The following is a 56573-nucleotide window of genomic DNA, read 5'->3' on the forward strand; positions in this document are numbered from 1 at the left end:
GCCGGAATTTGGTGCCGCCACGAATACCAAAACTCAGGAAAGCCGTGTAAGAGCACGACCAATGGCCCGCTGCCAGCTCGCACATAATGCAAATTGAGGCCATTAATCAGGGCTGTTGCATGTTCAATCTGCATGCTTAATCCTCTTTTTGCAGCAACGCTTCACGGGCGTTCGCCGCTTTGGCGGCCAGCACCCGAAAAGCATATTCGGTTTCTTGATCGTTATGCAAATGCGCAGGTTTCATCAACAGGCCAGCCATCTGTTGCAAATGAGCCAACTCGGCAGGGTTTTTGGCTTCAATCGCTTGGGCAATTGCCTCGCGTACATGTTGTTGAATCAATTCAATTGTTAACATTTTATGCTCCTTAGGCTTGACTAGATTGAGCTAAGTGCGTAAAGCGTTGGGCATTGGTCGAATCGCCAGCTTGTTGGGCCAGCTCGGCCAAAAATTCACACAAACGCTGCATCTGCCGCAGCTCAATTTGGCCGCCATCAAGCGTTTTGCGGGCAATCAGGGCTTCTGCATAATCGTAAATTTGATCAATTGATAGAGCCATCATCCACCTCCATAACCAATCAACTGTTAATCGGGCAACGCTGCCATCGTTGGAACTTCTGTGTTAGACTTGCAACAGTTGCCCACAGCATAGCGTAGCATACAACAGGGAAGGGTGCTGAGCCTAAGGAACCATCGATATGAGTATAGAAAACGAGCGAACGTTGTGTCCAATCTGTGGCACCGATAATCGCAATGATGCCAAATTCTGCCAACAATGTGGCAATAATATAGTTCTCAACAATCGCTACCGCATCACCCGTGCCATCAAAGAAGGCGGGATGGGAGCGGTGTATGCAGCAACCGATCAGAGTGGCAAACGCTATGCGCTCAAATCGTTGATCGATCGTTTCAACGATAAAGCCGAACGCGATGAGGCGATTGAACGCTTTAAAGAAGAAGCCTCGATTCTGCGCGAATTAAAGCACCCCCAAATTCCCCATGTTTATGGCGATTTTTTGCATGGCGGGCGCTATTACCTCGCGATGGATTTTGTCGAAGGCGACGATTTAGAAGATTTGCAGCGCCAACAGCCCAACGAGCAATTCGATGAGCCAACTGTTTTGCGCTGGGCCGAGCAAATTGCCAATGTGCTTGATTATTTGCACGAACGACGCTTGATTTACCGCGATGTGAAGCCCTCGAATATTATGATCGAGCGTAAAACTGGCAATGTGAAAGTTGTCGATTTTGGCATCGCCAAATTGTTTCAACCCAATGAACGCGGCACGCTAATTGGCACGCCTGGCTATTCGCCACCTGAGCAATATCAAGGCCAAGCCACGCCCCAATCGGATATTTACGCCTTGGGCGCAACCTTACATCATCTTTTAACTGGCCGCGACCCGCGTGATGAAGCACCATTTTCCTTTCCATCAGTGCGCGATTTAGCACCCAAAGTTTCGGTTGCCACTGCCCAAGCGATTAGCGTGGCCTTGGAGATGGAAATTAGCAAGCGTTGGAAAAGTGCGGCGGCTTTTCGCGCAGCCTTGCCCTTGGAATCGTTGCATAAACCCAAGCCCAAGCCCAAACCACAGCCAACCGTTATTCTGGAGCAAAAACCACAAAAACCAGCCATGGCCGCCAGCGTTGGCGCAATTCCGCAGCCGCAAAAAGCTGCCCCAACCAGCAGCACCAAGCCCAAACCAAAGCCCAAAAGCCAACCTTTGCCCAGCAAGCCAAATCCCAAGCCAAATCCCAAACCGCAAAAGCGCTTCCGCCCATGGATTCCGCTGTTGACCTTGCTAGTTGTCGGAGCTTTGTTGGCGCTCGGTATTCCAGGCATGGATCAAAAGATCCTCAATTTGTTCAATTCAAGCCCAACCGCCAGCGTCACGCCAATTCCACAAGCAGCTAGCAATCGCTGGATTGAGAAAAATATCGTGGTCAGTGTGGCCGAAGGCACACCTGATGCAGAGATCGCCAACCAACTCAAGCAGCAATATCGCCAAGCGATAGTTGCCGAATTTAGCAATACTGCTAAAATCAACGAGGCATCGCTGACCTTTGTGGGCGGAAATCCACGCAATATCGGCACCGATGCTAGTGGCATCCGCTATGAAGTGACGATTCGAGCCTCGGTTGCCATTCCTAGGCCCTAAGCCGCGATAGGAATTACAAACATTATGCTAAAGCCACTGTACATCTCGCCGCTCGGCAAGGGCGGCGTTGATATTGGCATTCAAAATATCACCCGTGCCATGCAACGGGCTGGCCATCAACCAAGCTTACGCCGTTTATCACACCTATTTAATTTCGCTCCCATGGCGGCAAAATTAGCCTTAGGCCGCAATTGGTGGCAAGGCCATGATTTGGTTCAGGGGCGTTCGCGTTGCGCTTGGGCCTTGCGCGCACCAGGTTTGCCGCTCGTTACCACTGTGCATCACATTGTGACTGACCCTTTGCTGCAACCTTACAGCTCGCCGCAACAACGCTTGTTCTATCGCTTGGTCGAAAAAACCTACGATGGTTTGTCGGTACGTTTGGCCGATGAGGTGATTTGCGTCAGCCGCTACACCCAAGAGCAAACCCGCCGCACCTACGGCGATCGCCCAACAACCGTGATTTACGATGGAATTGACACCGAAGCCTTTACCCCAGCGCCCGATTTTGAGCGAACCAACGATTTGCCCGAGCATCCAGCGCCAATTCGTTTGTTGTTTGTGGGCAATCGCACGCGGCGCAAAGGCTTTGATCTGTTGCCAAAAATTATGGATCAACTTGGGCCGCAATATGTGTTGTATTACACCGAATCGTTTCAAGGCGTGCAAGCAGCGCCGCCACATCCGCAGATGGTGCGCATTGGCACGCCCGACCGCGATGGCTTAATTGCTGCCTATCGTTCGTGTGATATGTTGCTGTTTCCAGCGCGGGTTGAAGGCTTTGGCATCGTTGCAGCAGAGGCAGGAGCTTGCGGCAGACCTGTCGTCACCACCAACGCCTCGGCCTTGCCCGAAGTCGTCAACCACGGCGAAACTGGCTTGCTCTGCGAATTGGATAATGTCCAAGCGTTTGTCCAAGCAATTCAGGAGCTAGGCGAAGATCCAGCCCGCCGCTTGAAGATGGGCCAAGCAGCACGCGAACGTGTAGCCAGCAATTTTGGCTATGCTGTGCTAGCCCGTGAGCTAGAGGCCGTCTATCGCCGCGCCTTATTTGGCGCAAATTAACTACTTGATCAGCGATAAACTAATAGTGGGCAACAAAAAAGCAGTAGTTTTGCGCTACTGCTTTCAATTTAATCTTGCTCAGCTTATTTGCTTGGTGCAAACCAAGCCCGCGTTTTATCGCGTGATAAATACCAAATAATTAACATTGTGAGCAAAGCCGCAATAATATCCCATAGGGTTATTTGCTCAGCAAAAAACCGCAAATACATGCCATAGCAAACTAAAATAATAGTTTCAACAATGACTGCCAACTTGCGTGCTTTCTCGCGCAAATTGAACAAACCTTGTGCAATTTTGAAATGGAAAACCGTAGCAACCCCAAAAAACGGTAGCATAACCACTATTGGGCCTAAATATTGATACTCCATATCTAAAAGTCGCAACCCATAAATAAACATCATTATTCCTGCCAAAGCGCCGCGAGCCGCAAACATAAAGCCAATCAATACTAATCCTAGCGGCTTTTTTCCATAGCGTATTTGTTGAATCTGTTGCATAACTATCATTCCTTAGTGAGGTAACGTTTTAATCTCAGTGCGATAAACACGATTAAGCTTCGTAGAAATAATCTAAGGTTTCGGCGCGACGTAAATACCAAATAACCGCAACGCTGATGCCAACCGAAATTAAATCCCCTGCTTCAAAATTTCCAGTCAACAGGTCGAATGCTGAAATTGCCAAAGCCAGAAATTCAAGGAACACGCCATATTTGCGCGCTTGCTCTTGTTGCTTAAAAATGCCCCAGGTAACCCGCGCATACAACGCAGTAATGCCGGCACACGCCAACAACAACAGCAATGGAATAAAGAAGGTATCACTGCGCCACGCCTGTAGCTCCAAGCCCATGACGACAGTGACTGCTGCTATCATTAGCATGCCTAAACCGTAGCGAATACCAACTATTTTCAGGCCAAGTGGGGCGGGCAATTTGGTTTGGTTTGCGGGAACGTTATACATACTCTCTCCAATGGTTCAAAATCTTCGTCGCTAGATACGTGGAATCTGGTTAATGGTTGCAAAGTGCTATAATCTCATGGCAGGTCAGATACCAAAGGCTGATAATCGCCAACCCAAAATCCACAAGGCCTAAAATTGTCCAGCCTACGAAAAAGCTCAGCCCATAGGCAACACTCCGCAGCGATTCAAACAACACTGCCGTGCGCCGCGCTTCGGCTTTTAGCAAGATTAAGTGCTTGCCAACCCACCCAAAGAGCCATGCTATCGCCCCAAACACCAGCCAAATAAATAATCGGGTGCCGAAATCAGCACTGGAAAACTCAGTAATTGTTGTATAAACAAGCATCGCAGCGGTCAGATAATAGCGCCAGCCAATTAATTTAAGCCCCAAAGGCACTGAATTTGATGTTAAATGGTCGATTTGCATCAGATCCTCATTCTCTGTTAATCCCAAGAGTATACGCTGCCGATCAGGATTGGTTACCAGATCGCTCTCCATGAAACCGTTGCGACAACGAGTGCATTGACCATTAAGTAGAAGTTTTGGCCGTACCATTAAACGACGTGTGGGCAATAATGAGGTGTACTATGTGGCACGTACTATAATTTAAACAGCCATTTCGGAGATAGAGCTGATTATGGTAATTGTAACAATATACCATGACAAGTGAATAAAGCCAGTGTAGCATAGCCTACGCTGCTTGAATATAGTACTATTCGCAAGTTTGTTCAAGTACTGACGAAGGAGCCATTGTATGCACTATGAAATTGTCGTTCGGGCCGAAGCTGGCCAATTTCGCGCAATCTGCCCGCAAATTGCGGGAGTTGTTGGCTATGGTACAAGCGCTGGTGCGGCACTTGATGCAGCAATAGCCGCATTGCAAAGCTATTGCCTCCAACACAACTTGCCCACGCCACAGCTGGAGGTGACGCGGGCAAATCTCAAAACCTTGGTTGGGCGCGCTTAGCCTAAGGTTGTAATTGCAGGCACGCGATTGAACATCCAAAAGGCAATAGGCAAGCCCAAGCCAAACGTAAACCCTGCAATCGCCCATGCAGCACCCAGCCAAAGGCCGCTCAGCCACCAACCAACCAACACAAAGTAAATGGCGCGCACAATAAACGCTTGTTGTGGGCGACCATTTGCAATCACAACCTGACCATTTGCAACCACAATCAGCGGCATATTGGCAGGGTTTGGGCGCAAGGTCATCATTTGGGGTAGTCGATTGAGCAACATCAAGCCCAACGGCAAGCCAATCACGCTGACGATGAGAAACCAAGCCAGCCCTGTAACCAATGCACCCAACCACAAACCCACACAAATAAACCAGAGACCGCGAATCAGACAGCCCGGCCCAGTATTACCATTGTGGATAATGACGGTTGGTGGTTGATAGTTCATTGCGATTCCCTTTCTAACTCAAAATGCTTGGGCGTAGCATAGCGCATGGGTAGCAGCACAAATGTGAATGTGCAAAGTTTAATTCAAGCAATTTTTGCCAATTTTGCAAAATTGCTCAAATTTTGACATCTTCGATACATCCATTCAAAACCAAGTCGCGTAGAACAACACAATAGCGCTATAACGAGTTGAGATGGGCCAAGGCAAAAACAGTTTCCTTGAAGATTGTTGTTTTTGGAGGATTCTCGAATGTTACGACGATGTATGGTTATCGCGTTGGCACTGTTGGCAATTCTCGGCGTAAGCACCCCGCAAGCAACCAAAGCTGCGACGATGAACTATGTTCGGGTTATGCACGCCTCACCAGATGCACCAGCGGTCGATATTTTTGTCGATGGCAAAGCAGTGTTAACCAGCGTACCATTCTTTGCACTCAGCGGCCAATTGGCCTTACCAGATGGAACCTATACAATTGATATTGCTCCAGCTGGCGCAGGTTTGGCAGCTTCAGTATTCGAAACCAAATTAACAGTTGAAGGCGGCTATACTGGTACGGTTGCCGCAGTTGGTAGCTTGGGTTTGGGTAATTTTGATGTCAACGTCTATGATGATGATTTCTCGATGACAAAACCAGGCATGAGCCGCGTGCGGGTTATTCACGGCTCACCAGATGCACCAGCTGTCGATATTAAAATTGCAGGCACGCAAAATATCGTTGTCAAAGGCGCTAAATTCGGCGATGCAGCAACCTTAGAAGTGCCAGCAGGCAGCTATAGCTTTGATATTAGCCCAGCAGGCAGCTCAACTGTCTTGTTTACCACGCCAGCCTTGCGCTTTGAATCAGGTTGGGGCTACAGCTTGGTCGCAAGCGGCTTTGCTAGCAAAAACTTCTGGGTTCAATCACGTGTTGATATGGTGAAATAAGCCTTCGCAGGGATTCTTACCAACACACAAGAGGCCAGCCCGTGATCAAGAGAATCACGGGCTGGTTTATTTTTTATTGTTCGAGGGTGCTTAAATCGCCTTCGGGCAAGCCCAAGGCTCGGGCTTTGAGCACGCGGCGCATAATCTTGCCTGAGCGGGTTTTCGGCAAGCTGGCCACAAATTGCACATTTTCGGGCCGCGCAATTGGCCCCATCATCTTGCCAACGTGGGCAATCAAGGTATCTTCAAGATCTTGATTGGCTTCATAGCCATTTTTGAGTATCACGTAGGTGTGGATGGCGTTGCCCTTAACTTCGTGCGGCAGGCCAATCGCAGCAGCTTCGGCAACTGAAGGATGCGAAACCAAAGCCGATTCGACTTCAGCAGTACCAAGCCGATAGCCCGAAACCTTGATCACATCGTCGATCCGACCAATGACCCAGAAATAGCCATCTTCGTCTTTGCGCGCAGAATCGCCAGCGGTGTATACGCCTGGAATGCGGCTCCAATATTGTTCGATATAGCGATCAGGATTGTTGTAGATCGTGCGCAACATCGAAGGCCATGGATTGCGAATAATCAACAAGCCATCTTCATCGTCGCTGGCATGCTCGCCTTGCTCGTTAACTACATCAGCATCGATGCCAAACGATGAACGCGTGCCGGAGCCTGGCTTGAGTGGCGTGGTTGGATTGGGCGTAATCATCATACTGCCGGTTTCTGTTTGCCACCATGTATCCATAATTGGGCAATTGTTGCGGCCAATTACCCGATGATACCAGCGCCATGCTTCGGGATTAATTGGCTCGCCAACTGAGCCAAGCAAGCGCAACGAACTCAGATCATGACGATTGGGCCAAGCCTCGCCAAAGCGCATCAAGCCGCGAATTGCAGTTGGCGCGGTGTAGAGCACGGTCACGCCATAGCGCTCGACGATATTCCACCAGCGATTGGGGAAGGGGAAGGTTGGCGCGCCTTCGTACATCACTTGGGTTGCGCCAAGCATCAACGGGCCATAAACAATGTAGGAGTGGCCAGTTACCCAGCCGGGATCAGCGGCACACCAATAGACATCATCTTCTTTTATGTCAAGATTAAAGTGGAGCGTGGTTGCAACCCCAACTTGATAGCCACCATGGGTATGCACCAAGCCCTTGGGCGTGCCGGTCGTGCCCGAGGTATAGAGCATATACAAAGGATGTTCTGCATCAAGTTGCTCGGTTTCGCACTTGGGCGAGGCGATTGGCAGCGCCATCAATTCCTCGTACCACAAATCGCGGCCTTGCTGCATTTCGACCTCGTGGCCAGTGCGTTTGACCACAATCACAATTTCGACAACTGGCGAGTGCTTAATCGCATCGTCGGTAATCTTCTTCAGCTCAATAACTTTGCCGTTCATATAGCCGCCGTCGGCAGTAATCACCACCCGCGATTGCGCATCTTGGATGCGGGTTTGCAGCGCTTCGACGCTAAAACCACCATAGACGACACTGTGCATCGCACCAATTTTGGCACATGCCAGCATTGCAATCACAATTTCGGGAATCCGTGGCAGATAAATTGTGACCGTATCGCCTTTTTTAACACCCATTGATTTGAGCACATTGGCAAATTTGTTAACGCGCTTGAACAATTGCCAATAGCTATAGGTTTTGTTATCGCCCTTTTCGCTTTCCCAAATCAAGGCCAACTTGTTTTTGCGCCAGGTTTTAACGTGGCGATCAAGCGCATTGTGAACGATATTGATTTTGCCATCGTTGAACCATTGATAGAAGGGCGCTTTGCTATCGTCGAGCACCTTGCTAAACGGCACATACCAATCGACAAGGCGGGTTGCCATGTCGGCCCAGAATTCCTGATAGTTATCAATCGACCATTGACGCATAGCTTCGGCATCGGCGAAGCCCTTTTCGCGGGCGTAGGCCATCACGTTCGAGTTTTCAACTAAGGCAGCAGGTGGGTAGTAGAGTGCTGATTCAGCGGCGTTGCTTGCCGAAAATTGCCCAACAGTTGTTGGCGCAGCATTCTCAGTCATTGAGATGCCTCCTAATTATTACTCACAAGCGGCGGGACAAGTGCGAGGTCTGGTTCAATTGTAGCCTTGATGATCGGTTCGTGTCAAAACTGACGAGGGGTCAGGGCTATTGGCTTTTGGCTTTTGGCTATATGTAATGGTACATGCGGTTAACTACCGCCTGATCCCCTCACCCCCTAGCCCCCTCTCCCGCCCGCGAGGCGAGGGGGAACCGCTGAATCAGTGCTCCCCTCGCCCGCGTTCAGTGGGAGAGGGGCTGGGGGGTGAGGGCATGTCCTTGGTTGCCAAGCCAATGAACCATTACAGCTATGTTCTATGCTCTTTGTTCTCTGTTCTTCTGCCTTTAATCTAGCTTTTCTTGGAAAGCCATGTTTAATCGGTTATACTTTGGTTGGTCTTTTGCTGAGCATTTCTTTGATCGAGTGAATTGTTATGTTTCGTCATCTTTTTCGTGGGGCAGTGGCAATCGGGATTTTGGTTTGGATCGTCTTTCTCTGGCAGTTTATTGATTTACGAATCAAACATAGCCGCGCCGCCGATGCCGCCGCCCAAGCCCTGCTACCCCGCCCAACATCAACCGCCCTGCCGATGCCGACCTTCGTTGCGCCAACCTTGCAGCCGTTACCAAACACGGTTGCCGATGGCCAAGGTGGCTCTGAGCTGCCTGCGAGCGCCAACGATGTGCGCGGCGTGCACCCCAAAACTGGCCGCTATGTCGCTGCTTGGCTGCCAACCTCGTTTGATGCAGAAGCTGCTCGCGCTACCTTCGAGGCCAATAAAGATATTCTCGATGAGGTCAGCCCATTTTGGTATGGCGTGCGACCCGATGGCACACTGATCGCCGATATTGGCTCGCGCGATGCAGAATTGGTGCAAATTGCCAAAGAAAATAATGTGCTGATCATTCCAACCATTCATAATATTGAAGATTTGGAAGCTGCTTCAGTGGCCTTGGCTACACCAGAAAGCCGCACCAACCACATCAAAATTATTATGGAAGAAGTGCGCGCCTATGGCTACGATGGCATCGACATTGATTATGAATCGCTTTCGCTTGATTATGAAGATGAATTTACCGCCTTTATGACTGAATTGGGCGCTGCGCTGCATGCAGAAAATAAACTGCTGACTGTAGCGGTGCATGCCCACACAGGCCGCCCCGATTACCAAAACTATGCCGATTTGGGCAAAGTGGTCGATCGCTTGCGGATTATGACCTACGATTATAGCTGGCGTGGCTCAGAACCAGGCCCAATTGCGCCGATGTTCTGGGTTAAAGCAGTTGCCGAATATGCCAAAACCCAAGTCGACCCCAGCAAAATTCAAATTGGCATTTCGTTTTATGCCTACGATTGGCCAAATAATGGCGGCTTTGGCATTGCCCGCACCTATACCGAGGTCGAAGAAATTAAGGCAGCCTACCAGCCTCAAATTCGCTTGGTCGAAGAAGATGGCGGCCAGCAAGTGCAAGAATCAACATTTAGCTACGCTGGACGAACGGTCTGGTTTTCGAATTATCGTTCGCTGACCGCCAAAATGGAGATGATTCGCGAAAATGATTTAGCTGGGATTGCAATTTGGCGCTTGGGCAGCGAAGATCCCCAAAACTGGACTTACATTCGCGAATCGTTAAAGCAAGATCCGTTGATCGTACAACGCTCAATCAATCGCTATATTCCAGGCCATTAAGCGAAGGATGAAGGATGAGCTATGAAGGATGAAAACTTCGGTTAAGCTTATTCCTTCTCCATTATTTCTCAATCTATTAATCTTGAAGGATAAAGTTCATCCCTCATACTTCATCCTTCATCCCTACAGAGGATTATGGAACAAGGCATTACAACCTACAGTGTTGAGGCGCAGCGCTTGTATGAGCGTGGTTTGGCGGCGGCGCGCGGCGGTCAACGCCGGATTGCTGCTGGTTTGTTGACCAAGGCAGTTCAGCTTGATCCACGCCATGAGCAGGCTTGGCTTTGGCTTAGCGGGGTGCTCGACGAGCAGCGTGACGTAGAATTTTGTTTGCAATCGGCGCTCAAAATCAACCCCGACAATCAACAAGCTCGCAAAGGCTTAGCCTGGATTCAGCAGCAACAGCAAACCAAAGCTGCCAGCATTACCACGCCTAAGCCACCAAGCGCCTTGCAGCAAATTAGCATTCCCACCGTCGAGGAGCGAGCGGCAGAAGCGGCTCCAGCGGTTGAAAAAGCGTGGTGGCAAGAATGGCGCGATTCTGAACGCAGCGGCAAAGTGGTGCGTGTAGCGTCCTTGGTTGCCTTAATTTTGGCAATTAGCTTTACTGGGGTGATGCTGGCAGTGGCCAAAGCTCAACCCTTGCCAGAAGTCACGCCAATTCTCGAGCTAGCCAACCCCAATCAACCTGATGCACAGGCAGTGGTTGCGGCCTCGGAAATTAATCAAGCAGAGCTATTGCGGTATTTGAGCCAAGTTGGCGAAATTCGCCAGCGCCTCGATCAAGCAGCGACCAGCTATCGCGAAACCAGCGATCGATCGACTGTGGCAACCGAGCAAATTGAAGCCGCCAAACGCTATCGCGATGTTGTGCGCCAAGCCTACACCGATTTGGAGCGCATCAAAGCGCCCGATATTTTGGCCGAAATTCACGACGAATACAAACAAGGCCTGCAATTAGAACAAGCTGCGTTTGATGATATTTTGGAATACTATACCAACTATAACGTAGCAATTGCGAACCGCGCTGCTTTGCGCTTGCAAGAGGCCGATGGCCATTTGCAACGGGCGATTGGCGGGCTTGATGCCTACAATCAAGAGCTGAGCAACCCGCAGCGTGGCGATAGTTTTGGAGAACGCTAATGAGTTTACTCGCGGTTGATTTAGGCATTCGCACCGGATTTGCATGCTACAACCGCGAAGGCAAACTGGTGTGGTATCGTTCGCATAACTATGGCTCGTTGGCACGTTTGCGCAAAGGCAGCAGTGGCCAATTGGCCGAAATGAGCGATTTAAGCGTGTTGGTGCTTGAAGGCGGCGGCCAAATTGCTGATGTTTGGGAGCGCGAAGCTACCCGCCGCGACCTAGAGTTGATCCGTACAAGTGCTGAGGTCTGGCGTGCAACCTTGTTATATGCTCGTGAGCAACGCACTGGAGAGCAAGCCAAAGCCGTTGCCGATGAACTAGCCCGCCGCGTTATCGAATGGTCGGATGCACCACGCCCCACCTCATTGCGCCACGATGCAGCCGAAGCAATTCTATTGGGCTTATGGGCAGTGGTTCAGATTGGTTGGCTTGCGGCAATTCCGCCCGAAGTGCGCCGACGCTAATTTTTTTGCGAAGGAGTCGCCAACCTTGAGCGAACCAACCGAGCCAGAAGCATTTGATCTAGAAGCGAACGCAGAACCAGCCCCACGCAAACTCAACGCCGTCGAAGCCGAAGCCTTCGATTATTCCGTCAACAAAGCTGGTAAAGTTTTTATTAGCTGGTATGGCAAACAAGTGATGATTTTGAGCGGCCCCAAAGCCCAGCGTTTTCTCGCCAACATCGCCGACCTTGAAGGCGAGGCCGCCCAGCTGGTGATGGCCAAAATCACTGGCAACTTCAAACGTGGCAACGAACGCCTCGCCAAACAACAATCGCGCTAAGTTTGTTAGTCAATTGCAATCATCCCTGCTTGGAAAAATCAGCCCAAGCAGGGATACTTGAATCAATCGAATCTTTCCCCAAAATGGGTTGTGATGAGGTGAATTATGCTACTTGGAACAATTGCTGATTATTTGGTGGCGTTGGGCATGCCTAGCTCGGCCCGCACCTATTTGATCATCACAACCATCTTAGTACTTAGTTTAATTTGGATCGAAACCTCACACTGGGCGCATCGCAGAATTATGATGATGGAGCTTGCTGGCGCGGCGTTGTTGCTGATTAAAGTCTTTGCGGTCAGCACAACCATGCTTACTTTGGCCTTGCTGCCCTTTCCGCAACTACGCACAGTGATTGCTAGCTCCTTGGCCATTATGGGCTTGCTAACGCTCTATCGCGAGCTACGTCGCCGCTTGCGGGCTGGCGATCGCTCACCATCAAGCTATATCGGCGGGGTGTTGCTGGTGGTGCAATTTTTATGTATGGTGCTGCTCACGGTCAGCGGGATTGCCATTATTTTAGAGCTGTTGTTGGTGCCAGCCCGCATCTTGGATAGCGAAACGCGCTTTATTGATGCGATAAAAAATTGGGTTGAATTGCTGGCAACCTTATCTGTTTTGCTGACAATTTATTATTTGGGCTTCTACCTAGTGCGGCGCTTGCTCAAAAGTGGCAGCTTCTCGTGGATTGACCCACCGAATTGGCGCACTTTGTTGCCGCATTTGAAATATACGTTAATGCCGCGTTGGGGTGTGCCACCATGGGCCGAGAGCGATTTGGCTGATACTGTGCGCATGGCCTATATCGAGCATATTGTGGGTAGCAAAGCTGCGCGCGATGTAGCCAAAGCTGCGCGAATCAAACCTGTGCAAAACCCGCAACGCGGCTTTACCTTTGCCGTAATTGGCGACCCGGGCGAGGGCGACGAATCGCAGATTGCCCCACCAATTGTCAGTGAAGATAGCCGCCTCGCCCAACAAGGCCCGGCCAATCCTGCCTACCCAACCTTTACCATTCTTAGCTCGGATATTGTGTACCCAGCTGGCGAGTTGATGGATTATGAGCGCACGCTCTATCGACCTTATGCCAGCCAAAGCGAAACGCCACCCTTGATCTACGGCTTGGCGGGGAATCACGATTGGTACAACGATTTAAAAGGCTTGATGCTGAATTTTGGTTATGCTGCCGCCCACGTCGATAGCCGCGACCCACAGCTTCAACAATGGGCCAAAGCGCTCAAAACGGGGCCTTGGGCGCGCTATGGCTATCCATGGGGCCAATTGCGCTGGAACGAAGTGCGCAGTTTGCGCGAGCGCTACGGGCTAACCAAGCTTGGTGGCGACCTCAACGAACCCCAAACCCAGCAACGCTTGCCATTTTTTGAATTAAGCTTCGATCCTGTACCATTTGTCTTGCTGGCGGTCGATACAGGCTGCATTGGCAATGTCGATGCGATTCAATTGGAATGGTTAGAAAGTTGCTTGCTAGCGGCCTTCAATCAGCAAAAAATCATCGCGGTTGTGCTCAGCGAGCCATTGTATGTCAATGGAGCCTTTGCCGATCACCCTGGAATGCGCCAGTTGTACGAGCTTTTGCGGCGCTATGAAACCCACGTGGTTATTGGCGGCGATACCCACGCCTACCAACACTACGAATCACGCTATATCACCTTGCGCGGAACCCAACACATCGCTCACCACTTTGTCAATGGCGGTGGTGGCGCGTACCTCAGCAAGCCAGTTGATTTACATTGGCACACGCCCAGCGGCATGACCCCCTTGGAATCGCGCTTTGTCTATCGCGACGATGATCAAGAAATTGTTGATCAGGTGATGTTGCGCGAAGTTTTCCCCACCGCCCAACAATTGCGAGCCAAATTCAACGGCAAAATCGAGGTCGAAAATCAAGTTTGGGGCTTGCGGCGCTGGCTGGTTGGCCAAGAGCCAAACATCCTCAATCTTGGCTACACCAATGCGCTGAACCACGATCGTGCGCCACTTTTGCAAAGCTTGCTGACCTTTAATGTCGATGAAACCCTGAATGGCTGGCGCTTGCGGATCACACCGTGGTTTACGACTGGGCCTGAAAATAAGCTCGAACCTCAAGAACCGATCGATATTCTAGCCCCCGATCGCGCTAACGAGCGCGTGGTTAGCCGCGATTTGGTGCCTAGCCCAGCTAGCATTTTAGCGATTTAGCTTGGGAAAAAACTGGGAAAAAGTTTAACCCAATTCAACCAAACGTGAGTAAACTAGGGTTGAGTAAAGCGCTGAGGAGCTAGTCGAGGAGTGAATGGTGTTGAAGTTTGATCCTGAGGCTAAACGGCTTTTTTGGCCCATGATCATCATTGGCTTAGGTTGCGGGCTAGGGCTATTTAGCTGTTTGGTGCTGCAATTAATGATCGAACGTTGGTAAGCCAATGCTGAGTCATCAATGGCTAATTCATGCTGTGGTTGCGCTATTAACTGCGTGGATCTTGATGTATAATTTTTGCCCACAAGGATTGTTCAAGCTGCTCGTATTTGGGCTAATTGGGCTATTAATCGTAGGTTGCATTGATTTTTTGCATAGGATTATGGCCTATTTGCTGCCATTTGAGCTAGCAGCATTAATCGTAAGTAGCTTGCTCAATAGCTTTATGCTGTTTTGCTGTTTTGGTTGGCTGTTTGATTACGATTATCATGCAATGGTAACCTTGCTTAAATCGCGACTTGGTTATGATTCAGCCAAGCCTTGACGAGCCACAAATTCAGCAGCACTATCAGCAATTGCTTGTGCATCATAAGCGGCGGCTGATTAAGCTCATTACGCTGCTAGCGTGTGTGCTGGCGTTGCCATTTACCCTTGTGCTTGGCTTGGATGTGATCAATCAACAGCAATCGTTGGGAGTTTTTGGCTTACACCTCGCTCGCAGTCTGCTCAATCCGTTGCTGGTTTGGTGGTTGCTGCGGCGTAAACAGATTAATTGGGCTTGGCATGCAAGCATGCTGATTGCAATTATCCATAATTCAGCGTTGGCCTACGCCATGCGTTCGCCGAATGTGCTTATTTTTGAATTATTTGCAGTCTGTGGTTTTGCAGTCGTCATGCCATTTTGGCAGGTTTTGGGCTATAGCAGTGGCTTGATCGGCCTGAATTATCTAGCAGCAGGCCACTTAATTATCTTCAACGAATGGGTATTAGTAATTATTGTTGTGCTGAGCATTGTATTGATGTGCAGCGCAATTGGCCTCGTTTCGCGCCAAACCTTGCGCTATGCCAGCCAGCAACATTTCCAAACGGCCCAGTTGGTAGAGCAACGAACCAGCATGCAGCAACAACTTCACGATTTGCAGCAGCATGTCCAACAGCTTAGTTTGCTCAAACACGATTTGCGCCAGCCCCTCAAAAGCGTCCAAGGCTTGCTACAACATCTAGCCTTCGAGCAACCAGCAACCAGCCCCACAATCCAGCCAGCCTTGGCAGCAACCCAACGGGTCGAACGCCAACTCAACAATTTGCTCGATCAAGCACGCCATCAATTAGCAACCCAACGCGCCAACCTGACCAGCATCGACCTTCAGCAATGTTTGAATCAACTCCAACCAGCAATCAACGGCTTGGTGGCCTACTATACCGAACCTCTTGCCAATGTAAGCCTCGAAATCGCTGCTGGCAGCCAGATTATGGCCGATCGTGAGCAATTTGAGCGGGCGCTGTTTAATCTGCTTGATAATAGTTTGAGCCGTTGCCAACAGCAGGTTATTATTCGCAGTTTTCAGCACAACGGCTCTTTGGTGCTTGAAATCAGCGATGATGGTGCTGGAATGCATCCAGATTTACGCGCAGCGCTTAATCGTGGCGATTTCAGCCCGATTAGCCAAGGCTTGGGCTTGAAGCAAGTGCAACAAATGCTCACGCAAGCAGCAGCAACCTTGCACGTGCTCGATTCAGCAATTGGCTGCACGCTGCACATGCGGTTTCCACAGGGTGTTGAATGAGCAAGTATTGCATTATTGTTGATGATCTCGCGGTCGATCGCCAACTGGCAGCGCGCTATCTCCAAGCAGCTGGCTATCAAACCAGTTTGGCACGTTCGAGCAAACAAGCGACCGAGCAATTGCAGCAAGCCTTGACGAGCTATCAGCCAAGCCAAATTCTGTTGCTGCTCGACCTCAATTTGCCCAACGATCCAGCGATTCAGCAGGTGGTTGCATCGTCGTTGGCTGGGGCAAATCTGGCTTTGCAATTGCAAATTCAAATCGCCAATGGCAGTTTGCCCAAGGTAGCAATCGTAGCCTTGACCGCGTTGAGTGCTAGCGAAGTTCATCAAACGGCAATTGCCTTTGGTTGCGATGCGGTGCTTGAAAAACCAGCCACGCCAGATTTGGCCCAACGAATCGAGCAAGCGCTGGCAGCAAGCAGCCAACAAGCGCCAATTGGCAGCCAAGCCTTGCTGAATATTTTGCGGCTGCGGCTGCTTGCACCAACGCCAAGCCCAGCCTTGAACGAAGAAGACCTGACTAAAGCGCTGCTTCAGCTGCATCGGCAAGGCTTGGTCGGGCTTGGAGCAAGCCATTTGGCTAAATATTTATTTCCGCATAGCGCTAGTGATTATCAACGTGGGCTGCAAACCCAAGCCAAAATTGCTACGGTTATTCGGGAGGCGATGCAATTGAATGTGTTGGAAACCTTGGCGATTTTAGAGGGCGAATTTGTGCATTTACAGGCTCCGCAAGCCCAAGCAGAGCACTTACACCTCTCGAAAAGCGAATATTATCGCCGCCGCAAAGAAGCGATTAGCCAGCTCTACCATATTTTGGCTGAAGCTAGAACAGAGAGCAGAGAGCATAGAACATAGGAAGTTTGGAAACCGCGAAGCGCACGAAGGGCACGAAGCACGTTTTTTAGCCACAGATTGCACAGATTATTGTGATGATGTTCCAATAGCCCAAAGCCCAAAGCCATAAATGCTCTGCGCTTCTGCGTTAAAAGCCCATCCATCAAAGAACCGCAACACCCCGATAGCCATCAGCCAAGGGCCTTTCCTCCATCATCCTTCATCCTTATATGTTCGCCACAGATTCCACAGATTATGTTAACTTAAAACCAATAGCCTATAGCCTTATTTTTTGCCTTCTGACTTTTGACTTTTGACTTTTAGCCCTCATAATTCCTCCCTCATCCTTCATCCTTCGCTCTGTGCTTCTGCGTTAAATCCCGATTCTCTATCCCTGCCCCTTATGTTCTATGTTCTTTGCTCTATGTTCTTTCCTCCCGCCTTTTGTGATATGATAGGAACACGACGGTTGGAAACGCTTCACCTCTGGTTTTGGAACATCCCCCACCCATGTTGGCCCAAGCTTGAAACATGCTATTGGAGGACACTGTGGTCTACACCAATCCCAATCAGCCGGGCAGTAAGGTCAGTTTTAAGTCGCGTTATGGCAACTACATCAATGGCGAGTTTGTCGAGCCAGTCAAGGGCATGTATTTCGAAAACATCAGCCCCGTCAATGGCAAGCCGTTCTGTGAAGTTCCACGTTCTACCGCCGAAGACATCGAAAAAGCGCTCGATGCGGCTCACGCTGCCAAAGCTGCTTGGGGGAAAACCTCACCAGCAGAACGAGCCAACATTCTGAATAAGATTGCCGACCGCATGGAAGCCAATCTTGAAATGTTGGCAGTCGCCGAAACGTGGGAAAATGGCAAGCCAGTGCGCGAAACGCTCGCCGCCGACATGCCACTGGCAATCGATCACTTCCGCTACTTCGCTGGGGCAATTCGCGCGCAAGAAGGCACCGCCGCCACCGTCGATGAAAATACGATTGCCTACCATTTTTACGAGCCATTGGGCGTGGTCGGCCAAATTATCCCTTGGAATTTCCCTATTTTGATGGCAACCTGGAAATTGGCCCCAGCGCTGGCTGCTGGCAATTGCGTTGTGCTCAAGCCCGCCGAGCAAACGCCCACGACAATTCTCGTCTTGATGGAATTAATCGGCGATTTACTGCCACCAGGTGTGGTGAATGTGGTTAATGGCTTTGGTATCGAAGCTGGCAAGCCCTTGGCAAGCAGCAATCGGATTGCCAAAATTGCTTTTACCGGCGAAACCACCACAGGCCGCTTGATTATGCAATATGCCTCAGAAAATATTATTCCTGTCACGTTGGAGCTTGGCGGCAAATCGCCCAATATCTTCTTTGAGGATGTATTGAGCAAACAAGATGCCTTTGTTGATAAAGCACTCGAAGGCTTTACGATGTTTGCGCTCAATCAAGGCGAAGTTTGTACCTGTCCATCACGGGCATTAATTCAAAAATCAATTTATGGTGAGTTTTTAGAACGCGCCGTCGAGCGCACCAAACGCTGCGTTCAGGGCAACCCGCTTGATCCAGCCACAATGGTTGGCGCACAAGCCTCAAACGATCAATACGAAAAAATCTTATCCTACTTGGCGATTGGCCGCGACGAAGGTGCTAAGGCCTTGGTTGGCGGTGCCAAAGCTGAAATGAGCGGCGACCTCGCCGAAGGCTATTACATTCAGCCAACGATCTTTGCTGGCAACAACCGCATGCGCATCTTCCAAGAAGAAATTTTCGGGCCGGTAGTTTCCGTAACCTCGTTCGATGATTTTGACGATGCCTTGAGCATTGCCAACGACACGTTGTATGGCTTGGGCGCTGGATTGTGGACGCGCGATATGAATACCGCCTATCGCATGGGTCGGGCAATTCAAGCTGGTCGCGTCTGGACTAACTGCTACCACTTGTACCCTGCCCATGCTGCCTTTGGTGGTTACAAACAATCGGGGATTGGCCGCGAAAACCATAAGATGATGCTCAATCACTATCAACAAGTCAAAAACTTGTTGGTCAGCTACGATCCCAATCCAATGGGCTTCTTCTAAATTCCAAACGGCGCACTACCGCAGGTTTTGGGCTTGCGGTAGTGCTGCCAGCGCAACAAGGAGCTAGATCATGTCAGTTGAACGAGTGCTTGCTACCGAACAAACTACAGCTTTAATTGACAAACTCAGCCAATTGCATGGGCCACTCATGTTTCATCAATCTGGTGGTTGTTGCGATGGCAGCGCGCCCATGTGTTATCCGCGCAAAGAATTTCGGGTTGGCCAGCACGATGTGTATCTTGGCGAGATTGCTGGTTGCCCGTTTTATATCAGCGGGCCGCAATTTGAATATTGGCAACACACCCAATTAACAATCGATGTGGTTAAAGGTCGCGGCAGTGGCTTTTCGGTCGAAGCTCCCGAAGGCGTGCGTTTTTTAACTCGTTCACGGGTGTTTAGCGATGCAGAACATGCAGAATTGCAAGCAGCAGGCCTTCCCCTACGCGGCCCGCAGCACGAGTAAAGAGCAAAGAACATAGAGCATAGAACATAGAACATAGGATTTTGAGCCACGAAGGGTCAGAAACCGCGAAGATCGCGAAGGTTAATTTTTTGATCCACGAAGGACACAAAGAACACGAAGATGAGGTTATGGGCTATGTGCTTTTGACGTTACCAACAAATGCCTGATAGCCTAGAGCCTTCAGCCCATCGCCATAATTCCTCTGCGTCTCTGCGTTAAATGCCGATCCCTGACCCCCGATCCCTGACCCCTTGTTCTTTTTGACTTCTGAATTTTGATTTTTATTTCATCCCTCATAATTCATCCTTCATCCTTCATGTTCGCCACAAATTGCCCAAAGCCCATAGCCCCGAGCCAATAGCCCTATTCTCTTTTTGACTTCTGACTTCTGACTTTTATTTCATCCCTCATAATTCATCCTTCATCCTTCTTACTACCTTCCATCGTTGAGCAGGACGAATGGTTCTGGCATAGCTCTTGCACACCATGATAGGATACAAACTACAACGGCATTCTTCAATTCATATCTACATATTCAAATAACCAAGGAGTTCTTGAGATGAACGTGAAGCGTGAAATCTTGATGCAAGGCGTAGAGCTTGCACCAATCGTCGAGCGACTTAAAGAGGAAGGCTCCAAACGTGGCTTGAGTCAATCGGCCAATAACGAATATGGCCCAGTCTATATCAACCATCATTACGATTTGCGCATCGAGCGCGATCCCGGCGATTGGGGCCAATATCGGCTGATGCTGATGCACAAGCTCCAACCAAAAAGCAGCTTTTTCGGCATGTTCCGCCGTTAAATGCCAAACCGGCTGAAGTAGATTCAGCCGGTTTGTTGTTTAATTGCCGAAACTTAGCGTTCGTTATGCCCGAATAAGGCCCAAGCCCCAGGCAAAACCAAGGCGGCAACCACAATCTTCAGCGCATCGCCCAGCAAGAAGGGATAAACCCCAGCCCACATGACGCTAATTTGGCCAAAGGTATCTTTATAAATATTCAGCCACGATGCCCCGATTGCATAAATGATTAGGTTGCCAAACCCAAACATTGCTAAAGCCGTTGGAACTCGGCGATCCCAGCCGCGTTGGGCTAGCCAGCCAACCAAGGTAGCAGCAAATGGCAAGGCCATCAGATAGCCGCCCGTTGGGCCAAGCAACTTCACCATGCCACTGGTCATGCCAGCAAACACAGGCATGCCCGCCAAGCCTTCGACCAGATAGAGTAAAATTGCCAAAGCGCCACGCCGTGGCCCCAAAATCGCTCCCGTCAACAGCACGCCCAAGGTCTGGCCCGTAATTGGCACGGGGGTCCAAGGCAACGGAATAGCAATTTGAGCGGTGAGGGCAACAAACAAACTAAACCCGACAATCAGCGCAAGATCACGCCCAAGCGATTTGCTTCGCCCAAGATCGGCCAAGGTTTGTCGTTCCGCTACCGATTCCACACGATACATGTGCAGCTTCCTCCTAGATAGATTGTCTACGATCCTCGTTGCTCTTCTAGCGTTACTTTATTGTAGGCAAGCCCAAAGCCGGCTCGCGTTACAATCCGTTGCGAATCGCTGCTGCTGATGGTCAATACCGTCGCCCAACGACAACCCTGCGCCTGGGCATAAGCCAAACGCGCGGCAATCAGGCTGGTTTGAGCACCACGTCGCCGCCAAGCTGGACTAACAAAGGTTGAAAACAGCGTCGCAACCTCGCCATTGATGCTGAGCGCACCACAGCCAATCAGCTCATCGTCAAGCCAAGCCCCAAAAAGCTGGCTATCGCTGCGCGCAGCAGCTGCATTGGCCATCGTAATGCCCATTGGGCTACTCTGGCCACGCTCAGTCATTGCCTCAACCCAGAGTTGGCGTTGTTCAGCTGCGATTATGCGCGATTGTACACTACTTGGGCTAAAAGGGGTATAACGCAGCATGTCAAAAGCCAGCACACTCCACCAACGAATAATTCGATAGTTGCCCAAGGCCAACAGAGCTTGCAGGCTAGGGTCGCAAAATGGCGTTAGTTCAAGGCTCACTGGTAGCTGCCGTTGATGATAAAACGCTGCTAATTCGCCAAAAAGCGCAGCATCCCATTGTTGTTGGCTGCCAGCCCCAACCGCCCGATTAATCGGCAAGTCGGGGCCAGTGTAGCAGGCAGTCGCATCGCCAATTAAGGCCCAAGTCGCTTGGCTAGCGGGCACAATCTGGCCAACTGCGGTTGTGTAGTGGCGCAAATTATGCGCATCGGCAGCCTCAAGCTGAGCCGCCAATTGACGATCAATCAACATTATTGGCCTCGAATGGTCATTGGCAACCAAACCCGCCATTGACTCACCACTGGCGTGTTGGTAATCGTTGGGGTGTTACTTGGGGTTGGCGTGTTACTTGGCGTACTGGTATTGGTTGGGGTTAATGTATTCGTCGGGGTATTGGTTGGAAGATTCGTCGCCATCACGCTGGCGGTAATACTCGCCACATTGCCTTGTGCATTGGAAACCCGCACCCAAACTTGACGATTGGTTTGCACATTGTTCAAGGTCAGGGTTGGCGATGTTGCGCCAGCAATTGGGTTGCTGGTATCGCCAGTTGCGCCGCTATACCATTGATAGCTCAGGTTGGCAGCTCCAGTTGCGGTCACGTTCACGCTGGCATTTTGGCCAAACGAAACGGTCGTATCAACTGGTTCGCGCACAATTCGCGGAGCCAAATGGCCATACACCACCAATTTATCGGTGTTGGTAATGCTATCAACCGAGAAGGTGCCAACAATAACTTTGCCATCAGCAACCAACGGCGTGTTAAATTTAGCCAAATTGCCCATCGCATCGCGGCTCGCAATTTGGTTGCTATTCCAGGTTTCTTGCAAGGTCAAGGCATTATACGCCCGCAGCACACCAGGCTGGGTTGTCGTATTGGCGCTGCCGCCAGTCGAATGGGTTGCCCAAACAATGCCCGTATTGGCATTCGTGCCATTCCACGACAACGACATCACCCCACCAGGCATCTGAACCGTTTGTAAGGTGCTGGTTGCCACAGGCGTAGTAATGAAGCTTGGGGTCAAGGGTTGAGTGGTGCTGAATTGAAAAGCCTTCAATGGCGAATTGACTGGCCACACAAACATACGTGTGCCTGTTGAGCCACCAGCAGCCCAAACCACTGGCGAGCCAAAGATCCCACGAAAGCCAGAGCCACCGTGGGGCTTGAAGCTTTGATAAAACTTGCCTGAAACAGGCTTATCAAAGCCTGTTGTGCCTTGTTGAACGCCTAAACCGCCCATATCATTGCGATTGAAGACATAGATTTTGCCGCCCTTGCTGCCTGCAATCATCACATTCGTGTTCGGAATGAGGATTGCGCCAGTTGTGCCAAGGTCGGTATCGTTGGTGTTGAGCGTTTTGTAATCATAGGGCGTAAACCAGGTTTGGACGGTTGGCGTAAGCGGGTTGCTAATGTTCAATTTGCTGACCGACGAGCCATAATCGCGGCCATTGGGCAAATTGGCGTTCCAACTACCATTGCCAATCGAAAGATACAAATTGCCTTGACCGTCGCTGGTTAGGCCTTGGCCGCTCATCCAAATGCCGCCTTCGCCGTCGTTGGCAGCGTTTGGCTGCGAAGTAACTTCTTTTTGTGGGGTTGTGTTGTAGATTAATTCGCGTTGGAGCGTGGTTTTGTTGTAGCCAAAAACCCAGCCATGGTAGGGATCGGTATCTGCATAGCCTGCAAACGCCACATACACCCGATTGCCATCAAGCAATAACGACGATCGTTGCAAATGCTGGCGGCTATCGAACACCACCAAACCATCGTTAGGGTTCGCATCGTTGCCATCGCCTGGCACTGAGCCTTGAATATTCGTCGATTGAATAATTGCGCCAGTTAAAATATTAATCGCGACCATGCGATGCTGATATTGATAGGCTCCCAAACGAATAAATGGCACAACGTAGAGGGTATTCGTCGCAGGGTCAATTACTGGCGAGCCGGTAATCCCAACGTAGGGTTTAATATCTTGATACACGCCACCATTGTAGCGCGTGCCAAATTCGCGCAGGCTGCTGGTGGCAAATTGGCCAAGGTTGACCGACCATAACGGCTGGCTCATGGCTGGATCATCAGCATCAAACGCATAAACATTGTTCTTCTGAGTTGCCACCAACACCACATTGCGCACCCCAACCCCAGGTATTGTGAGATCTGGTACATACAAGGGTTGGGCATAAATCTGGCCATCAACCGTGCGGCTAAACAATTTACCAAACGTATTTGAGACAACATTGGTTGGCGCAAGCAATTGCTCGGCGGCGGTCGTTCCAGTGCGGGCATTATCAAAACTACGGGTCGTCACCGCAACTCTGGCTGGTGGCGGCTGAAGCTGGCTGGTTGCGCTTGGTACAGCATGAACTGCCGGTCGGCTCAGCCCTAATCCGCCACTTAAACCGGCTATCAGCCCAACAAGCAATAGAATGCGTAATTGAACATTTCGCATCGTTGCGCTCCTTCTGCAAAAAGAACGGGGAATTGCTGCAACTATACTTGATTCAGGCCGTGGCTGCAATCGTTACCGGAACCGTATCCAGCAGGCTCAAAAATTTTTTGCTGGCTCGCAAAGCCAACAACATTGGTAGCTGTCAAGCACGATTTCTGCCCTTTGGACATCAATATTTAATTGGGTTGGCTCCAACAAATTGTGCAAGTTACCAGCCAAACCAGCCTCGCGAACAACGCTTAACGCCACCCGTTGCGGCTCAGCGGAAAGGTTTCCAAGAATTAAAATTCGCCCCAACGGGTGAACCCGAATCACCCCTAAAACATGGCGTTGTTGGGTCCAAATCGGGATAGTTTGGCCAGCGCTATGCAAGGCGGGCGTTTGTTGGCGAATGGTAATTAAGTTGCGGATTAAATGCCATAAACGCCCAGCAAGCGTGGTTGGGTCGTGGCGTTGTGCTGCTAAGGCCCAATTCATGGCCGGACGATGCAACCAGCGGTTATCGTTGGCTTTGCAGGGGTCGTTTAAATAGCTGTGATCATTAAGCATGCCCAATTCATCGCCCATATAGATTAATGGAATGCCGCCAAAGCCGAAAATCACTGCATACAACAAGGCGATTCGGCGAATTGCCAACTCAATCGCCGTCGGATCGGCGTTTGCTAAGGCTTGTTCTAGCCCAGCCAACGAAGCAGTCATGCCACTAATGCGACGATCATTGGTAATCGGGTTGTATTGAAAAACCTCACCACGGGCGAAGCTACCAGCAAACTCGCCACGATACCAAGCGCTCAAAAATTGGCGATGCAACGGCCCATCTTCGCCAACCAAGGCCGCGTTTTGGTCAGTAATCGCCCAGCCAATATCATCGTGACAGCGCACATAGGTAATCCACGTGGCGTTGCCAGCAGTCGCAGGCATATTCAGCAACGATTGAGTCAGCAGATCGGCACGCTGCGAGGCTAAGCCACTCCACAACAGCACCATCAATGAATTATGATAGGCAATTTCGCAAAGTTTGCCCGTGCGTTGGCCCAAGCCCAAATATTGAACCAAATCATCAGGTGCAACAATCGCCTCAGCCTTAAAAATCGTCGCCGGACAGACGATCCGCATTGCTGCGCGCCACGCCTGCAACAAATCAAGCACTTCTGGCTGATTTTGGCAATTCGTGCCCAAACGCTTCCACATAAATGGCACTGCATCCAAGCGCAACACATCAACGCCCAAATTAGCCAAATACAACAAAATATCGAGCATCTCCAACCAAACCATGGGATTAGCATAGTTCAAATCCCATTGAAATTCGTTGAAGGTGGTCCAAATCCAACGCCCATGCGCGCCAAGTTCTGGATACCAAGTGAAATTGCCAGGAGCAAAATCGGGAAATACTTCGGGCAAATGCTGCTCATAGGCATCAGGCAAGCTGCGATCAGCAAAGCTCAGGTAATAATCCAAATAGGTTGGATCGCCAGCTCGCGCTTTGAGCGCCCATTCATGTTCTTTGGCGGTGTGATTAACGACCACATCGATGCAGACGCTCATGCCGTTGGCTCGCAGCAAATCGCTTAATTCGACAAAATCGGCAATTGAGCCAAGCTCACGATTAATCGCCCGATAATCTTGCACTGCATAGCCACCATCGTTGGGGCCATAACGCGGCTGCAACAGCGGCATCAGATGCACATAGGTCAAGCCCAAATCTTGCAAATAATCGAGATGCTCAATCACGCCGCGCAACGTACCAGCCAAGCGATCGACGTAGTAGATGCCGCCAACCATCCGCGCTTGAGCAAACCAATCAGGCTCGATTTCACGAGCTAAATCGTGAATTTTCAGCGCATCACGGCGTTGGGCATAGGCCGCAACCAAACGCTCAGCTAGTTGTTCAAGCAGCGCTGGCCATGCAGAATGCTGGGCATACAAGGCCGCTAAACCTGCAAAACAATCATTAAAATGGCGTTGTACGCGCAGCCGAAAAATATCGCGATCGCGAGGATTGGCAATCTGTTGGGCCAACAAAGTATCGAATAGCTCGCCAATGCGAGACATTGGGCTTGATTGAACAGTAGCTTTTTGCATAACAAAGCTCCTCCTGCGCGTTATGCCGATTAACCCTTGACCCCTGATGAAGCCACCGATTGCACAAACCATTTTTGAAAGAGCAGAAAAATAATCAGCACTGGCAACGTTACCATCGTGGCAAACGCCATAATATCGCCCCATTGGCGCGGCATTTGGCCAAAAAATGCTTGCATGCCAACGGTCAACGGGCGCACCGCTGGATTGCGCACGACCATCAATGGCCAGAGAAAATCGCCCCAGTGCGTCAGAAATTGCAGAATTGCGACGGTAGCAAACACAGGTCGGGAAAGTGGCACAATAATTTGGGCATACATACGGAAACGACTAGCTCCATCGACCAGCGCCGCTTCCTCAATATCCTTGGGAATATTCAAGAAAAACTGATAGAACAGGAAAATCGAAAAAGCATCGGCAATAAATGGAATAATTTGGACGTGATAGCTGTCGAGCCAGGTCATCCGACCATCAAACCACGGCAATTGGTTGACGATCAACAATAATGGCACGGCTACGGCCTGAAATGGAATGATAATCAAAGCTATGATGATTGCCAATAGCAATTTTTGACCCCGAAATTGCATTCGCGCCAATGCATAGGCAATTAAGCTATTAACCACCAGGCCAAAGAGCACAATTGTGAAAGCTATCAAAACTGAATTGATTAAATATCGCGCAAATGGCACACGGGCAAACACATCGCGAAAATTTTGCAATGAAAGCTCGCCAGTTGGCAAAAATGCTGCAAATGTGCTCATTTCACGCAAAATTTGGCCTTCATCGGCTTTAAGCGCTGTAACCAGCATAAATACAATTGGGAATAGACTGAATAGCGCAATGACGGTCATTAACAGATACGAGCCAAAACGACGAGGGCGTTTTTGCCAGCGCTTGGTTGGTTCAATTGCAGGACGTTGCATCAACAAGCTACCTTTCTGGCCGAGTAACTATCCGTTGGCCAAGCGAAATCAGCAACACAATCACAAAAAACACCACCGAAAGCGCCGAAGCATAGCCAACTTTTTGGCTGCGAAAGCCACTATTCACAATATGCAGCATTGCGGTAACCGTCGCATCGTTGGGGCCGCCTTTGGTCATAATCTCAACTTGATCGAACAATTTGAAGGCCATAATCGTGGTTGAAATCACCACAAACACTGAAGTGTTGCGCAATTGGGGCAGGGTTACAAAGCGAAACTGTTGCCAAGCATCAGCGCCATCCAATTCAGCTGCTTCGTACAATTCGCCAGGAATTTCCTGCAAACCAGCCAGATAAATCACCATCTGAAAGCCCACACCCTGCCAAATCGACATCAGCATAATCGCGGGAAAAGCCAATTTTGGGTCTTCCAGCCAGCGATACGGCCCAAGCTGGCCAAAGCTGATAGTTTGAATAAAACTATTAATGATGCCTTGATCGGGATTGTAGAGAAAGGTCCAAACCACCGCCACAATCGCCATCATCGTGACAACCGGAATAAAATAGATGGTGCGAAAGAAGTTGATCGCTTTGATTTTCTGGTTGACCAAAATCGCCAAAAACAGGGCAAAACTGGTTTGGACTGGCACAACAATCAATACAAACAAGAAATTATTCAGCAACGCCCGCACAAACGTCGCGTCTTGCCACATTGCCAGATAATGTTTGAAGCCAACAAAACGAGTTGGGATATTGAGATTTGGTACCAAGCGTTGGTCGGTCAGCGAGAGATAGAACGCCAAGCCAAATGGCGCAATCAAAAAGATACAAAGCAACAGCAGCGCCGGAGCAACAAACGCCCAAGCCACCCGCTGCTCGCGCCGTTTCCAGCCTAGCATTGGAGTGCGAGCAGTAGCTTTTGGCGGTGCGGTCGGCGATTTTAAAATCGTCATAAGCAAGACTCCTTGGGAAGAACCAAGCCGCCGCAAGCAACGGCTTGATGATTAACGTTGTTACTTCACTGGATAGCCTTGATTATCTTCAATATCGGCATCAATTTTTTGGGCCGCTTTATCCAATTCGGCTTGCACATCAGCGCCAGCCACAATATTATCGACCGCCTCGGCAAACGCACTGGTAATCACTGGATATGCGGGCGTGATAGGCCGCGGCACAGCAACGCCGTTGGTCAATTGCTGCACATAGATATTCAGCGGAGCGCCATCACCAAATAATTTCGATTTGGCAATTGCCGAGCTGCGCGCTGGCACCGCACCATTGGCATCGCTCATGCGCAACACTTCTTCTGGCGAAACAATGAACGAAAGCACTTCAGCAGCGGCAGCAGGGTTCTCACACTTGCTGGTAATGCCCCAATTCCACGAACCCATGCCCGTTTTTGAGCCTTTGCCCAAATCGGCGGCAGGCAAAACCAATAAATCAGCGCCTAGCGCCTTGGCATAATCAGGGTAGGCCCAGTGGCCAACCCAGCTCAACGCAGCCTTGCCCTCAGCAAAATCGGTATCGCCAGCAGGCTTCGGGTTGACATAGCCATTAGTAAACAAGCTTTGAAACCATTGCATTGCTTCGACCGAAGCTGCTCCATTCAAGGTGCCAGTTGCTTTTTGATAATTCGAGCGATCGATCAAATCGCCACCGAACGATTGCAAGAAGGGCGAAAAACCATAGCTAAACCATTCGCCACGGCCATAATTCATTTTCAATTCAAGCGGATACTGCAAGCCATTGGCTTTGAGTTTGCTCAAGGCTTGGTCTAGCTCGGCCCGCGTCCATGGCTGTGCAAGCGTTGGAATGCGCACGCCAGCTTTTTCCAACAGCGCTTTATTTGCATAAAAGCCCAAGCCCGAATCGAACTGGCCAAGGCTATACAATTTGCCGTTATACGTGCCTTGTTGAATGATTGAGGGCAAGAAATCGGCTTTAACATCGGTTGAAATCAATGAATCCAAAGGCTGCAAATAACCCGACCAAGCATAGTTATAAACAAACGGCCCATCAAAATCGAGCAAACAGGGCAATTCGCCGGCCAAGGCAGCAGCATTGACCTGATCGTTATATGCGCCTTCAGGCAATTCGATGGCTTCGATTTTAATTGCTGAATTTTTGGCGGCGAAGGCTTGGAGGGTTGCATTCAAGGCATCGCGTTCAGCGCCTTGGCCTGAGTGAAACCAAAGCGTGACGGTGCCGCTTGCCGCACCAGGGTTGGCATCGACAGTTGACGTGGTAGGAGGATTGGTTGGCGTAGCAGCTGCGCCGCATCCAGCCAAGATCAAGCCGACAAGCAAACTAAACGAGCGAATCCATAGTCGTTTCATGGTTGGGTATCCTCATTGATGAAACCAAACGTCAGGCTCCTGCGGAATTGATTGGCGTAGATTGGCAATTGATGCTGAGTAGACTCCTTTATGATACGCTAATTTTTCATGGAAACGTTTCCATTATTGTGCTAAAAAATTCTCGTTTTGGGCAGCATGGTGAGCCAAGCAAAAACGAGCAGCTGGAGAATTGGCATCGAAAAAGGTCTTTTTAGGTTGAATTTTGGCTATCTGAAGTAATGGAAGCGTTTCCATTACAATATAGTAAAGTTGTACGCTTGTCAAGAGTGAATTTTGGCCAGGAGCTACCGCCCTCGATAGCCAACGAAGTAGCCAAATCTCCTGCATTACGCTCCTCATTCACTGGGTGGGAAAGAAGTTGGGTTAAGGGACAATAAACAATCATTCATTGAAGAACGATCGATCAGCGAACGAAGTTTTGGCCTAAAAACGCCAAACGAGCACGATTTTGAGCTTTTTCAAAACCATGCTCGTTTGTTTGACTGACAAACATTGTTTGTAAGCCAAAAAAGCGCTGGTGTAGCACAGGCTCACGCTACAAACGGCGGCTTATTCGGCTTGCATGCCTGGTACATAGTATTGGGCTACGTAATCTTTGAGCATGCGGCGGAAGCTAAATTCTGGCGCAACCGTGCGAATCGATTCCTTCATGGTTGCAATCCACTTGTGGGGCAAGCCATTGGCATCGCGCTCGTAGAAGGCTGGCACAACCTCGTTTTCCAGCAAGCTATACAACGATTCAGCATCGTCAATATCTTGTTGTTCGAGATCGTCGTAGCCAGCTTCGCGGCCAATCGCCCAGCCGTTCTTGCCGTTGTAGGCTTCGCGCCACCAACCATCAAGCACGCTCAGGTTTGGCACACCGTTCATGCCAGCTTTTTCGCCGCTGGTGCCCGATGCTTCCAATGGTCGGCGTGGGTTGTTCAACCATACGTCAACGCTTTGCACCAAATGGCGGCCAACATTAATATCATATTCTTCAATAAAGAAGATCTTGCCGCGCAGCTCTGGGTCGCGAGCCATGTTGTAGACGGCACGAATAAAGCTCTTGCCTGGCTCATCTGCTGGGTGCGATTTACCAGCAAAAATAATTTGCACTGGGCGCTCTGGATTGTTCAGAATTCGCTTGATCCGATCCAAATCGCGGAAAATCAAGGTAGCCCGTTTGTACGTTGCAAACCGCCGCGCAAAGCCAATCAACAAGGCATTCGGATTAACATCGCCGCTAATTGCATCGTCGCGGTGATAGCCAAGTCGGCGTTGGCGTTGCCAAGCGCGTTCGCGAATAAAGCGCGCCAAATCGTGCTTCAAGCCAGAGTGCACGCCCCAAAGCACTTCATCGGGCATGTTGGTGATGCGATCCCAAGTTGTAGGCTCGTCCATCACTTCGCGCCAACCAGCGCCAAGCACCGAATCATACATATTGGCCATGGCTGGAGCCAACCAAGTATCCGAATGCACACCGTTGGTCACATGGCCAATTGGCACTTCATCAACCGATTTGCCTGGATACAAGAACTGCCACATTTGGCGAGCCACAGCGCCGTGCAATTCGCTCACGCCGTTATGATATTCCGATAAGCGCAAGGCCAGCACGGTCATGCTGAAGGTTGGCCCCCAGCTTTGTTGCTGCAAAGCAATATTCATAAAGGTATCGCGATCGATGCCCAGTTGTGGCCAATAGTTGTGGAAGAATTGATCGATCAAATCGAGTGGGAAGGCATCGTTGCCAGCTGGCACAGGGGTGTGGGTCGTAAAGACTGAACGCTTGCGCACTTCGGCAACGGCATGCTCAAGATTTTCGCCGCGCTGCACCCGTTCGCGCAATAATTCTAAGCCCAAAAATGCTGAGTGGCCTTCGTTCATATGCCAAACAGTTGGGTTGATGTTGAGGGCGCGTAACACCCGCACGCCTGCAATCCCCAAGATAATTTCTTGCGCCACCCGCAGCCATTGATCGCCACCATACAAACGGGCCGACAATTCGCGATCTTCAGGCCGATTTTCGTCAACATCGGTATCCATCAGCAGCAAGGTAATGCGGCCAACTTGGAAGCGCCACACTTTAACAAACACCGTGCGCCCAGGCAGATCGACGCTTACACGCAGTTCGCTGCCATCGCTATTGCGCACCACCAAGGCTGGCAATTCGGCAAAATTCAAGCGTTCGTAGAGCGCTTCTTGGGTGCCTTCGCTATTGATAAATTGGCGAAAATAGCCTTGGGGATATAAAAAGCCAACCCCAACAAACGGCAAGCCAATATCGCTGGCTTCTTTACAATGGTCGCCCGACAAAATGCCCAAGCCCCCAGAGTAAATTGGCAACGATTCGTGAATGCCAAACTCAGCCGAAAAATAGGCAATCGTGTGATCTTTATGGTCAGGATGGGTGCGGGCAAACCAAGTGCGATCATCACGCATATAATGATCAAATTTGATCGTTACCCGATCATACTGGGCCAAATAATTGCTATCAAGGGCTTTTTGTTCGAGGCTAGCTAAGCTAACTTCACGCAAAAATTTCACCGGATTATGGCCCGTGCGCTCCCATAACGTTGCATCAATCGTTTGGTACAGTGCTTGGGCTTCTGGTTGCCAGCTCCACCAAAGGTTATAGGCCAACTCATAGAGTCGGTTAATCCGTTGGGGCAACGGGGCAAACTGCGGTGGTAATTCAGCAACGTTCATTGCAACTCCTTGTACTACGATTAATTAAAAAACGATGCCGCTAGCCAGAAAGAGCCTGCCGCAACATCGCGTTGTTTGTTTTGAGCCTGAACGTTAGTGCCTATTATGGCTTAAAAGCGGGGGAGTTGCAACCGTTTTTGAAAGGATGAAGGATGAAGGATGAGGGATGAAGGGGCTAGGGTTCAGGCTATCGGCTATTGGCTGAAAGGGATCAGGATTCAGGGATGAGGCTATTGGCTATAGGTTATCGAAGATTTCTTGCAATGACAACAATTGTTCCGATAGCCATCAGCCTAGAGCCAAAAGCCACCTCCCCTTCGCGATCTTCGCGTCCTTCGTGGTTTCCATCCTTCGTGCTCTTCGTGTCCTTCGTGGCCAAAAGAAACCCAATCTGAGTCAATCTGTGCCAATCTGTAGCTAAAAAACTTAACCTTCGCGATCTTCGCGTCCTTCGTGGTTTCCATCCTTCGTGCTTTTCGTGGCCTTCGTGGCCAAAAGAAACCCAATCTGAGTCAATCTGTGCCAATCTGTGGCTAAAAAACTTAACCTTCGCGATCTTCGCGTTCTTCGCGGTTTCCATCCTTCGTGCTCTTCGTGTCCTTCGTGGATCGAAACTATACGCGGCGCGCCCGTGCCCGATACAGCACCGTCAAATAGAGCATCAAGCCAAAACTCAGAAAATTTGCGCCCCGTGGATTGATTGCGCTCCAAAACCAATTACCAGTTTGCTCACGCAAATCATCAAAAAGCTTGCCCACCTTGGGAATCAACAAAAGATCATAGCCCAACACCAAACATGCAGCAATCAACGGGGCAATAATTCGCCGCGAGCCAGCCAAAACCACAATAATTAACGCAATTGCTGAAACCCGAAATTCGGCTAAACCAGGTGAAATATAGCTAAAACTCGCCGCAAATAAGCCGCCAGCCAAGGCTGCCACACTGCCGCCCCAGGTATAGGCCAAACGCCTGATTGCGATCGGCTCAACCCCAACGCTTGCCGCCGCCAATTCATCGCTGGCCAAGGCCGCCAACGCCCGCCCATAGCGCGAACGAAGCAGGTTGTAGCCAAGCATACCAACCCCAACAACAACCGCCAAAAGTGCATAATAGCTTGCACTCGGGGCAGCTAAATCGAGGCCGAAGAGCTGCAAATTGGGCACGCCAGCAATTCCACTTGCGCCGTTGGTCACGCTGCGCCAGTTTTGGGCAATGCGATGGGCAATCACGCCCAAGGCAAATGTGACGATCGCCAACAATTCATTATCTAAGCGTGCTGCCAAAACGCCAATCAGCCAGCCAAACAAGCCACCACATAAACAGCAAACGACGATAATTCCCGCCAATTCGCCCGATGCTAACCAGGTTTGCCAGCCGCCATGCAAGCCAGTGCTCAGCAAAGCAACCAAATAGGCCCCCAGCACAAATGGCGCAGCATAGCCAAGATCAAGCATGCCGCCCCAACCAACAATCACATTTAAGCCCAAGGCCAGCAAGCCATAAATTAAAATTTGAATTGCCGCAACTTGAATGCCCAATTCAAACCAACTATTGAGCAATGGTACGCAGGCCAGCAAGCCAGGAATTAACAACCAACGCCAGCTTTGTTTTACAGACTGAACTGTGCTAACAATTGCTGCATTAATCGGGCTATCGTTGCTTGGCTGCTGGCGCAGCACAACAATTAACACTAATAAGCCAAGCGTGAGTGCCGGAGTCCATTGAGCCGCAATAAAATAATCGCTGAAGGCTGCCAACAAACCCAACGCCAAGCCACTCAGCAAGGCTCCCAACGGGCGGCCAATCCCGCCAAGCAAGGCAGCAGTAAAGGCAATTAAGCCACTTTGCGCCCCATAATTGGTATAGGGTGCGGTGTAATATAAGGCAAATAGCAAAGCCGCCAAGCCTGCCAAAGCCCCGCCAAGCGCAAAAGTTTGGCGCAAGGTCGCGCTATAGTTGATTCCACAGAGTTGGGCCATGGTTGGGTCGGCAGCGCTTGCCTGCAATTTCCAGCCAAAACGGGTGCGTTTGAGCAACCAATGCACGCCGAACGCCACCAGCAGCGCTAGCCCCACAACAATCAAATCTTTGCCCTGCAACACCAGCGCCGCATCGCCAAACAAATTGCCATGCGGCAACAAATCGGGCACGTTAATCCGCGCTACTTCAGGTATCCCAGGCACACTGCGATGCTCGCCTGGAATCACTGCGTTGGTCAAGGTACGCACAAACAAAGCCGCTTGGTAGAGCATGAACGAGATGCCGAGGGTTGCCATCAATGGCGCTAAACGGGATGCGCCGCGAAAAGGCCGAAAGCCAATCTGCTCGATAATTACGCCTGTGCCAGCCCCAACCAAGCCACATATTAACAAAACCGCCAGCAAGCCAAAGCCAAGCCACCACCAAGCCTGACCAACCTGCAAGCCCAAAATTGCAATCGATTCGGCAGCCAACACCGTGAGCAACGAAAATAAATCGCCATGAGCAAAATTGAGCATGCGCACAACGCTATATACCAACGTAACGCTAATCGCATTCAAGCCAATAATCGCCCCATTGGCCAAGCCAAAAATAACCAATTGCAGCAAAAGCTGGCTACACGAAAACTGGGCACCACCACAAGCAGTCATTGTGATTTCCCCCAAGCATAGTGAGAATATGGATGTATGGAGAGGTTAAAGTAAAGAGCGAACTCGTGTAAGTTCGCTCTTATGGTAGCTTAAGCGGTGTGGCGACGCAAAAAAGAGAGCTGGCTATCGAATGGCTCTTCGCCAGTAGGTGGCAGCGCACAGCCATACAAACCATTAGGCAGCAACACGCGCGCTTTAGCAGTGTCGCGCCATGCCACGCCCAAAATCTCTTCACGAACGTAGTTCAACAAACTCGGATCTTCGATTGGAAACAAGACCTCGACCCGTCGATCTAAGTTGCGCTCCATCAAATCGGCGCTGCCAACATACAATTGCTCGTCACCGCCGTTACGCGCATAATACAGCCGACTATGCTCCAAAAAGCGCCCAACAATGCTGCGAACCTGAATATGTTCGCTCAAGCCTTCAACCCCAGGCCGCAACGAGCACATGCCCCGCACCAAGAGCTGAATTTCAACCCCAGCTTGCGAAGCGCGATAGAGCAACTGAATAATTGTTGGGTCAACCAGCGAATTCATTTTGAAAAAGAGTTTGCCGCCACGCCCAGCTTGCTGATGCTGAATCTCGCGCTCAATCATTTGGGTCAAGCGGCGGCGTAGGTTAATTGGCGCAATCCACAATTTGCGAAAGTGGTTTTGGCGCGAATAGCCAGTCAAATAATTAAATAAATCCGAGGCATCAGCCCCAAATTCCTGATTGCAGGTCAACAAGCCAAGATCCGTGTAAATATTGGCGGTCACTGCGTTGTAATTGCCAGTACCAAGGTGCAAATAGCGCGACAAGCCATCACGTTCTTTGCGCACGACCAAGGCCACCTTGCAGTGCGTTTTCAAGCCCATCAAGCCATAGACTACATGCACGCCCTCGCGTTCAAGCGCCTTGGCCCATTCAATGTTATTTTCTTCATCAAAGCGCGCTTTAAGCTCCACCAACACCGCAACTTGCTTATCGTTCTCGCGGGCTTTGAGCAAGGCCTTGACGATGGGCGAATTCGAACCAACCCGATAGAGGGTTTGCTTAATCGCCAACACATTTGGATCACGCGCTGCTGCCTGCAAAAAATCAACGACAGGGGTGAAGGAATCAAAGGGATGGTGCAACAGCACATCGCGGCGTTGCACCACATTAAATAAATCTTCGCCAGTTGAAAGTACCGCTGGCACGCTTGGCTTGAATGGTGGCAACTTCAACTGCCAACGCTCCAAGCGCACAACGCTCATGAGGCTGCTCAAATCAAGCGCACCATTTAATTGATACACATCGTCGCGCTCAACTTCAAGATTCTCAATCAGCAATTCAACAATCCGCGGCGGCATACTCGAATGCACCGAGAGCTTGGTTACCGAGCCAAAGCGGCGTTGACGCACGCCAGCCTGAATTGTCTCAAGCAAGTCGGCGGCTTCATCTTCTTCAATTTCAACATCGGCGTTGCGAATAACCCGAAAAGTATATGCTTCGGAAACCTGCATGCCAGGAAATAGCGTGCTAATATTTTCGGCAATAATTTGTTCGAGCCACGTAAAACAGACCGTATTTGGCTGCTCACTGGGCACTGCCACCAAGCGCGGCAACGAAGCAGGCACTTTAATGCGGGCAAAATGCTCATCATTATCAGGGTCTTGAATCACAACTGCCAAATTCAAGCTCAAATTGGAAATATGCGGAAACGGATGGCCTGGATCAAAAGCCAAGGGAGTCAATACAGGGAAAATTTCATTATCAAAATAATTTTTCAGCCATGCTTGTTGATGAATCGAAAGCTGGCCATATTCGTGAATAAAAATGCCCTCAGCTGCAAGTTTTGGTTGCAAATCTTGGGCAAAACATGAGCGTTGCAATTCCATCAATGGCGCAACCGCGGCGCGAATTGCCCGCAACTGCTCAAGCGGCGTTTTGCCATCAGCTGAGCGCTCAAACACCCGTGCTGCAACTTGCTGGCGAATACCCGAAACCCGAATCATAAAAAACTCATCGAGATTGGTGCTGAAGATCGCCAAAAATTTCACGCGCTCCAACAAGGGCAACGAAGGATCAAGCGCTTCTTCTAAAACGCGGCGATGAAAAGCCAGCGCACTCAATTCACGATTCAGAAAATTTTTCGGGTCAGCCAGATTCAGTGGTTCAGCAACTGTGTCGTAAGTTAGCAACTCAGCCATGGGACGCTTCTTTCCACATTCATACATAATCAAACGGCTTGACCATTGTAGGGCAAAAACGATGCCAAGCAAGCCTAAAACCATCTATTTCGCTGAAATTTAACCAAGCTTTAAAGATAGAACTGATCGCGATTTTCATCCTCGTGGACAGCCCCAGTGATGGCGAGAATGCCAATCCAGAAGCCGCGCGAAACCCGATAGCAAAAGAGTTGAAAAATACTAAGCACACTAATTAAACCAGCAGTGCCGAGGATTAAATGGGCGGGCCATTGCCAGACCAGAATTAATGCGCCAGCAAAGCCAAGCGCAACCGTGATCGTTAATGAAATGCCCATTGCGCCCGTGCTTTGGTCGCCAGTGCCCTCATAGCGTAGGCCGCAGGCAGCACAGCCCTCGTTCAGGCCAAAAAATGTTTTGAACATACGCCCATAGCCGCATGTGGGGCAACGCCCAGCTAAGCCACGCCAGAGCATCAAAAGTGCGTTAAACATCGGCATTCCTTGCGCCAAAACTGCCCGTGCATAATCCATAAGTCCTGTTATAGCCTAGGCCAGGCCTAAAAAGCTGTGCAACAAGACGATTTATGCGGTATGATAGCGAAAATTACTCCGGAGTGAGCAGCAAACTCACGCTTGCCGAGTAGCAATATCATACCGTATAATACGCATAGACTCCATTCGCAAGCTTTTGTTGTGGCTCATCTTCGCGTTCGACTTCAGGGAGGCCGCTTGGACATCGTTAATATTCCAATTCTTAAGCTCGAGAACTTTTTAATTGCTTCAGTTCAGGTTGCCCTGTATGACATGCAAGCAATTCAGTTCAAAGACGCGGTTCTCCAGAAGATCTATGAGACCAAAGCAAAAGGGGTCATCATCGATCTAACGGCGATGGATGTACTAGACAGCTTCGTAGGCCGCTTAATTAGTGATATTGCGGCGATGGCACGCCTGATGGGGACAACCGTTGTTATTACAGGGTTGCAACCTGCCGTCGCAATTACGTTGGTAGAGCTGGGGCTTGAGTTGCCTGGTGTCACAACGGCGCTGAATTTGGAAAAAGGCATCGCTAAGTTGCGGCTGATTACGGAGAACAATGCGGATGGCAATGCCTAATAAAGTCATCACAATTCAGAGCGACCTCGACATTGTGGCGGCACGGATGGCAGCCCGCGATATGGCTAAGTCAATGGGCTTTGGCGCTATCGACCAAGCACGGATTGCTACCGCGATCTCCGAACTGGCACGGAATATTTATCTCTATGCCGGTGAAGGTACTGTCACAGTGAGCGAAATACAACAGGGGCTCCGCAAAGGGCTTCAGGTCGTCTGCGAAGACCAAGGGCCAGGTATCGAGGATATTAGCCTCGTAATGCAAGATGGCTATACCACCTCCAAGGGGATGGGGATGGGGATGCCAGGTGCAAAGCGGCTCATGGACGAGTTCGAAATTGAATCGATCGTCGGCGAAGGTACCAAAATTACCTGCCGTAAATGGAAACGCCCCTAAGCTTCAGATGTTTGTAATAGCACGTCCAAGAGCAGCACCTGCTGCTCTTTTATTATTTAACGAGAATACGGACGCTCGCAAGGACAAAAAGATGGACAGACTTGCGGACAACACGATCGTATTATCGCGATACAATCAGTGTGTGATCATCAATAACTCATTGTTGGAGGAAGTTCGTCTATGGCAGACACACTCAAGATTGTTGGAATTTCGGGCAGTTTGCGCAAGGATTCGTTCAACACAGCCCTGCTGCACGCCGCCGCCGAATTAATGCCCGCTGGTGTGGAATTTAGCATCGTTACGTTGCACGAAATCGAGTTGTTCAACGAGGATGTCGAACGCGAGGGCTTTCCCGCTGCTGTCGTTGCCTTGCGCGAGGCCATTAGCAGCGCTGATGCCTTATTGATCGCCACGCCAGAATATAACTACTCGATTCCTGGGGTGTTGAAAAATGCGCTCGATTGGGCTTCGCGGCCTGGCAGCAATGGCGAGATGCCACTCAGCGGCAAGCCCTTGGGCATTATCGGCGCAAGCGTCGGAGCCTATGGCACAGCACGCGGCCAACATCACTTACGTCAAGTAACGGTGAATACCAACATGCATCCCTTAAATAAACCTGAGGTGATGATTACCTTCGCAGATAAAAAGTTTAGCGCTGGTCAACTCCACGATGAACCAACCCGCAAGGTTGTACGTACCCATTTAGAAGCGCTTGTGGCTTGGACGAAACGGTTAAGTCAATAAATCTTTCATTAGGGCAACCGGGTCGTCGCATGTTCACACAAAGGAGTGTTGATTATGTCGATTTTGGGCTTACATCATATTACAATTGTTAGTGCAGATGCGCAGCGGACCGTCGATTTTTACACTGGAGTATTGGGTCTGCGCTTAGTCAAGCAAACCGTGAATTTCGACGATCCGGGCTCTTATCATCTTTATTTTGGTGATGCGCATGGCTCTGCTGGCACGATCATCACCTTTTTTGAATGGCCGCGCGCGCCGCGTGGCGCAACCGGCCTTGGTGGCACGCACCACCTCGCGCTGAGCGTCGCCAACGAGCAAGCCTTGCTCAAATGGAAACGGCGTTTGCTCGATGCCAAGGTGCGAGTCAACGGCCCGTATGATCGCAATTATTTCAAATCGCTGTACTTCCGCGATCCCGATGGCACAATTTTGGAAATTGCCACCAAAGGCCCAGGTTGGACGGTCGATGAACCATTGGCAAGCCTTGGCCAAAAAGCCATAATGCCACCGATGGAATTGATAAGCAGCAATCGCAACGAATGTGATATTGCCACCATCAATTGGCCTGAGCCGGTGCCGGAAATTACCGCCGATATGTCGTTGCATGAAGGCTTGCACCATATTTCAGCCATCGGCGCAAGCGTTGAGCGCTCGCACGAGTTTTATGCTGGGGTGTTGGGCTTGCAACGGGTCAAAATGACCTACAACTTCGATGATCCAACGGCGGCACATTGGTACTGGGGCGCTGATAATGGCCGACCTGGCACGCTCATGACCTATTTTGAGCGTGATCCAGCCCATACCCGCCCAGTGCGCATGGGTGCTGGCCAAACCCATCATATTGCCTTTGCGATTGCCAACGATGATGAGCAATTGGCTTGGCGCGAACGCTTGCTCAGCTTTGGCAAACGGGTTTCGCCAGTCCAAGATCGAACCTATTTCAAAAGCATTTACACCAACGATCCTGATGGCCATATTATTGAACTTGCGACCGTTGGGCCAGGCTTTGCCGTCGATGAGCCAGTTGAGCAATTGGGCAAAACGCTCAAATTGCCGCCGTGGCTCGAACAACAACGCAGCCTAATCGAAGAACATCTTACGCCGTTGGTTATCCCTTGTAGCACATTGGCAGTTGTGGAGCAAACTCATGCATTCTAATCCGATTCTTCAAACTGGCAGCAGCCTCGAACAAGCCACAGGAGCCATGGTTATGGTTCATGGACGTGGCGCTGATGCTGAAAGCATTTTGAGTTTGAGCCAAGCCTTTGAGCGGCCAGATTGGGCTTATCTTGCGCCCCAAGCAGATAATCATACCTGGTATCCGCAGCGTTTTATCGAGCCAGTTGCGCGCAATCAACCAGCGCTAGATTTTGCCTTGGCAGCGGTTGGCCAAGCCATCGCCCACGCTGAAGCTCACAATATTCCACGCAACAAAATCGTGGTACTGGGCTTCTCGCAAGGTGCATGTTTGGCCTTGGAATGGGTAGCACGCAACGGGCAGGGCATTGCTGGTGTGGTGGCCTTGAGCGGCGGCTTGATTGGTGAAGGAACCCATTTGCCAAGCTATAGCACCGATTTAACCAGCACAAGCGCGTTTCTCGGCTGTAGCGACCGCGATTTCCATATTGCAGCCGAGCGGGTACGCGAAAGCGCGAGTGTTTTCGAGCAAGCTGGGGCAACTGTCGATATGCGGCTTTACCCAAATATGGGCCACACGGTCAACGACGATGAAATTGGCGCAATTCAGGCCTTGTTGAAAAAGCTGAACTAGATTGATCCCCTCATCCCAACCCCTCGCCCGAATACGGGCGAGGGGCTTTTTCATTAAGTGGTTCTCTCCCAATTCCTTGTGAACCACGGCTGCTCCCCCTCGCCCGCCGCGGGGGCAAGGGGTTGGGGGTGAGGGAACACTCCACCGCCGACAAATCGCTCAAAACCGACCCTTGAAAGGATGGGGCTGGGGGTGAGGGAACACAGCTTTTTTTGCTCGGTTTCGTGTAATTTGACAAACAAACTATTCTCCGCTATAATGCTCCGCGCAACGATAAAAAAAAGCAACGGGGTGTAGCGCAGTTGGTAGCGCGCGACGTTTGGGACGTTGAGGTCGTAGGTTCGAATCCTATCACCCCGACCACTACAACGAGGGCAATTTGCTCTCGTTGTTTTTTTGTTGTTTTGCTGCAAGGAGCGACCATGCAGATTCGCGATGCCATTATTACGGTTACCAATCGGGCGGATTTAAGCCAAGACGATGCGGCGGCGGTGATGGAGCAGATGATGAATGGCGAGGCCACGCCAGCTCAAATCGCGGCCTTGCTGACAGCATTACATTTCAAAGGTGAAACAGACGCAGAAATTGCAGGCATGGCCCAAGTGATGCGCGCCAAATCGCTGGCAGTGCCCCACGATGGCGGCGTGGTCGATACCTGTGGCACGGGCGGCGATCATTCGAATACCTTCAATATTTCGACCACAGCGGCGTTTGTGGCTGCTGGCGCAGGCGCAACCGTGGCCAAACACGGCAATCGCGCTATGTCATCAAAATGTGGCTCAGCTGATGTGCTCGAAGGCTTAGGCGTGAATATCGAACTTGATGCAGAAGGTGTGGCCCGCTGTTTGCGCCAAGCAGGCATTGGCTTTATGTTTGCACCCAAGTTTCACCCTGCCATGCGCTACGCTGGGCCGGTACGCCGGGAAATTGGCATTCGTACAATCTTTAATGTGTTGGGGCCGCTGACCAACCCAGCCCGCGCCGAATATCAGGTGATTGGGGTTGCCAACGCCGAGCTAGCCGAAAAATTGGCCAATGCGCTGAGCAAAATGGGCATTCGGCGCGCGCTCGTGGTCCATGGTAGCGATGGGCTTGATGAAATTTCAATCAGCGCCCCAACCTTGGTCTATGATGTACGCGCTGGCAGCAATCCCCAAGCCTCGACAATTAGCCCCAGTGATTTTGGCCTAAGCATCGCCCCACGTGAAGCAATTGCAGGCGGCTCGGTAGCCGAAAACGTCGCCATGACCAAGGCGATTGTTGATGGCAGTGATACTGGCCCGCGCCGCGATATTGTGTTGCTGAACGCTGCTGCTGCGCTGGTTGCCTGCGAACGCGCCGCATCGTTTGGCGAAGCGATGAGCCAAGCCCAACAAGCAATCACAACTGGCGCTGCTAACCAACGTATGCAACGGATGATCGCCGCTAGCCAAGCCTAACGCTGCTTGATCAGGCGGGCCAAGGCTTGGTTCTCACGCCAAATCGCCAGCGGCGAACGAGCTGGTTGAATCCAGCGATCAAGTTCATTGATTGCCGCAGTGCGGCGAGCTTGAATTGCTTGACGCTGCTGACGCAATTGAGGCCATTGGCGGAAAGCATGCAAACGGCCACTAACCGTCGTCCAGCGGCGGCGCACAAGCGCCTGAGCACAAGCTAAACCATCGTAGGCCAGCATCAAGGCCAAATCACGGGCCAACAACGGCGTTGGCCAACACCTCAGAATCGCCCGCCAGCGATTGCGGGCAATCAGCCAATCTTTGAACGGCGAACCTTCGCCACCAGTTGCCGAGTAGATATGCCGCGCAACGGCCTGGGGTGCAAGCACGGTTTGCCATTCGCGCAACTGCAAACGCCACGCCAAATCAACATCTTCCAAATAGGCAAAATAGCCTTCATCAAAGATGCCAACATCGGCTAAAGCGGCGCGCCGATAGGCCACCGCACCACCACTGCCACCCCAAATTGGATAGGGCTGCTGCGCCAATTGAGCGACTGGCTGCAATAAACCTGCATCAGTTGCCACCCCATCACGATAGAGCTGAATCCCAGCCGAGGCGATAATGGTAGGCTGATGGGCAAAGGTCAGCACGCCAGCGCTGGCAGCGAGGGTTGGCTGCTGTTCAAACGGCGCTAAAATAGCTGCAATAAAATTTGGCTCAACGATTGCATCATTATTCAACAACAGCAATACATCGCCACGCGCCACGTGTAAGCCAACATTGACCCCGCCGCTAAACCCACGATTCTTGGGTAGTGCCAGCAAACGCACGTGCGGATAGTGTTGATGCAGCCAAGCCGTCGAACCATCGTGCGAGCCATTATCCACCACCAGCACTTCAATCGAAGCATCGCACTGAGGCAATAAGGCATTCAGGCAATCGGCCAGCAGCGCGCGGCCATTCCAATTTAAAATAATGACAGAACACTTCATATAAAAAAAGCGATTGGTTGCCCAATCGCTCAATCCTTAGTATGCTTACGAATCAAAGAGCACGGCCAACCACCGCCGCCAATTGGGCGTTGGATCAGCTGGCGGCAGCACAACTGGCTCGGCTGCTGGTTCGTCTAGCGTTATGCTTGGCGAAATTGTCAGGGTTGGCGTAACCACGCTGACATGGAGCACCACATCGCCAGGCTTGGCCATGTCGAGCATATCGCGGGCAGCCAGTTCAATCGCTGCATCGGAGCGCACATAGGCGGCGCGATCACGCAAGCTTTGGCTTTCGGCGGTTAAGCGCGCGTTTTCGGCCTCCAAGGCTTGGGCTTGCTGCTCCATGGTATAGCCTTGAACGACCAAGCTGCCAAACAGCACCATGAGATACAGCGCAAACGCAGCTAAGCCCCACGTTACCACGAGCGTTGCGCCGCTACGCAATTGGGTTGGTTGCGGAATTTGGGGTTTACGCCACTGTGGCCAGCGCCAACGAGCCATAACACCCTCCTCAATCGATAAAGAGCAGCGTTAGCCTAGCACAATGGTTTGGCAAAATCAGCCAACCATGATGACAAATTGCTAACAACGCTGCTTGAGGAATTAAACTCCGCTTGGTTCTTCGTTTAAGCGTGAGCGTGGTGCATCGAGCAACAATGGCTCATCGATATTGGATGTCATGCTGCTTTGGCCACGGAACAAGCCGCCTGGCTCGATGTGTAACGAAGCGGCGGTAATATCGCCCCAAACCTTGCCTGAAGGCGAGATTTCGAGTTGCTCGGTTGCGACAACTTGGCCTTTGACAGCGCCTGAAACGTGGATATTTTGGGCCTTGAGCGTCGCAATCACGCGGCCAGTTGAGCCAACAATCAAATTGCCAAGCACCTCGATTTCGCCCTCAACAGAGCCATCAACCCGCACGTTGCCGTCGGATTTGAGGGTTCCAACAAAGGTGGTATTGGCTCCAATCACGGTTTCTGGCTTGCCGGTTGGTGATTGAGCGATTGGTTGTACCACTTTTTTGTTGCCGAATAAGCTCATGAATTGCCTCCTGTTGTAGCGGGTAGAGCTGCTGATTCCGGTGCATCGAATTGCCCAAGCGCTTGCGCGATTGACGCAACTTCTTCTTCGGAAAGCGTATGGGTCGATTGGCCGCGTTGCACGGCTTTGGCGTAGGTGCGCACACCTGAGCGACTATAAATACTACTCAGGACAACCCCGGTTTGTTCGCCATCAAGCAGTGCCAACGCATAGCTTTGATCGCCACCAACGTCGCCAAATGGATTAAAACGCACCAGCCCAACATGATGCAGGCTGCTGCGGCCCAAACGCCGAACTTCACGTTCGAGGGTGGTTATTTGATCATCGTGATGCGCAACTTGCAGCGAGCGTTGCAGCCAAATATCTTCAAGATGTTCAGCATCAACGCCTTTGGTGAGGGCAGTATACCGTTGATCGGTGGCACGCAGACGTTTGCTTAAACGCCCAATCCAGACCAGCAAGCCAATAATCAATAGGCTGCTGCCGATCCAGAGATAGAAGCCATAGGTTGTCCAAAAAGCTATCAAGGATATGCCTCGTCTTCAAAACTGCCTTCCATTATAAACGAGGCTATCACCCTCACGCAAACGACAACCAAGAACAAAGGATGAAGGATGAAGGATGAGGGATGAAAGTAAAGGCAGAAGGCAAAAATCAGAAGTTAGAAAAAAAGGTAAAAGGGAATAGTAAATAATCAAATTAATCTGTGGCCAACGGAAAGGATGAAGGATGAGGGATGAGGGATGAGGGATGAAAATTGACATTCGTGCAATTCGTGCAATTCGTGGCTAAAAACGTCCTTCGCGATCTTCGCGGTTTCAATCCTTCGTGCGCTTCGTGGATCAACATTTACATGCGCTTATTTTGCATAACTTAGCGAAATCGGCTAGCATGGAGTGCTGACTTATGCTAGGAGTTTGGGTATGTTGCCACCAGCCTTGCGGGTTGCCTTGGAACGGGAATTAACGGGCACTGATCAAAAGCGGTTGGCCACGGCTGCGAGCGGGCTTTCCGAGCGCTATCGCGAAGGCCATAGCCGCACAACCGCGCCATTTGTGCAAAATGCCGCCGATGTGTTGGCCTACGCCGCCACGCGCATGCCCGCAACCCTTGGCGCGCTCAAGGCTGCTTGTAGCGAAATTGCCCAACGCCAACCAAATTTCAAACCGCAAACCCAGCTTGATCTTGGGGCCGGAACTGGCGCAGCAACCTGGGCCGCCAGCCTCGTGTGGCCAACGCTTCAGCAGCATCATTTACTCGAACGCGAAAGCACAATGCTCCAATTAGGCCAACGCTTGATGCAAGCAGGCCCAAGCTCGTTGCAAAAGGCCGCTTGGCAACAAGCCAATTTGCCCAATTCGAGCAATGTGGGCAGCTATGATTTGGTTACGATTGGCTATGTGTTGGGTGAATTAAACGCAACCCAACGCCAGCAATTATTTGCTCAAGCCTGGCAAGCCACCAGCGGCAGCTTATTAATTGTGGAGCCAGGAACGCCGCGCGGCTTTGAATTGATTTTGGCAGCGCGTGAGTTTTTGCTTGGCCAGCAAGCCCATTTAATTGCACCCTGCCCACATCAAACAACCTGCCCAATGCAAACCAATGATTGGTGCCATTTTGCCACGCGGATTGAGCGCACCCGCTTTCATCGCAGCCTCAAAGGCGCAGAGCTGGGCTACGAAGATGAAAAATGGAGCTATATCGCAGTTAGTCGCCAGCCAACCCAGCCAGCGCCAGCGCGAATCATTCGCCATCCTTTTCAGCAACCACAGCGCATTCAATTGCAACTGTGCACCCCCCAAGGATTGATCAACACAACGATCAATAAACGTGATGCTCAATGGAAAGCAGCGCGCAAAGCAGAATGGGGCGATAGCTTCGAGCCACATCTAGCACAAGATTAACATTAATTGATTGAAAAACTAGCGAACGTAGCCCCGTAGAGCGTGCTATACTGTTTAAGGTATCAGCACATTGCACAGCTTCATTAACCCTGCTGAATTCCAGCACAAGCTCACGCCCATTGGTGGCCGAATCGGCCCTTGGCGCATGTGCTTTTTACCCTTGAAACAAGCCAAGCCTTGCTTGCGTTTCAAGCTTTTTTCAAGTATGCTACAGGGAAGCAAATGCCATTTGAAGGCATGTTGTCAACCTGATTTTCCGGTACAGGAGGCTCTCAAATGAGCGATGTAGCAGTAAAACCAATGACTGCAATTGAAATCGATCCAGCATTGGTCACGGTGACGGCATCAGCAGCAAATCGGTTGTTGTCGATCAAGCAAGAAAAAGAATTGTCCGATGAATATGCGCTACGGGTTTTTGTGGCCGGTGGCGGCTGTTCAGGCTTGCAATATGGTATGAGCTTCGATGATCAAACCAACGAAGGCGATACCGAATTCTACGCGAGTGGCTTGCGCGTCTTGGTCGACCCAATGAGCGCTCAATACATTGGTGGCGCATCAATCGACTACATCGATAGCTTGATGGGTGGCGGTTTCAAAATTGATAACCCCAACGCAACCTCAAGCTGTGGCTGTGGTAGCTCGTTCAAACCTAAAGATGGCGAAGCTGCTGCCAGTGGTGGTGGCTGTGGCAGCGGGGCAGGCGGCGGCTGCGGCTGTCACTAAGCCTGCGCCCAAAGCTTAAGCTGTTCTACGATACAGTGAGCGGGGACGAGTCTCTCGTCCCCGTTTGTTATGTTTCATGAAACGATCAACCTTCTATCTATGGCTTGGCAGCCTGTATACATTGGCCGTATTTGGCCTAGCATGGCATAATTGGAGTGGTGGAAATAGCCAGCCCATTATTCAAGCGCAGGTCGGGGCAACGATTAGCGCCGCCATCCAGCAAGGCGGGCGGGTTGCCTTGATTAATGTAGTCGGCAATCTAGCGGCGTTTGCTCCCACGGCGTGGCTTTTAGCCTACTGGCGACCAGCACTCCGACTCTGGCAACTGTGCTTAATTGGGATTGGGTTAAGCTGCGTGGTGGAGCTTGGTCAATATTGGCTGGGCTATCGCGTTGTCGATATTGACGATGTTGTGTTGAACAGCTTGGGGTTTGGCGGCGCTGGTTGGTTGGCGAAGCTTAGCCAACGCCTAATGCTTCATTATACGAGGGAAGTCGATCGTGCTTAAACCAGCCTATGGCGAGCATTGGCTCACTGCTTATTGTTTCCAAAGCACAAATCAGCAAATTGTTGCCGCCGCAGTGCGCATGATCACCCAATGTCAGGATCAAGCTCCGCTGCCCGTCGCATGGCAACCAACCCAAGCCTTTGGCGAGCACAACGACCAAGGCATGCCAACCTCGTATCATATTGCACCAGCCCAAGGCGATTGGGTGATCGTTTACCCAAATCGCTATGCCAATTTAGCCTTTGCCTCATCGCTTTCCCGCCAATCGCGCAAATTAACCGTGGCCTACTTTCCCCAACGCCGCGAGGCTTGGGAGCGCGGTCACCCCGCCGAACTGCCAACAATGCCCGAATTAGCGCTAGTGGATTGTCGCTATTTTAGCCAATTGATTCAGCCACCAGTCGCCGATTGGTCAGCTTGGATTCACCTGTGGCATCCGCGGTGGAATGCCCCTAGCCAAGGAGCTTAAGATGTACAACAATCAAAGTGCCGAAGAGATTGCCGCCCGCATTGAAGCTGGCGAAGATTTGTATCTGCTTGACGTGCGCGAACCAAACGAATGGGAGATTGCCAGCATCGCCAAGAGCGAACACAAAGCCATGAGCCAAATTAATGAGTGGGTCGGCGAGCTGCCCCAAGATCGCGAAATTGTGGTGTTTTGCCATCACGGCGGACGCTCGGCCCAAGTGTGTCATGCCTTGGCAACGCAAGCTGGCTTCAGCCAACTAACGAATATGACTGGCGGGATTGATCGCTGGTCGCTGCAGGTTGATCCTAGCGTCAAGCGCTACTAAAATTGCCGTCGTATGCAAGTGCCTGTGCAACAAACGAGCGAGTTTATCCAAGGCTACGAGCTGTTTAACGCTGGCCATTATTGGCATGCCCACGAAGCGTGGGAAGTGCAATGGCTGCAACGCAGCGGCGCTGAACGCAGCTTGCTGCAAGGCCTCATCCAAACAGCTGCCGCGCTGGTACATTGGTCGCGGGGCAATCCCAAAGGACTGGGATTGAATTGGCAGAAAGCCGCGCCCAAGCTGCAAGCCAGCCTTGCTTGGGTCGATTTTTTAGATCTTCAGCATGTAATCGTGACGATGCAGGCACTTGTTGCCGATCAGCAGAACCAACCGCCGCAATTGCGTTTCGTTTCAGCTTCCGATCCACTTTGCAATCAACCTTGAGGGTATCAGCATGTCGGAGATCATTTTAGTCGTTGATGATGAAGCTCGTAGCATTGATACCTTGCGACGGGTGCTTGAACGTGAGCGCTACACCGTGCGCGTCGCCCGCAATGGGGTTGAAGCCCTCGACGATATTCAAATTTGCATGCCAGATTTGGTGTTGCTCGATGTGACTATGCCCGTGATGAATGGCTTTGAGGTTTGCCGCCGCTTGCGCGACCGCGAGGAAACCCAATTGCTGCCAGTCGCCATGCTCACTGGCCTCAACGATGATGAATCGCGGATTTTGGGCTTGGAGATGGGCGCAGACGATTTTATCAACAAGCCCTTTGAGCGCACAGTCTTGTTGGCACGGATTCGTTCGCTGTTGCGGGTGCGCCGCCTAACCGAAGAACTCGAAAGCACCGAGCGCGTGATTTTCACCTTAGCGACCACCGTGGAATCGCGCGACCCCTACACCGAAGGCCACTTGCGGCGCTTGGCCTCGTATAGTCATGCCTTGGCAACCGCCTATGGCTGCGATGCTAAAGAAGCCCGCTTGATTCGTTATGGCGGCTTGCTGCACGATATTGGCAAAATTATCATCCGCGAAACCGTGTTGCAAAAAGAGGGCAAGCTGACCGACGACGAATATGAAGAGATGAAGAAACATCCGCAAATTGGGGCCAATATTGTTGCTCCAATGCGCTTTTCAGTTTCGGTCGGGCCAATGGTGCTCCACCACCACGAACGCTGGGATGGCAAAGGCTACCCTCACGGAATCGCTGGTGATACAATTCCCCTAGGTGCGCGGATTATCGCCGTGGTTGATAGCTTCGATGCTATGACGACCGACCGCCCCTATCGCAAAGGCATGAGCCGCAGCGAAGCTGTCCAAGTCTTACGCTCAGGCCGCAACACCCAATGGCAGGCCGAATTGGTCGATCTCTTTGTCCAATTGATCGAACATGGCCATGTTGCTTCAGATGATCTCAGTTGGGTGCTGCACAACGACTAAGCTCAATCCGCCGCAGGTTGGCGTTTTAGGTGAGGTAGGTATGCATCCAGATTTACTACCATGGCTGCGCTGTCCAGTTTCGCAAACCAGCCTCAGCTTGCACGATGCTCGTTGGCGCGATGGCATGGTTTGGTCGGGAACCTTGGTAAGCGCCGTTGGTCAGCAATGGCCAATCCGAGATGGGATCGTTGATCTATTGCCACGCTCGGCTGCTTGGAATGGCGCGCAAGTCGTTAATCGCTTGCCGCTGGCGGCGTGGGGCTACGAACGGCTTTGGCGCTGGCAAGCCTTGAGCAAACTCAGCGGGCGCAGTTTCCCCGTGGATGAAGAAGTAGCTTTATTAATCGCCCAGCTCGCACCCCAACGCGGCGGCTTGTATCTCGACCTAGCCTGCTCGAATGGCCTCTATGCGCGCGCGATTGCCGCCAATCTCCCTGCCGATAGCCATTGCGTGGCGCTTGATCATTCGTTGCCAATGTTGCGCGAAGCTCAACGCCGCAGCCGCGCTAAACGCCTCAAAATTAGCTATATTCGTGGTTTAGCCGAAGATCTGCCTTTTGCCGACCAATGTTTGGCTGGCGTTGCTTGCGGTGGCTCACTCAACGAGTTTGTGCGCCCTGATCGAGCGATTTCTGAGGTGCGGCGCTGTTTACTAGCCGCTGGCCGCAGCTTTTGGATGCAAGCCCAACAGGCAGCTTCGCGCTCAGGCCGTTTATTCCAAACTTTCTTGCTCAGTGGCGGAATTCAATTTTTAGCTGGCGATCAATTTGTTGCCAGTTTACGGGCTGCTGGCTTGCATATTTCGTTTGAGCAACGCGATGGCGCGGTGCAAATTGTCGCAACCCGTGGCCGTATTATTGCTTAATTACAACGGCTTTTGCCCATAATTTTCTAGCGCAGGATCAAACTGATGGCACAAGCACAATTACTCTATATTGGCACCGATCATGGCGTGGTTTTACTCAGCAATCCAGGCCGAATCGATCGCTGGATTTCGGTTGGGATTGAATTGGCTGATCAAGCAATTCGGGCAGTTGTTTGCCAAGCGGATGCCCCAATGCAAGCCACGGTTTGGAGCAGCGAGCAAGCCTGGCAAACCAACGACGGCGGCCAAGCGTGGCACGTGCTTGAGCCAACGCCTGAGCCAACTCCACCAAGCCAGCAGCTTGAATTAGCGGGCCAACCACCAGCAAGCATTCGCATCGCCAGCGATTCCAACCAATTAGAGCGCAACGATGGCACTGCTTGGCAAAGCTTACAGCTGGGTCAAGTTGGTCAATGGAGTTGTTTGCTGCAAGTGGCCTATCAAATCGATAGCCTGTATGCAGCCACCAATGCTGGCGAAGTTTGGGTTTCGAGCGATCGGGGCCGAACCTGGACGGTTCTGAAACAACAACTTGCCCCAATCAACGCTTTGGCAATTGGTCGGGTTATCTCGTAAAGACGTTGGTGGAGTTTAATGAGCAGAATAAGCAATCGTTTTAGCCAATTTAGCCAAGAGCCGTTGTATAACACCAAAGCTGTGGTGCAACGCACTGGCGTTGCCGCCGATACGCTGCGCGCTTGGGAACGACGTTATGGCATGCCATTTCCTGAGCGTACCGAAGGCCGCCAACGAGCCTATTCCGAACGCGATATAGCGATGATCGATTGGCTGCGCCAACAAACTGAATCAGGCTTGACCATCAGCCAAGCAGTAGCCTTGCTGCAAACAGGCAGCGCAATCGAGCAGCCAACAACCAATGATGCAGCAGGCTTGCAAGACCTCAGCAACAAATGTGTCCAAGCATTGCTCAGCTTCGATGTGCTGAAAGCTGAGGCTATTTTAAACCAAGCCTTCAGCGTATATCCAGTTGAAACCGTGTGTATCGAGGTGATTGAACGAGTCATGGTGGCAATTGGCGATGGCTGGCATGCAGGCACAATTTCAATCTCACAGGAACATGCTGCTACAGCGTTTATGTCATTGAAATTAAGTAACCTGATTCATCAGGCCCGCACCCGCTCCAATCGAGGCTTGATTATTGTGGCCACTGTGCCAGGCGAGCAGCATGAGCTTGGCGTGATGATGGTGGCGCTGTTTTTGATGCGCCGTGGCTGGCGGGTGATTTATCTTGGCAGCAACCTACCAACCTCTGAATTACTACACACCGTGCAGCGTTTAAAACCAAAATTAGTTGCCTTGAGCGCAACCACCAGAGAAAATTATAGCCAAGCAGCGCATCTTTTGCAGGAGCTGAATAAGCTGACCAAACCGCTGATTATTGGCTATGGCGGGGCTGCGCTGAGCGGCAAAGAACAGCAAAAAACCTTGCCTGGCAGCTTTTTGGGCTATAACGCCGAGCAAGCCTGCGATACCATCGAAGAATTATTGGCCTAATTCTTGCGCCGACTCATCCAAACCCGAAATGTTTGCGTAGCACCTAACAGCAAACCATGGTGAGTCTGTAGCAGGAAGGATGTGCTATGTCTTGGCCTTCGCTCGATCCTCAGATGTGCGCTGGATTGACTTTGCCAGCCCAATTTATTCCCACGGTTGCCGAGAGCGTTTCACATCAACTCAGCAACCAATGGCTCAATAACGCTTATGCTCATTGTACTGAGCTAACCAACGTGCATTCAAAAAGTTTTTATTTTAGTACCCAATTGTTACCAGTCCGTAAGCGTGATGCAATTCGGGTTTTGTATGCTTTTTGTCGAACGAGCGACGACTTGGTGGACATGCACCCAGAATCTGCCCCAGAACGCTTGCAACATTGGCTCAATACCTTGCGTTCAACGCCCCGCCACGATGACCCTGTACCCTTGGCATGGCACAATGTGCGCAACGAGTTCAGAATTTCGAGCAAACTTGAAGCCGAATTATTGGCTGGTGTCGAGATGGACTTGTCGATTAATCGCTATGCTACGTTTAGCGATTTATGGCTCTATTGCTATCGGGTGGCTTCGGTGGTCGGCTTGCTCAGCATGCAGGTGATTGGCTATGCCGCTGGAGCAGTGCCCTATGCCATCAAATTGGGCGTAGCCTTGCAATTAACCAATATTTTGCGCGATATTGGCGAGGATGCCCGCCGCAACCGCATTTATTTGCCTCAAGAAGATTTAGAACGCTTTGGGGTGCGCGAAGCTGATATTTTGAATGGCGTGCGTAGCCCACAAATGCAGCAATTATTGCAATTTGAAATGCAGCGCGCCCATCAACTCTACGAAGAAAGTTGGCAAGGCATTGGCCTGCTGCACCCCGATTCGCGTTTTGCAGTGGCCACAGCAGCAACCGTCTATCGTGGGATTCTTGATCAGATTGTGCGCAATGATTATGATGTGTTTAATCAGCGGGCAAGCCTTTCGTTTGGGGCAAAATTAGCCTATTTACCCAAAATTCTCTGGCGCTTGCGCAAGCTCAACCGCGAGTTTCCGCTTGATCAATGGGGGCATGTATGATTTTAGTAACTGGTGGCACTGGCTACGTTGGCTCACGCTTGATTGAAAAATTACGCCAACGCCCTGAGCCAGTGCGGGTGCTCGTTCGCACTCCGGAAAAAGCCCAAAAGTTGGTCGCTGGCAATATTTCAATCGTCAAAGGCGATGTGACTGATCCAGAATCGTTGCTGGCTGCGATGAAAGGAGTCAGCACGGTTATTCATTTGGTGGCAATTATTCGCGAACGCTCTGGCGGCATTACGTTTGAGCGCATGAATTATCAAGCAACGGTCAATGTCGTCGATGCAGCCAAAGCGGCGGGAGTCAAGCGCTTTTTGCATATGAGTGCGCTTGGCGTGGTCAACGACCCCAATTTGCCCTATATGGACACCAAATTTCGCGCCCAAAAATATGTTGAGGCCAGCGGCTTAGAGTGGACGGTGTTTCAGCCATCGGTGATTTTTGGCGAGGGCGATGAATTTATCAATACCTTGGCCGATTTGGTGCGTCGCCCGTTGATGATTGCGCCAGCGCCGTTTGTGCCAGTGGTCGGCGATGGCAAAACCAAATTTCAGCCTGTTTGGCGCGATGATGTGATCGATGCCTTCATCAAGGCCTTGGATGATCGCAGCACAATTGGCCAAATTTATCAGTTGGGCGGGCCAGATGCCCTGACCTACGAGCAAATGCTTGATCTGATTATGCAAAAATTGGGCAAAAAACGCAGCAAAATCTATGTGCCAGTGCAATTGATGAAGCCAGCAGTGTTTATGATGGATAAAATCTTGCCCAAACCGCCAGTTACGCCAGCCCAATTAACCATGCTAAGCCTTGATAATAGTGCGCCGCAATCGGCAACCGAGCAATTAATTGGCCATCCACCATTGGCCCTGCGCGATGGCATCGACTACATCAAAAAGCGCAATAGCGCCCGCCATAATTAAAAAAACAACCCGCCTGTTGTAGCCCAACAGGCGGGTTTTGGTTTAGCCGACGAAGAAGAAGCCAATGCCGACAATGATATACACCGCCAGCAGCATCGCGCCTTCAAGCCAATTGCTCTCGCCATCCATCGAAACGAAGGTGGCGATAATCACGCTTAGGCCAAGCACCATCACTTCAAACAAGCTGAAAAACAGCGTCATCTGTTGATCAAACAGCATACTAATAAAGACCAACAGCGGCGCAACAAAGAGCGCAATTTGGGTGCTTGATCCCAATGAGATCGTCATTGAAAGATCCATTTTATTTTTGAGCGCCGCTTGCACGCCGACCAAGTGCTCGGCCACGTTGCCCACAATCGGAATAAAAATAATCCCCAAGAACAGCTCGCGCACGCCCAACGAACGGGCGACTGGCTCGACCACGCCAACCAAGGCTTCGCTCATAAAGACGATTGCCAAGGTACAGACCACCAAAATACCAATTGCGGTTTTGACGCTCATATTGGCTTGGTGGCTTTCGATTTCATCGGTTTCTTCAAAGCCCGTATGCGAAACCGCACCCGAATCGCCATCGCGCAGAATGTAAATCATGCTCAAAATGTAGACAATGATCAATACAGCTGCCACGCCAATCGAAATTGCCCGCAACTGCGGATCATCAACTTGGGTTTTGAATACATCAAGCGCTAAGTTGGGGTCGGCGATTTCTTTGAGCAATTCAAACAGGGTTGGAATAATCAGGCCAATCACCGCCAGCGTCATCAAGGAGGCCGACATGCCTGTCAGGCCGCGATCAAACTTCTGCTTGCCGTTTTTCAAGCCACCGAGCAAAAAGCTAAACCCGATAATCAGCAGCAAATTACCAATAATCGAGCCAGTCAGCGAAGCCTTGACCAGTTCAATTTTGCCTGCTTTCAAAGCCACAATCGTGATGATCAATTCGGCGGCATTACCAAGCGTTGCATTGAGCAAGCCACCAATTTTTGGCCCGGTATGAATCGACAATTCTTCGGTTGCTTCGCCCAAAAATCCCGCCAGCGGAACGAGCGCCAAGGCCGAAAAGATAAAGGTCAGCATATCGTTGTGCAGCAAGAATTCTGCGACCACTGCCAACGGTACGAACAGCAACATGTAATGAATCCAACGCAGTTTCATGGTGGATCACCTCATACCACTAAAATGAAGGGCGATTGCAAACAAGCGCTTAACGCCAACAGCGTATCGACACATGCCAATACGCTGTTGGGTAATAAATTTTTTAAAGTTGGGTTATTTGGTGCTTTCTTCGACGGCTTCTTGCAAATACGAAGGTTGGCGCAATTCGACTGGTTTTTGGGTAACTTTCTTGACCCGCAAGTTGAGCATTTCAACCAAGACCGAGAAGCCCATGGCGAAATAGATATAGCCTTTTGGAATGTGTTGATCGAAGCCTTCGGCCACCAACGACATACCAATGAGGAGCAAGAAGCTGAGCGCCAACATCTTGACAGTTGGGTGGTTGTTGACGAAATCGCTAATTTTACCTGCTGAGAGCAACATCACGCCAACGGCAATAATCACTGCTGCAATCATAATCTGAATATGATCGACCATCCCAACGGCGGTAATTACCGAGTCGAGCGAGAAGACAATATCCAAAACCAAGATTTGAGCAATTACCGAGTTAAACGATTTAGCTTTAACATTTTGTTCGTGATGCTCGGTACCTTCCAAGCGCTCGTGAATTTCAAAGGTTGCTTTACCGAGCAGGAACAACCCCCCAGAAATGAGAATTAAGTCGCGGCCTGAGATTGCTTGGCCAAACACGGTAAAGAGCGTGTTGGTCAGACCCATAACCCATGAAAGCGAGAACAAAAGCCCAATCCGCGTAAATAAGGCCAAGGCCAAACCAACTTGGCGGGCTTTAGCTTGTTGCTCTTTTGGTAATTTGCCCGATAAGATCGAAATAAAGACAATATTGTCAATCCCTAAGACGATTTCAAGCAGGGTCAAGGTTAATAGGGAAATCCAAGTCTGCGGGTCAGATAACCATTCCATACAGGTGCGCTCCTTCAATTAGCGAAAACGGATTCTTCCAAATTGTATGCAATCATGCTGCAATGTAAAGGGTATAATTTCTTTATGACACGAACACATGCTTCAATCGATTGGCTGGCCAGCCTGCCAACTAGCGAACGCCATGTATTGGCGCATTTGTGGCAGGTTGCCGATGCCGCTGAGCTTGGTCAACCAGCGTCAATTCAAGCCGTGGTGGCGCGGTTATCCAGCGCTGAACGTTCGGCGTTGGATCGAGTGATCGCTGCTGGTGGTAAGCTAGCGGCCAAAACGCTTGAACGTGAGTATGGCAAAATTCGCTCACATCGTGATATTGTCACTCCTCGGGCCTATCTCTTGGCCCTGCATGGTCAAGCTTCAGTGCTTGAGCGCTTGTATGTTTTGGGCTTAATTCAGCCGCTCAAAGCTGTAGACGGCGAGTATTACGTGATTTTTAGCGATTGGTTGCAAGCTTTGCCAGCAGTTTCGGCCCCAAATTTGCCAATATGGCACGAATATGCCAGACCA

60 protein-coding genes and 1 tRNA gene (2 of these 61 cut by a window edge) are annotated in these 56573 nt (G+C 50.7%); 35 read left to right on the forward strand and 26 right to left on the reverse strand.

The genetic code is table 11. The features are described from left to right. The 3 genes in view from JOD20_RS04635 to JOD20_RS04645 are tightly spaced (at most 10 nt apart) and all read right to left on the reverse strand, a layout consistent with a single transcriptional unit that may run on beyond the window. Positions 1-134, reverse strand: partial view of an alpha/beta fold hydrolase gene (locus tag JOD20_RS04635; RefSeq protein ID WP_204754142.1) — the 5' end (the start) only. It extends 733 nt beyond the left edge of the window; only the first 134 of its 867 coding nucleotides appear in the window; its start codon is at positions 132-134; the stop codon falls past the left edge of the window. Between the two features lie 2 nt (positions 135-136). Beyond that, on the reverse strand, positions 137-355 hold the full coding sequence (locus JOD20_RS04640) for a hypothetical protein (RefSeq protein ID WP_204754143.1): 219 nt from the start codon (positions 353-355) through the stop codon (positions 137-139). 10 nt (positions 356-365) lie between these two features. Beyond that, the gene (locus JOD20_RS04645; protein ID WP_204754144.1) at positions 366-557 is read right to left on the reverse strand and encodes a hypothetical protein; all 192 of its coding nucleotides are present in this window, start codon (positions 555-557) and stop codon (positions 366-368) included. Positions 558-696: 139 nt separating this feature from the next. Here JOD20_RS04645 and JOD20_RS04650 point away from each other — a divergent pair, with 139 nt between their 5' ends. Both JOD20_RS04650 and JOD20_RS04655 read left to right on the forward strand, forming a co-directional pair. Further along, on the forward strand, positions 697-2157 hold the full coding sequence (locus tag JOD20_RS04650) for a serine/threonine protein kinase (protein ID WP_204754145.1): 1461 nt from the start codon (positions 697-699) through the stop codon (positions 2155-2157). A 24-nt stretch (positions 2158-2181) separates the two neighbouring features. Further along, positions 2182-3222, forward strand: coding sequence for a glycosyltransferase family 4 protein (locus JOD20_RS04655; RefSeq protein ID WP_204754146.1), 1041 nt, complete (start codon positions 2182-2184; stop codon positions 3220-3222). Between the two features lie 83 nt (positions 3223-3305). Here the strand turns inward: JOD20_RS04655 and JOD20_RS04660 are convergent, their stop codons facing one another. The 3 genes from JOD20_RS04660 to JOD20_RS04670 are packed head-to-tail and all read right to left on the reverse strand — an operon-like array spanning position 3306 to position 4606. Then, positions 3306-3719, reverse strand: coding sequence for a hypothetical protein (locus JOD20_RS04660; RefSeq protein ID WP_204754147.1), 414 nt, complete (start codon positions 3717-3719; stop codon positions 3306-3308). A 52-nt stretch (positions 3720-3771) separates the two neighbouring features. Beyond that, entirely contained in the window at positions 3772-4179 is a 408-nt protein-coding gene (locus JOD20_RS04665) for a hypothetical protein (RefSeq protein WP_204754148.1), read from the reverse strand. Between the two features lie 49 nt (positions 4180-4228). Continuing rightward, a complete protein-coding gene (locus JOD20_RS04670) occupies positions 4229-4606 on the reverse strand; it encodes a hypothetical protein (protein WP_204754149.1) in 378 nt (125 codons plus the stop codon). 328 nt (positions 4607-4934) lie between these two features. On the opposite strand from JOD20_RS04670, the gene JOD20_RS04675 reads away from it, so the two are divergent. Continuing rightward, positions 4935-5147: a hypothetical protein gene (locus JOD20_RS04675; protein ID WP_204754150.1), complete on the forward strand. Its 213-nt coding sequence runs from the start codon at positions 4935-4937 to the stop codon at positions 5145-5147. Here the strand turns inward: JOD20_RS04675 and JOD20_RS04680 are convergent. Continuing rightward, entirely contained in the window at positions 5144-5584 is a 441-nt protein-coding gene (locus JOD20_RS04680; RefSeq protein ID WP_204754151.1) for a YccF domain-containing protein, read from the reverse strand. The genes JOD20_RS04675 and JOD20_RS04680 overlap by 4 nt on opposite strands. Before the next feature lie 249 nt (positions 5585-5833). Between JOD20_RS04680 and JOD20_RS04685 the strand changes: the two genes are divergently transcribed. After that, a complete protein-coding gene (locus tag JOD20_RS04685; protein WP_204754152.1) occupies positions 5834-6508 on the forward strand; it encodes a DUF4397 domain-containing protein in 675 nt (224 codons plus the stop codon). A gap of 73 nt (positions 6509-6581) precedes the next feature. Here JOD20_RS04685 and acs read toward each other — a convergent pair whose 3' ends face one another. After that, complete coding sequence (acs, locus tag JOD20_RS04690) at positions 6582-8543, reverse strand: acetate--CoA ligase (protein WP_204754153.1); 1962 nt, start codon at positions 8541-8543, stop codon at positions 6582-6584. 432 nt (positions 8544-8975) lie between these two features. Here acs and JOD20_RS04695 point away from each other — a divergent pair, with 432 nt between their 5' ends. The 11 genes from JOD20_RS04695 to JOD20_RS04745 all read left to right on the forward strand — a co-directional run bounded on the left by JOD20_RS04695 (position 8976) and on the right by JOD20_RS04745 (position 20316). Further along, on the forward strand, positions 8976-10232 hold the full coding sequence (locus JOD20_RS04695; RefSeq protein ID WP_204754154.1) for a glycosyl hydrolase family 18 protein: 1257 nt from the start codon (positions 8976-8978) through the stop codon (positions 10230-10232). A 135-nt stretch (positions 10233-10367) separates the two neighbouring features. Continuing rightward, the gene (locus tag JOD20_RS04700; RefSeq protein ID WP_204754155.1) at positions 10368-11375 is read left to right on the forward strand and encodes a hypothetical protein; all 1008 of its coding nucleotides are present in this window, start codon (positions 10368-10370) and stop codon (positions 11373-11375) included. Beyond that, on the forward strand, positions 11375-11842 hold the full coding sequence (locus tag JOD20_RS04705) for a hypothetical protein (protein ID WP_204754156.1): 468 nt from the start codon (positions 11375-11377) through the stop codon (positions 11840-11842). Before JOD20_RS04700 ends, JOD20_RS04705 begins: the two co-directional genes overlap by 1 nt. Before the next feature lie 25 nt (positions 11843-11867). Then, complete coding sequence (locus JOD20_RS04710; protein WP_204754157.1) at positions 11868-12161, forward strand: hypothetical protein; 294 nt, start codon at positions 11868-11870, stop codon at positions 12159-12161. Positions 12162-12266: 105 nt separating this feature from the next. Continuing rightward, on the forward strand, positions 12267-14357 hold the full coding sequence (locus JOD20_RS04715) for a metallophosphoesterase (protein WP_204754158.1): 2091 nt from the start codon (positions 12267-12269) through the stop codon (positions 14355-14357). 221 nt (positions 14358-14578) lie between these two features. After that, positions 14579-14896, forward strand: a complete 318-nt coding sequence (locus JOD20_RS04720) for a hypothetical protein (RefSeq protein WP_204754159.1) — start codon at positions 14579-14581, stop codon at positions 14894-14896. Next, a complete protein-coding gene (locus JOD20_RS04725; RefSeq protein WP_204754160.1) occupies positions 14877-16139 on the forward strand; it encodes a sensor histidine kinase in 1263 nt (420 codons plus the stop codon). The genes JOD20_RS04720 and JOD20_RS04725 overlap by 20 nt, the downstream gene beginning before the upstream one ends. Then, positions 16136-16999, forward strand: a complete 864-nt coding sequence (locus tag JOD20_RS04730; RefSeq protein ID WP_204754161.1) for a response regulator — start codon at positions 16136-16138, stop codon at positions 16997-16999. The genes JOD20_RS04725 and JOD20_RS04730 overlap by 4 nt, the downstream gene beginning before the upstream one ends. 528 nt (positions 17000-17527) lie before the next feature. Next, entirely contained in the window at positions 17528-19048 is a 1521-nt protein-coding gene (gene exaC / locus JOD20_RS04735) for an acetaldehyde dehydrogenase ExaC (RefSeq protein ID WP_110513971.1), read from the forward strand. 70 nt (positions 19049-19118) lie between these two features. Continuing rightward, complete coding sequence (locus JOD20_RS04740) at positions 19119-19511, forward strand: DUF779 domain-containing protein (RefSeq protein ID WP_204754162.1); 393 nt, start codon at positions 19119-19121, stop codon at positions 19509-19511. A 559-nt stretch (positions 19512-20070) separates the two neighbouring features. After that, positions 20071-20316, forward strand: coding sequence for a hypothetical protein (locus tag JOD20_RS04745; protein ID WP_110513969.1), 246 nt, complete (start codon positions 20071-20073; stop codon positions 20314-20316). A 53-nt stretch (positions 20317-20369) separates the two neighbouring features. Here JOD20_RS04745 and JOD20_RS04750 read toward each other — a convergent pair whose 3' ends face one another. The 12 genes from JOD20_RS04750 to JOD20_RS04805 all read right to left on the reverse strand — a co-directional run bounded on the left by JOD20_RS04750 (position 20370) and on the right by JOD20_RS04805 (position 37335). Continuing rightward, complete coding sequence (locus JOD20_RS04750; protein ID WP_204754163.1) at positions 20370-20969, reverse strand: biotin transporter BioY; 600 nt, start codon at positions 20967-20969, stop codon at positions 20370-20372. A 26-nt stretch (positions 20970-20995) separates the two neighbouring features. Further along, positions 20996-21790 (reverse strand): GNAT family N-acetyltransferase, encoded by a 795-nt coding sequence (locus JOD20_RS04755; RefSeq protein ID WP_204754164.1) that lies wholly within the window; start codon positions 21788-21790, stop codon positions 20996-20998. After that, positions 21790-23991, reverse strand: a complete 2202-nt coding sequence (locus tag JOD20_RS04760) for a hypothetical protein (protein WP_204754165.1) — start codon at positions 23989-23991, stop codon at positions 21790-21792. The genes JOD20_RS04755 and JOD20_RS04760 overlap by 1 nt, the downstream gene beginning before the upstream one ends. A 96-nt stretch (positions 23992-24087) precedes the next feature. Next, positions 24088-26073, reverse strand: coding sequence for an alpha-amylase family protein (locus JOD20_RS04765; protein WP_204754166.1), 1986 nt, complete (start codon positions 26071-26073; stop codon positions 24088-24090). 29 nt (positions 26074-26102) lie between these two features. Then, entirely contained in the window at positions 26103-26993 is an 891-nt protein-coding gene (locus tag JOD20_RS04770) for a carbohydrate ABC transporter permease (RefSeq protein WP_204754167.1), read from the reverse strand. Between the two features lie 7 nt (positions 26994-27000). Further along, positions 27001-27945, reverse strand: coding sequence for a carbohydrate ABC transporter permease (locus JOD20_RS04775; RefSeq protein WP_204754168.1), 945 nt, complete (start codon positions 27943-27945; stop codon positions 27001-27003). 60 nt (positions 27946-28005) lie between these two features. Continuing rightward, positions 28006-29328: an ABC transporter substrate-binding protein gene (locus JOD20_RS04780; RefSeq protein ID WP_204754169.1), complete on the reverse strand. Its 1323-nt coding sequence runs from the start codon at positions 29326-29328 to the stop codon at positions 28006-28008. A 123-nt stretch (positions 29329-29451) separates the two neighbouring features. Next, positions 29452-29676, reverse strand: coding sequence for a hypothetical protein (locus JOD20_RS04785; RefSeq protein WP_204754170.1), 225 nt, complete (start codon positions 29674-29676; stop codon positions 29452-29454). Between the two features lie 222 nt (positions 29677-29898). Next, entirely contained in the window at positions 29899-32037 is a 2139-nt protein-coding gene (gene glgP / locus JOD20_RS04790) for an alpha-glucan family phosphorylase (RefSeq protein WP_204754171.1), read from the reverse strand. A 614-nt stretch (positions 32038-32651) separates the two neighbouring features. Then, positions 32652-34667: an ABC transporter permease gene (locus JOD20_RS04795; RefSeq protein ID WP_204754172.1), complete on the reverse strand. Its 2016-nt coding sequence runs from the start codon at positions 34665-34667 to the stop codon at positions 32652-32654. Between the two features lie 89 nt (positions 34668-34756). After that, positions 34757-36844 carry a polyphosphate kinase 1 gene (ppk1, locus tag JOD20_RS04800; protein WP_204754173.1) on the reverse strand — a complete coding sequence of 696 codons (2088 nt, stop codon included), beginning with the start codon at positions 36842-36844 and terminating at the stop codon, positions 34757-34759. Positions 36845-36954: 110 nt separating this feature from the next. Continuing rightward, entirely contained in the window at positions 36955-37335 is a 381-nt protein-coding gene (locus JOD20_RS04805) for a DUF983 domain-containing protein (protein WP_204754174.1), read from the reverse strand. 237 nt (positions 37336-37572) lie between these two features. On the opposite strand from JOD20_RS04805, the gene JOD20_RS04810 reads away from it, so the two are divergent. The 7 genes from JOD20_RS04810 (at position 37573) to trpD (ending at position 42304) form a co-directional block, all read left to right on the forward strand. Then, on the forward strand, positions 37573-37956 hold the full coding sequence (locus JOD20_RS04810) for an STAS domain-containing protein (protein ID WP_204754175.1): 384 nt from the start codon (positions 37573-37575) through the stop codon (positions 37954-37956). Next, positions 37937-38350, forward strand: a complete 414-nt coding sequence (locus JOD20_RS04815; RefSeq protein WP_110513958.1) for an anti-sigma regulatory factor — start codon at positions 37937-37939, stop codon at positions 38348-38350. Before JOD20_RS04810 ends, JOD20_RS04815 begins: the two co-directional genes overlap by 20 nt. A 180-nt stretch (positions 38351-38530) precedes the next feature. Then, entirely contained in the window at positions 38531-39094 is a 564-nt protein-coding gene (locus JOD20_RS04820; protein WP_204754176.1) for an NADPH-dependent FMN reductase, read from the forward strand. 54 nt (positions 39095-39148) lie between these two features. After that, complete coding sequence (locus tag JOD20_RS04825; protein ID WP_204754177.1) at positions 39149-40252, forward strand: VOC family protein; 1104 nt, start codon at positions 39149-39151, stop codon at positions 40250-40252. Continuing rightward, on the forward strand, positions 40242-40865 hold the full coding sequence (locus tag JOD20_RS04830; RefSeq protein WP_204754178.1) for an alpha/beta hydrolase: 624 nt from the start codon (positions 40242-40244) through the stop codon (positions 40863-40865). Before JOD20_RS04825 ends, JOD20_RS04830 begins: the two co-directional genes overlap by 11 nt. A 287-nt stretch (positions 40866-41152) precedes the next feature. Next, positions 41153-41228 (forward strand) — tRNA-Pro (locus JOD20_RS04835). A gap of 59 nt (positions 41229-41287) precedes the next feature. Next, positions 41288-42304, forward strand: a complete 1017-nt coding sequence (trpD, locus tag JOD20_RS04840) for an anthranilate phosphoribosyltransferase (RefSeq protein ID WP_204754179.1) — start codon at positions 41288-41290, stop codon at positions 42302-42304. Here the strand turns inward: trpD and JOD20_RS04845 are convergent. The 4 genes from JOD20_RS04845 to JOD20_RS04860 form a co-directional block, all read right to left on the reverse strand. Continuing rightward, positions 42301-43296 (reverse strand): glycosyltransferase family 2 protein, encoded by a 996-nt coding sequence (locus JOD20_RS04845; RefSeq protein WP_204754180.1) that lies wholly within the window; start codon positions 43294-43296, stop codon positions 42301-42303. The genes trpD and JOD20_RS04845 overlap by 4 nt on opposite strands. A 45-nt stretch (positions 43297-43341) precedes the next feature. Continuing rightward, entirely contained in the window at positions 43342-43797 is a 456-nt protein-coding gene (locus tag JOD20_RS04850) for an FtsB family cell division protein (protein ID WP_204754181.1), read from the reverse strand. Positions 43798-43899: 102 nt separating this feature from the next. Next, positions 43900-44337: a bactofilin family protein gene (locus JOD20_RS04855; protein ID WP_054534256.1), complete on the reverse strand. Its 438-nt coding sequence runs from the start codon at positions 44335-44337 to the stop codon at positions 43900-43902. After that, entirely contained in the window at positions 44334-44864 is a 531-nt protein-coding gene (locus JOD20_RS04860) for a DUF4446 family protein (RefSeq protein WP_204754182.1), read from the reverse strand. Before JOD20_RS04860 ends, JOD20_RS04855 begins: the two co-directional genes overlap by 4 nt. Positions 44865-45260: 396 nt before the next feature. Between JOD20_RS04860 and JOD20_RS04865 the strand changes: the two genes are divergently transcribed. From JOD20_RS04865 to JOD20_RS04920, 12 genes are all read left to right on the forward strand, one after another. Further along, on the forward strand, positions 45261-46241 hold the full coding sequence (locus JOD20_RS04865; RefSeq protein WP_204754183.1) for a small ribosomal subunit Rsm22 family protein: 981 nt from the start codon (positions 45261-45263) through the stop codon (positions 46239-46241). Positions 46242-46517: 276 nt separating this feature from the next. Then, positions 46518-46964: an iron-sulfur cluster insertion protein ErpA gene (gene erpA, locus JOD20_RS04870; RefSeq protein ID WP_204754184.1), complete on the forward strand. Its 447-nt coding sequence runs from the start codon at positions 46518-46520 to the stop codon at positions 46962-46964. Between the two features lie 76 nt (positions 46965-47040). Then, entirely contained in the window at positions 47041-47472 is a 432-nt protein-coding gene (locus JOD20_RS04875) for a VanZ family protein (protein WP_204754185.1), read from the forward strand. Continuing rightward, positions 47465-47941: a hypothetical protein gene (locus tag JOD20_RS04880; protein WP_204754186.1), complete on the forward strand. Its 477-nt coding sequence runs from the start codon at positions 47465-47467 to the stop codon at positions 47939-47941. Before JOD20_RS04875 ends, JOD20_RS04880 begins: the two co-directional genes overlap by 8 nt. Before the next feature lies 1 nt (position 47942). After that, on the forward strand, positions 47943-48266 hold the full coding sequence (locus tag JOD20_RS04885; RefSeq protein ID WP_204754187.1) for a rhodanese-like domain-containing protein: 324 nt from the start codon (positions 47943-47945) through the stop codon (positions 48264-48266). 24 nt (positions 48267-48290) lie between these two features. Next, the gene (locus JOD20_RS04890) at positions 48291-48650 is read left to right on the forward strand and encodes a DUF309 domain-containing protein (RefSeq protein ID WP_204754188.1); all 360 of its coding nucleotides are present in this window, start codon (positions 48291-48293) and stop codon (positions 48648-48650) included. Between the two features lie 10 nt (positions 48651-48660). Beyond that, positions 48661-49647, forward strand: coding sequence for an HD-GYP domain-containing protein (locus JOD20_RS04895; RefSeq protein ID WP_204754189.1), 987 nt, complete (start codon positions 48661-48663; stop codon positions 49645-49647). Between the two features lie 40 nt (positions 49648-49687). Continuing rightward, positions 49688-50512, forward strand: coding sequence for a methyltransferase domain-containing protein (locus JOD20_RS04900; protein WP_204754190.1), 825 nt, complete (start codon positions 49688-49690; stop codon positions 50510-50512). Between the two features lie 45 nt (positions 50513-50557). Then, positions 50558-51088, forward strand: coding sequence for a hypothetical protein (locus JOD20_RS04905; protein WP_204754191.1), 531 nt, complete (start codon positions 50558-50560; stop codon positions 51086-51088). An 18-nt stretch (positions 51089-51106) separates the two neighbouring features. Further along, the gene (locus JOD20_RS04910; RefSeq protein ID WP_204754192.1) at positions 51107-52027 is read left to right on the forward strand and encodes a MerR family transcriptional regulator; all 921 of its coding nucleotides are present in this window, start codon (positions 51107-51109) and stop codon (positions 52025-52027) included. An 86-nt stretch (positions 52028-52113) separates the two neighbouring features. Further along, positions 52114-53088 (forward strand): phytoene/squalene synthase family protein, encoded by a 975-nt coding sequence (locus JOD20_RS04915; RefSeq protein ID WP_204754193.1) that lies wholly within the window; start codon positions 52114-52116, stop codon positions 53086-53088. Then, complete coding sequence (locus JOD20_RS04920) at positions 53085-54011, forward strand: SDR family oxidoreductase (RefSeq protein WP_204754194.1); 927 nt, start codon at positions 53085-53087, stop codon at positions 54009-54011. Before JOD20_RS04915 ends, JOD20_RS04920 begins: the two co-directional genes overlap by 4 nt. 42 nt (positions 54012-54053) lie before the next feature. On the opposite strand, the gene cax is transcribed toward JOD20_RS04920, so the two are convergent. Together cax and JOD20_RS04930 are read right to left on the reverse strand one after the other, a co-directional pair. Beyond that, positions 54054-55166 (reverse strand): calcium/proton exchanger, encoded by a 1113-nt coding sequence (gene cax / locus JOD20_RS04925; RefSeq protein ID WP_204754195.1) that lies wholly within the window; start codon positions 55164-55166, stop codon positions 54054-54056. Between the two features lie 114 nt (positions 55167-55280). Further along, positions 55281-56048: a TerC family protein gene (locus JOD20_RS04930; RefSeq protein WP_204754196.1), complete on the reverse strand. Its 768-nt coding sequence runs from the start codon at positions 56046-56048 to the stop codon at positions 55281-55283. A gap of 84 nt (positions 56049-56132) precedes the next feature. Here JOD20_RS04930 and JOD20_RS04935 point away from each other — a divergent pair, with 84 nt between their 5' ends. Beyond that, positions 56133-56573, forward strand: the beginning of a protein-coding gene (locus tag JOD20_RS04935) for a helicase-associated domain-containing protein (protein ID WP_204754197.1). Its footprint extends 1371 nt past the window's final position; only the first 441 of its 1812 coding nucleotides appear in the window; it begins with the start codon at positions 56133-56135; its stop codon lies beyond the right edge, outside the window.

The sequence above is a fragment of the Herpetosiphon giganteus genome, from assembly GCF_016907925.1.
Lineage (GTDB): Bacteria > Chloroflexota > Chloroflexia > Chloroflexales > Herpetosiphonaceae > Herpetosiphon > Herpetosiphon giganteus.

Bases quoted from the DNA above. Each gene is read 5' to 3' on its own strand.
- JOD20_RS04640 (WP_204754143.1), bottom strand. From the start codon at position 355: ATGTTAACAATTGAATTGATTCAACAACATGTACGCGAGGCAATTGCC.
- JOD20_RS04645 (WP_204754144.1), bottom strand. From the start codon at position 557: ATGGCTCTATCAATTGATCAAATTTACGATTATGCAGAAGCCCTGATT.
- JOD20_RS04650 (WP_204754145.1), top strand. From the start codon at position 697: ATGAGTATAGAAAACGAGCGAACGTTGTGTCCAATCTGTGGCACCGAT.
- JOD20_RS04655 (WP_204754146.1), top strand. From the start codon at position 2,182: ATGCTAAAGCCACTGTACATCTCGCCGCTCGGCAAGGGCGGCGTTGAT.
- JOD20_RS04660 (WP_204754147.1), bottom strand. From the start codon at position 3,719: ATGCAACAGATTCAACAAATACGCTATGGAAAAAAGCCGCTAGGATTA.
- JOD20_RS04665 (WP_204754148.1), bottom strand. From the start codon at position 4,179: ATGTATAACGTTCCCGCAAACCAAACCAAATTGCCCGCCCCACTTGGC.
- JOD20_RS04670 (WP_204754149.1), bottom strand. From the start codon at position 4,606: ATGCAAATCGACCATTTAACATCAAATTCAGTGCCTTTGGGGCTTAAA.
- JOD20_RS04675 (WP_204754150.1), top strand. From the start codon at position 4,935: ATGCACTATGAAATTGTCGTTCGGGCCGAAGCTGGCCAATTTCGCGCA.
- JOD20_RS04680 (WP_204754151.1), bottom strand. From the start codon at position 5,584: ATGAACTATCAACCACCAACCGTCATTATCCACAATGGTAATACTGGG.
- JOD20_RS04685 (WP_204754152.1), top strand. From the start codon at position 5,834: ATGTTACGACGATGTATGGTTATCGCGTTGGCACTGTTGGCAATTCTC.
- acs (WP_204754153.1), bottom strand. From the start codon at position 8,543: ATGACTGAGAATGCTGCGCCAACAACTGTTGGGCAATTTTCGGCAAGC.
- JOD20_RS04695 (WP_204754154.1), top strand. From the start codon at position 8,976: ATGTTTCGTCATCTTTTTCGTGGGGCAGTGGCAATCGGGATTTTGGTT.
- JOD20_RS04700 (WP_204754155.1), top strand. From the start codon at position 10,368: ATGGAACAAGGCATTACAACCTACAGTGTTGAGGCGCAGCGCTTGTAT.
- JOD20_RS04705 (WP_204754156.1), top strand. From the start codon at position 11,375: ATGAGTTTACTCGCGGTTGATTTAGGCATTCGCACCGGATTTGCATGC.
- JOD20_RS04715 (WP_204754158.1), top strand. From the start codon at position 12,267: ATGCTACTTGGAACAATTGCTGATTATTTGGTGGCGTTGGGCATGCCT.
- JOD20_RS04720 (WP_204754159.1), top strand. From the start codon at position 14,579: ATGCTGAGTCATCAATGGCTAATTCATGCTGTGGTTGCGCTATTAACT.
- JOD20_RS04725 (WP_204754160.1), top strand. From the start codon at position 14,877: ATGATTCAGCCAAGCCTTGACGAGCCACAAATTCAGCAGCACTATCAG.
- JOD20_RS04730 (WP_204754161.1), top strand. From the start codon at position 16,136: ATGAGCAAGTATTGCATTATTGTTGATGATCTCGCGGTCGATCGCCAA.
- JOD20_RS04740 (WP_204754162.1), top strand. From the start codon at position 19,119: ATGTCAGTTGAACGAGTGCTTGCTACCGAACAAACTACAGCTTTAATT.
- JOD20_RS04745 (WP_110513969.1), top strand. From the start codon at position 20,071: ATGAACGTGAAGCGTGAAATCTTGATGCAAGGCGTAGAGCTTGCACCA.
- JOD20_RS04750 (WP_204754163.1), bottom strand. From the start codon at position 20,969: ATGTATCGTGTGGAATCGGTAGCGGAACGACAAACCTTGGCCGATCTT.
- JOD20_RS04755 (WP_204754164.1), bottom strand. From the start codon at position 21,790: ATGTTGATTGATCGTCAATTGGCGGCTCAGCTTGAGGCTGCCGATGCG.
- JOD20_RS04760 (WP_204754165.1), bottom strand. From the start codon at position 23,991: ATGCGAAATGTTCAATTACGCATTCTATTGCTTGTTGGGCTGATAGCC.
- JOD20_RS04765 (WP_204754166.1), bottom strand. From the start codon at position 26,073: ATGCAAAAAGCTACTGTTCAATCAAGCCCAATGTCTCGCATTGGCGAG.
- JOD20_RS04770 (WP_204754167.1), bottom strand. From the start codon at position 26,993: ATGCAACGTCCTGCAATTGAACCAACCAAGCGCTGGCAAAAACGCCCT.
- JOD20_RS04775 (WP_204754168.1), bottom strand. From the start codon at position 27,945: ATGACGATTTTAAAATCGCCGACCGCACCGCCAAAAGCTACTGCTCGC.
- JOD20_RS04780 (WP_204754169.1), bottom strand. From the start codon at position 29,328: ATGAAACGACTATGGATTCGCTCGTTTAGTTTGCTTGTCGGCTTGATC.
- JOD20_RS04785 (WP_204754170.1), bottom strand. From the start codon at position 29,676: ATGCAGGAGATTTGGCTACTTCGTTGGCTATCGAGGGCGGTAGCTCCT.
- glgP (WP_204754171.1), bottom strand. From the start codon at position 32,037: ATGAACGTTGCTGAATTACCACCGCAGTTTGCCCCGTTGCCCCAACGG.
- JOD20_RS04795 (WP_204754172.1), bottom strand. From the start codon at position 34,667: ATGACTGCTTGTGGTGGTGCCCAGTTTTCGTGTAGCCAGCTTTTGCTG.
- ppk1 (WP_204754173.1), bottom strand. From the start codon at position 36,844: ATGGCTGAGTTGCTAACTTACGACACAGTTGCTGAACCACTGAATCTG.
- JOD20_RS04805 (WP_204754174.1), bottom strand. From the start codon at position 37,335: ATGTTTAACGCACTTTTGATGCTCTGGCGTGGCTTAGCTGGGCGTTGC.
- JOD20_RS04815 (WP_110513958.1), top strand. From the start codon at position 37,937: ATGCGGATGGCAATGCCTAATAAAGTCATCACAATTCAGAGCGACCTC.
- JOD20_RS04820 (WP_204754176.1), top strand. From the start codon at position 38,531: ATGGCAGACACACTCAAGATTGTTGGAATTTCGGGCAGTTTGCGCAAG.
- JOD20_RS04825 (WP_204754177.1), top strand. From the start codon at position 39,149: ATGTCGATTTTGGGCTTACATCATATTACAATTGTTAGTGCAGATGCG.
- JOD20_RS04830 (WP_204754178.1), top strand. From the start codon at position 40,242: ATGCATTCTAATCCGATTCTTCAAACTGGCAGCAGCCTCGAACAAGCC.
- trpD (WP_204754179.1), top strand. From the start codon at position 41,288: ATGCAGATTCGCGATGCCATTATTACGGTTACCAATCGGGCGGATTTA.
- JOD20_RS04845 (WP_204754180.1), bottom strand. From the start codon at position 43,296: ATGAAGTGTTCTGTCATTATTTTAAATTGGAATGGCCGCGCGCTGCTG.
- JOD20_RS04850 (WP_204754181.1), bottom strand. From the start codon at position 43,797: ATGGCTCGTTGGCGCTGGCCACAGTGGCGTAAACCCCAAATTCCGCAA.
- JOD20_RS04855 (WP_054534256.1), bottom strand. From the start codon at position 44,337: ATGAGCTTATTCGGCAACAAAAAAGTGGTACAACCAATCGCTCAATCA.
- JOD20_RS04865 (WP_204754183.1), top strand. From the start codon at position 45,261: ATGTTGCCACCAGCCTTGCGGGTTGCCTTGGAACGGGAATTAACGGGC.
- erpA (WP_204754184.1), top strand. From the start codon at position 46,518: ATGAGCGATGTAGCAGTAAAACCAATGACTGCAATTGAAATCGATCCA.
- JOD20_RS04875 (WP_204754185.1), top strand. From the start codon at position 47,041: ATGAAACGATCAACCTTCTATCTATGGCTTGGCAGCCTGTATACATTG.
- JOD20_RS04885 (WP_204754187.1), top strand. From the start codon at position 47,943: ATGTACAACAATCAAAGTGCCGAAGAGATTGCCGCCCGCATTGAAGCT.
- JOD20_RS04895 (WP_204754189.1), top strand. From the start codon at position 48,661: ATGTCGGAGATCATTTTAGTCGTTGATGATGAAGCTCGTAGCATTGAT.
- JOD20_RS04900 (WP_204754190.1), top strand. From the start codon at position 49,688: ATGCATCCAGATTTACTACCATGGCTGCGCTGTCCAGTTTCGCAAACC.
- JOD20_RS04905 (WP_204754191.1), top strand. From the start codon at position 50,558: ATGGCACAAGCACAATTACTCTATATTGGCACCGATCATGGCGTGGTT.
- JOD20_RS04910 (WP_204754192.1), top strand. From the start codon at position 51,107: ATGAGCAGAATAAGCAATCGTTTTAGCCAATTTAGCCAAGAGCCGTTG.
- JOD20_RS04915 (WP_204754193.1), top strand. From the start codon at position 52,114: ATGTCTTGGCCTTCGCTCGATCCTCAGATGTGCGCTGGATTGACTTTG.
- JOD20_RS04920 (WP_204754194.1), top strand. From the start codon at position 53,085: ATGATTTTAGTAACTGGTGGCACTGGCTACGTTGGCTCACGCTTGATT.
- cax (WP_204754195.1), bottom strand. From the start codon at position 55,166: ATGAAACTGCGTTGGATTCATTACATGTTGCTGTTCGTACCGTTGGCA.
- JOD20_RS04930 (WP_204754196.1), bottom strand. From the start codon at position 56,048: ATGGAATGGTTATCTGACCCGCAGACTTGGATTTCCCTATTAACCTTG.